General features: G+C 72.0%; 36 protein-coding genes and 1 riboswitch (1 of these 37 cut by a window edge). Of the genes, 7 read left to right on the top strand and 29 right to left on the bottom strand.

The annotated features are described in order from the left end of the window. Positions 1–154 precede the first annotated feature (154 nt). Positions 155–925 (top strand): AsnC family protein, encoded by a 771-nt coding sequence (locus tag FG385_RS24815; RefSeq protein ID WP_139099183.1) that lies wholly within the window; start codon positions 155–157, stop codon positions 923–925. 294 nt (positions 926–1,219) lie between these two features. Here the strand turns inward: FG385_RS24815 and FG385_RS24810 are convergent, their stop codons facing one another. From FG385_RS24810 to FG385_RS24795, 4 genes are all read right to left on the bottom strand, one after another. After that, positions 1,220–2,134, bottom strand: coding sequence for an RluA family pseudouridine synthase (locus FG385_RS24810; RefSeq protein WP_235022774.1), 915 nt, complete (start codon positions 2,132–2,134; stop codon positions 1,220–1,222). 8 nt (positions 2,135–2,142) lie between these two features. Beyond that, on the bottom strand, positions 2,143–2,700 hold the full coding sequence (gene lspA / locus FG385_RS24805) for a signal peptidase II (RefSeq protein WP_139099181.1): 558 nt from the start codon (positions 2,698–2,700) through the stop codon (positions 2,143–2,145). Positions 2,701–2,796: 96 nt separating this feature from the next. Next, positions 2,797–4,092 (bottom strand): aminotransferase class V-fold PLP-dependent enzyme, encoded by a 1,296-nt coding sequence (locus FG385_RS24800; protein WP_139099180.1) that lies wholly within the window; start codon positions 4,090–4,092, stop codon positions 2,797–2,799. Between the two features lie 34 nt (positions 4,093–4,126). After that, positions 4,127–4,241: riboswitch (SAM riboswitch) on the bottom strand. 16 nt (positions 4,242–4,257) lie between these two features. Next, positions 4,258–5,736 (bottom strand): potassium/proton antiporter, encoded by a 1,479-nt coding sequence (locus FG385_RS24795; protein WP_139099179.1) that lies wholly within the window; start codon positions 5,734–5,736, stop codon positions 4,258–4,260. 87 nt (positions 5,737–5,823) lie between these two features. Between FG385_RS24795 and FG385_RS24790 the strand changes: the two genes are divergently transcribed. Beyond that, the gene (locus FG385_RS24790; protein WP_139099178.1) at positions 5,824–6,393 is read left to right on the top strand and encodes a hypothetical protein; all 570 of its coding nucleotides are present in this window, start codon (positions 5,824–5,826) and stop codon (positions 6,391–6,393) included. On the opposite strand, the gene FG385_RS24785 is transcribed toward FG385_RS24790, so the two are convergent. Together FG385_RS24785 and FG385_RS24780 are read right to left on the bottom strand one after the other, a co-directional pair. After that, positions 6,329–6,595 carry a DUF167 domain-containing protein gene (locus tag FG385_RS24785; RefSeq protein ID WP_139099177.1) on the bottom strand — a complete coding sequence of 89 codons (267 nt, stop codon included), beginning with the start codon at positions 6,593–6,595 and terminating at the stop codon, positions 6,329–6,331. The genes FG385_RS24790 and FG385_RS24785 overlap by 65 nt on opposite strands. Next, positions 6,595–7,275, bottom strand: a complete 681-nt coding sequence (locus FG385_RS24780; RefSeq protein ID WP_139099176.1) for an ArsR/SmtB family transcription factor — start codon at positions 7,273–7,275, stop codon at positions 6,595–6,597. The genes FG385_RS24785 and FG385_RS24780 overlap by 1 nt, the downstream gene beginning before the upstream one ends. A gap of 65 nt (positions 7,276–7,340) precedes the next feature. Between FG385_RS24780 and FG385_RS24775 the strand changes: the two genes are divergently transcribed. Then, positions 7,341–8,708: an MFS transporter gene (locus tag FG385_RS24775; protein WP_139099175.1), complete on the top strand. Its 1,368-nt coding sequence runs from the start codon at positions 7,341–7,343 to the stop codon at positions 8,706–8,708. On the opposite strand, the gene FG385_RS24770 is transcribed toward FG385_RS24775, so the two are convergent. From FG385_RS24770 to FG385_RS24760, 3 genes are all read right to left on the bottom strand, one after another. Then, positions 8,612–10,189 (bottom strand): penicillin-binding transpeptidase domain-containing protein, encoded by a 1,578-nt coding sequence (locus tag FG385_RS24770; protein ID WP_235022773.1) that lies wholly within the window; start codon positions 10,187–10,189, stop codon positions 8,612–8,614. The two genes, FG385_RS24775 and FG385_RS24770, sit on opposite strands and share 97 nt — an antisense overlap. Before the next feature lie 34 nt (positions 10,190–10,223). After that, positions 10,224–13,397, bottom strand: coding sequence for an isoleucine--tRNA ligase (gene ileS / locus FG385_RS24765; protein ID WP_139099174.1), 3,174 nt, complete (start codon positions 13,395–13,397; stop codon positions 10,224–10,226). A 232-nt stretch (positions 13,398–13,629) separates the two neighbouring features. Then, positions 13,630–14,910 carry an MFS transporter gene (locus FG385_RS24760; protein ID WP_200834637.1) on the bottom strand — a complete coding sequence of 427 codons (1,281 nt, stop codon included), beginning with the start codon at positions 14,908–14,910 and terminating at the stop codon, positions 13,630–13,632. Positions 14,911–14,974: 64 nt separating this feature from the next. On the opposite strand from FG385_RS24760, the gene FG385_RS24755 reads away from it, so the two are divergent. Beyond that, positions 14,975–15,733: an ArsR/SmtB family transcription factor gene (locus FG385_RS24755; protein WP_139099173.1), complete on the top strand. Its 759-nt coding sequence runs from the start codon at positions 14,975–14,977 to the stop codon at positions 15,731–15,733. On the opposite strand, the gene FG385_RS24750 is transcribed toward FG385_RS24755, so the two are convergent. The 19 genes from FG385_RS24750 to mraZ form a co-directional block, all read right to left on the bottom strand. Continuing rightward, a complete protein-coding gene (locus tag FG385_RS24750; protein ID WP_139099172.1) occupies positions 15,711–16,223 on the bottom strand; it encodes a hypothetical protein in 513 nt (170 codons plus the stop codon). The two genes, FG385_RS24755 and FG385_RS24750, sit on opposite strands and share 23 nt — an antisense overlap. Before the next feature lie 85 nt (positions 16,224–16,308). Beyond that, entirely contained in the window at positions 16,309–17,142 is an 834-nt protein-coding gene (wag31, locus tag FG385_RS24745) for a DivIVA-like cell division protein Wag31 (RefSeq protein WP_139099171.1), read from the bottom strand. A gap of 52 nt (positions 17,143–17,194) precedes the next feature. After that, positions 17,195–17,479, bottom strand: a complete 285-nt coding sequence (locus FG385_RS24740) for a YggT family protein (RefSeq protein ID WP_139099170.1) — start codon at positions 17,477–17,479, stop codon at positions 17,195–17,197. A 177-nt stretch (positions 17,480–17,656) separates the two neighbouring features. Further along, positions 17,657–18,250 (bottom strand): cell division protein SepF, encoded by a 594-nt coding sequence (locus FG385_RS24735; protein WP_139099169.1) that lies wholly within the window; start codon positions 18,248–18,250, stop codon positions 17,657–17,659. 40 nt (positions 18,251–18,290) lie between these two features. Next, the gene (locus tag FG385_RS24730; protein ID WP_139099168.1) at positions 18,291–19,034 is read right to left on the bottom strand and encodes a YggS family pyridoxal phosphate-dependent enzyme; all 744 of its coding nucleotides are present in this window, start codon (positions 19,032–19,034) and stop codon (positions 18,291–18,293) included. After that, positions 19,031–19,732 (bottom strand): peptidoglycan editing factor PgeF, encoded by a 702-nt coding sequence (pgeF, locus tag FG385_RS24725; RefSeq protein WP_139099167.1) that lies wholly within the window; start codon positions 19,730–19,732, stop codon positions 19,031–19,033. The genes FG385_RS24730 and pgeF overlap by 4 nt, the downstream gene beginning before the upstream one ends. 18 nt (positions 19,733–19,750) lie before the next feature. Then, positions 19,751–21,034: a cell division protein FtsZ gene (ftsZ, locus tag FG385_RS24720; RefSeq protein ID WP_139099166.1), complete on the bottom strand. Its 1,284-nt coding sequence runs from the start codon at positions 21,032–21,034 to the stop codon at positions 19,751–19,753. Between the two features lie 248 nt (positions 21,035–21,282). Then, on the bottom strand, positions 21,283–22,065 hold the full coding sequence (locus tag FG385_RS24715; protein ID WP_139099165.1) for a cell division protein FtsQ/DivIB: 783 nt from the start codon (positions 22,063–22,065) through the stop codon (positions 21,283–21,285). 1 nt (position 22,066) lies between these two features. Beyond that, positions 22,067–23,461 (bottom strand): UDP-N-acetylmuramate--L-alanine ligase, encoded by a 1,395-nt coding sequence (gene murC, locus FG385_RS24710; RefSeq protein ID WP_268815943.1) that lies wholly within the window; start codon positions 23,459–23,461, stop codon positions 22,067–22,069. 88 nt (positions 23,462–23,549) lie between these two features. Further along, positions 23,550–24,662: an undecaprenyldiphospho-muramoylpentapeptide beta-N-acetylglucosaminyltransferase gene (gene murG, locus FG385_RS24705; protein WP_139099163.1), complete on the bottom strand. Its 1,113-nt coding sequence runs from the start codon at positions 24,660–24,662 to the stop codon at positions 23,550–23,552. Next, the gene (ftsW, locus tag FG385_RS24700) at positions 24,659–26,086 is read right to left on the bottom strand and encodes a putative lipid II flippase FtsW (RefSeq protein ID WP_139099162.1); all 1,428 of its coding nucleotides are present in this window, start codon (positions 26,084–26,086) and stop codon (positions 24,659–24,661) included. The genes murG and ftsW overlap by 4 nt, the downstream gene beginning before the upstream one ends. Beyond that, positions 26,073–27,452 carry a UDP-N-acetylmuramoyl-L-alanine--D-glutamate ligase gene (gene murD / locus FG385_RS24695; RefSeq protein WP_139099161.1) on the bottom strand — a complete coding sequence of 460 codons (1,380 nt, stop codon included), beginning with the start codon at positions 27,450–27,452 and terminating at the stop codon, positions 26,073–26,075. The genes ftsW and murD overlap by 14 nt, the downstream gene beginning before the upstream one ends. Further along, complete coding sequence (gene mraY / locus FG385_RS24690; protein ID WP_139099160.1) at positions 27,453–28,517, bottom strand: phospho-N-acetylmuramoyl-pentapeptide-transferase; 1,065 nt, start codon at positions 28,515–28,517, stop codon at positions 27,453–27,455. Beyond that, entirely contained in the window at positions 28,514–29,974 is a 1,461-nt protein-coding gene (locus FG385_RS24685) for a UDP-N-acetylmuramoyl-tripeptide--D-alanyl-D-alanine ligase (protein WP_139099159.1), read from the bottom strand. The genes mraY and FG385_RS24685 overlap by 4 nt, the downstream gene beginning before the upstream one ends. Then, positions 29,971–31,503, bottom strand: a complete 1,533-nt coding sequence (locus FG385_RS24680; RefSeq protein WP_139099196.1) for a UDP-N-acetylmuramoyl-L-alanyl-D-glutamate--2,6-diaminopimelate ligase — start codon at positions 31,501–31,503, stop codon at positions 29,971–29,973. The genes FG385_RS24685 and FG385_RS24680 overlap by 4 nt, the downstream gene beginning before the upstream one ends. Positions 31,504–31,642: 139 nt before the next feature. Then, positions 31,643–33,535, bottom strand: coding sequence for a peptidoglycan D,D-transpeptidase FtsI family protein (locus tag FG385_RS24675; protein ID WP_139099158.1), 1,893 nt, complete (start codon positions 33,533–33,535; stop codon positions 31,643–31,645). Beyond that, complete coding sequence (locus FG385_RS24670) at positions 33,535–34,218, bottom strand: hypothetical protein (RefSeq protein ID WP_139099157.1); 684 nt, start codon at positions 34,216–34,218, stop codon at positions 33,535–33,537. Before FG385_RS24670 ends, FG385_RS24675 begins: the two co-directional genes overlap by 1 nt. Further along, entirely contained in the window at positions 34,215–35,168 is a 954-nt protein-coding gene (rsmH, locus tag FG385_RS24665; RefSeq protein WP_200834636.1) for a 16S rRNA (cytosine(1402)-N(4))-methyltransferase RsmH, read from the bottom strand. The genes FG385_RS24670 and rsmH overlap by 4 nt, the downstream gene beginning before the upstream one ends. Before the next feature lie 193 nt (positions 35,169–35,361). Then, entirely contained in the window at positions 35,362–35,793 is a 432-nt protein-coding gene (gene mraZ / locus FG385_RS24660) for a division/cell wall cluster transcriptional repressor MraZ (protein ID WP_139099156.1), read from the bottom strand. A 449-nt stretch (positions 35,794–36,242) separates the two neighbouring features. Between mraZ and FG385_RS24655 the strand changes: the two genes are divergently transcribed. From FG385_RS24655 to FG385_RS24645, 3 genes are read left to right on the top strand one after another with little or no spacing between them, the layout of a single operon-like run. After that, complete coding sequence (locus FG385_RS24655) at positions 36,243–37,316, top strand: AAA family ATPase (RefSeq protein WP_200834635.1); 1,074 nt, start codon at positions 36,243–36,245, stop codon at positions 37,314–37,316. 6 nt (positions 37,317–37,322) lie between these two features. Beyond that, positions 37,323–38,597, top strand: coding sequence for a DUF58 domain-containing protein (locus tag FG385_RS24650; protein WP_139099155.1), 1,275 nt, complete (start codon positions 37,323–37,325; stop codon positions 38,595–38,597). Then, positions 38,594–41,074 (top strand): transglutaminase TgpA family protein, encoded by a 2,481-nt coding sequence (locus FG385_RS24645; protein WP_235022771.1) that lies wholly within the window; start codon positions 38,594–38,596, stop codon positions 41,072–41,074. The genes FG385_RS24650 and FG385_RS24645 overlap by 4 nt, the downstream gene beginning before the upstream one ends. A 308-nt stretch (positions 41,075–41,382) precedes the next feature. Here the strand turns inward: FG385_RS24645 and FG385_RS24640 are convergent, their stop codons facing one another. Then, positions 41,383–41,648: the 3' portion of a DUF3040 domain-containing protein gene (locus FG385_RS24640; protein ID WP_139099154.1), read on the bottom strand. It continues 115 nt past the right edge of the window; only the last 266 of its 381 coding nucleotides appear in the window; the start codon falls outside the window, past its right edge; it ends in the stop codon at positions 41,383–41,385.

Here is a 41,648-nt window from a genome sequence, read left to right as displayed (position 1 = left end):
CACGGCGCGCTCCAACGCCACACCACGCCCACCGCAGCATGATTTCGACCTTGAGGTTGACACAGGGGGTGTCATGCGACCCACAGTAGAACGTGGGTACGACAGGCGGGGTGAACAGGCGCCCGGTCCGGGCGAACCGGTAGCGTTTCAGCCCGTGGCCGTGACCGATCCCGTCGATGCCCGCCTGCTCGCCGCGCTGGCCGAGGTGGGCAAGGTCGCGGTACACGAACTCGCCGCGAAGGTCGGCATGGACCCGCGTGAGGTCGCGTACCGGCTGGTCGCGCTGTCCGGCAGCGGGCTGCCCTTGCTCGTCGGCGTGGAGAGTGACCCGAACGGCCTGCGCGCCGCGCTCGCCGGTGCGTGGTCACGCCCGGTGCCCCCGCCGGCCGTCCGCCCGGCGCCGCGGCCCGCTCCGCCGCCAGCGCCGCGGCCCGACCCGGTGATGAGCACGTGGGGTCCGCCGCAGACGGCCTCCTGGGCACGCGGCGACCAGAAACAGCCGCCGCAGCGCGCGGGCCGGATCGGGGAGGCGCTGCCCGCGCGGGGGCTCGACGGGGAGCAGTTGAGCGTGCACCTGCTGGAGGTGCAGGACCCGGCGGACTTCCTGTTCGGCGCGGCGGGCTACCGCCTGGAGGCGGGTGAGCGCGCGGTCATCGTGCACACGGAGGTCATCAACCGCGGGAGCGTGCCGTTCGTCTCGCTACCGGACAACTACCTGGAACTGGTCACGGCCGAGGGCAAGGCGGTCACGAAGGCGCCGGTGTCGCTGACCTCGCGGCCTCCGTACAAGATCGGCGTGCAACCGGGTGAAACGGCCGGCGGTCACACGGTCTATGTGCTCGGCGAGGCGACGCGCATCGTGTCGGTGCGCTGGAGCCCCCGCCCCGAGCCCGACGAACGCACCCTCACCTGGACCCTGGACTGACCCCCGAGATCTACCTTCAAGACGCCGAAATCTACATACGGGCGGTGGGAGCCGGGCGGAAGATGGCTCGAATGCGGCTGGGGCAGTCGGTCCGGCTTGGTTCGGCCGCGCGCGAGCGTGGAAATCGGCGCCTCAAAGCCGAACTCGCGGGCAGCGAAAGCCGAACACGCGCGAAGCGAGAGCCGGACTCACCCGCAGCGAAGGCCGAACTCGCGGGCAGCGAAAGCCAGACACGCGGGCGGTGGGAGCCGGACTCGCGCGGGGCGGGAAGGGGAGGGGCGGAGCCGGCGTGGGTCAGGTTTGGGTGCGGAGGACGTCGAGGGCGTGGGCCAGGTCTTCGGGGTACTCCGACTCGAACTGGACCCACCGGCCGTCGGCGGGATGCGCGAAGCCCAGCGTGCGCGCGTGCAGCCACTGCCGGGTCAAGCCGAGCTTGCGCGCCAGCACCGGGTCCGCGCCGTAGGTCAGGTCCCCGACACACGGGTGCCGCAGCGCCGAGAAGTGCACGCGGATCTGGTGCGTCCGCCCGGTTTCCAGCTTGACGTCGACCAGCGACGCCGCGCGGAACGCCTCGATCACCTCGTAGTGCGTGATACTCGGCCGCCCGCCGGCGACGACGGCGAACTTGTAGTCGTGCCGCGGATGCCGGTCGATGGGCGCGTCGATCGTGCCGCGCGTCGGGTCCGGGTGGCCCTGCACCACCGCGTGATAGCCCTTCTCGACCGTTCTCTCCTTGAACGCCCGCTTCAGCACCGTGTACGCGTGCTCGCTCTTCGCCACGACCATCACGCCCGTGGTGCCCGCGTCGAGCCGGTGCACGACTCCCTGGCGCTCGGCCGCGCCGGAGGTCGAGATCCGCAGCCCCGCCGCGGCGAGGCCACCGACGACCGTCGGCCCGGTCCAGCCCGGGCTCGGGTGTACCGCGACCCCGACCGGTTTGGACACCACCACGATGTCGTCGTCGTCGTGGAGCACGCGCAGGCCCGGCACCGGTTCCGCGACGATCTCGACCGGCCGGCCCGGATCGGGCAAGGTCACCTCGAGCAGCCCGCCCGCAGCGAGCCGTTCCGACTTGCCGACGGCCTTGCCGTTCAGCAGCACCTCACCCGTTTCGGCGAGTTCGGCGACCACCGTGCGCGACAGCCCGAGCAGTTTCGCGAGCCCGGCGTCCACGCGCATCCCGTCGAGGCCGTCCGGGACAGGCAGCATCCGCGCGCTCACTTGCGGCCCCGCCTGGTCCCGTCGTACTCGATCCCCAGCAGCGACAGCAGCACGATCAGCGCCCCGCCGACGGTGATGCACGAGTCCGCGAGGTTGAACACCGGGAAGTACTGCGCGTTGGGCCCGAACACCGAGATGAAGTCGATCACGTGCCCCCGCAGCGGGCCGGGCGCCCGGAAGAGCCGGTCGACGAGGTTGCCCAGCGCCCCGGCCAGCACCAGCCCGAGCCCGATGGCCCAGCCGATCGACCGCAGCCGCCCGGCGAACCAGATCACCGCGCCCGCCACCGCGATCGCGACCAGGGCGAACACCCAGGTCAGCCCGGTCGCCATGGAGAAGGCCGCGCCCGCGTTGCGGACGAGCTGCAGGTAGACGGCCCCGCCCAGGATCCGCACCGGCGCGTGGTCGGTCAACGTGGACACGACGATGAGCTTGCTGACGATGTCGAGCGCCAGTGCCACCACCGCGACGCAGGCCAGCAGCAGGACCCGGCGTCGGGGTGGCGTGGCCTGCCCGGTCTCGGTCTCCGGCTGCGATCCCTGTTCGGTGCTCACCCGGCCATTGTGCCGGACGCCCTCGCGGCCACGACGAGCACCGCGACCGCCACGCCGGGGCGGACTGACGTTCCCCGGTCACCGCGCGGGGCGCAGTCAGGCCAGGAAACCCGGCAGCGGGCGCGGATCCGGCACCGGGGCCCAGCGGCCGTCCGGTTTGCCGTACGTCCAGCGCGCGCCGCGGGCGAGGACCTGCCGCAGCGCCAGCACCAGCCGGTCCACGTGCGCCACCGTCGTGCCGAGCCCGAGGCTCGCGCGCAGCGCCTGCTGCCCGTGCGCGAGCCGCCGCGTCGCGATGTGCGCGCAGAACGCGCCGTCGCGCACGCCGATGCCGTACTCGGCCGACAGCACGGCGGCGAGCCAGCCCGCCTCGTACCCGTCGATCGTGAACCCGATCGTGCCGACTCGGTCACCCTCGTCGTCGAACAGCCTCAGTTCGGACAGGCCCGGCACGGCCGCCAGCCCGCGGCGCAGGCGCGCCAGCAGGTCCTCCTCGTGCGCCACGACCGGGCCCCAGTTCGCCGCGAGCTGCTCGCACGCGACGCCCAGCGCGTGCACGCCGACGGTGTTGGGCGAGCCGGCCTCATGCCGCTCGGGGCCGGTGTTCCACACGACCTCGCGCGAGGTGACCAGCTTCGTCGCCCCGCCGCCCGCGAGGTACGGCGGCGCGGCCCGCAGCCAGTCCGACCGCCCGATCAGCGCGCCCGCGCCGAACGGGGCGTACAGCTTGTGCCCCGACAACGCCACGTAGTCGACATCCAGCTCCCGCAAGGAGATCGCGCGGTGCGGGGCGAGCTGGGCGGCGTCGAGCGCGACGCGCGCGCCGTGCCGCCGGGCGACCGCGGCGATCTCGGCGACCGGAAGCAGTTCACCGGTCACATTGGACGCTCCGGTCAGCACGACCAGGCGCGGCCCTTCTGGGCATCCGGCGAGCGCCTCCTCCACCGCGGACACCGCCGCGAACCTCGTGCGGGGCGTGGGGATGCGCCGTACGTCCGGCCCGCGCCATGGCAGCAGCGCGGCGTGGTGCTCGGTGTCGAACAGCACGACCGACGTGTGCCGCGGGACGCCGCGAGCGAGCAGGTTCAGCGCGTCGGTCGTGTTGCGGGTGAAGACCACGCTGTCGCCGCGACGGGCGTCGACGAAGCGGCGCAGGACATCCCGGGTGCGCTCGTAGACCTTTGTGGACACTTGCGAGGCGAAACCCGCGCCGCGGTGGACACTCGCGTACCACGGCAGGAACTCGTCCACCGCCTGCCGCGCGGCGCCGAGGCACGGAGCGCTCGCCGCGTGGTCGAGGTTCGCGTACTCGACGGTCTCGCCGGTCACGAGGGGAACCTCGGCGTTCAGCGTCGCGGGGACGGAAACAACGGGGTCGAGTGCGAGAGTCATGGCGCCTCCTCGGCGGTCCTGGGACCCGTGAGGGGGCCCGCGCTTGCCCGCCGCAGCTCGCGGCCGGCCAGGTCCTCACCCGGGGCACCCCACCGCGGTTGGAGGGTTGCCGGCCAGCAAGCCGGGGCTTGACGCTGGCACTCGTGACCTTCGCAGCGCACCCTATCAGCGACCGGTCTCGCCGCGCCAGCGGGCCAGCGGGCCGGCCCGGTCGACCGCACGCAGCCGCCGTTCCGTGGCTTCCAGGGCCGCCTCGGTGGCGACCACCAGCAGCTGGTCACCGTCCTGCAGCCGGCTCGTCGGCTGCGGGGTGAAGCTCGACCCGTCACGCACGATCAGGCTGAGCGACGCGCCCCGGGGCAGCCGCAGCTCGCGCAGGTACACCCCGTGCAGCCGTGACCCGGCCTGGATCCGGACCTGCAGCAGCGCCGCGTCCAGTTCGTCGAGCGCGGCGGCGTCGACCTCGATCTCCTGCGGTTCGGTCTCCTTGGTCAGGCCGAGCCGTTTCGCGACCGGGGCCAGCGTCGTGCCCTGCACCAGGGTCAGCACGATCACCAGCACGAACACGGCGTCGACGAGCCGTTCGGCATCGGGCACGCCGGTGGCGAGCGGGATCATCGCGAGCACGATCGGCACCGCGCCGCGCAGGCCGGCCCAGGACAGGAACGCCTGCTCGCGCCAGGGCACCCGGAACGGCAGCTGCGAGGCCAGCACCGAAAGCGGCCGCGCCACCAGCAGCACGACCGCCCCGGCCACCAGGCCCGGGACGACCGCGTCGAGCAGCCGCTGCGGGGAGGCGAACAGGCCGAGCAGCACGAACAGCCCGATCTGCGCGAGCCATCCCATGCCCTCGGCGAACGACTGCGTGTCCGACCGGTGTGGCAGCCGTGAGTTCCCCAGCACCAGCGCCGCCACGTAAGTCGCCAGGAGCCCCGAAGCGTGCGCGAACTGACCCGACGCGTACGCGACGACGCACATGGCGACCGTCGCGAGCGGGTACAGCCCGGTGGCCGGCAGCGCGGCCCGGCGCAGCGCCCATCCCCCGGCCCAGCCCAGCGCGGCACCGATCGCGAGACCGGCCAGCAGTTCGTAGAGCACCAGCAGTGGAAGCGTCCAGTCGGCCCGCGTGCCCTCGGCCAGCACGACGACGAGGATGTACGCCGGCGCGTCGTTGATCCCGGACTCGAGTTCGAGCGCGCCGACGAGCCGTTTGCGGATGCCGACCGTGCGCAGGACCGAGAACACCGCGGCCGAGTCGGTCGAGCCGAGCACCGCGCCCCACAGCAGCGCCATCCGCCAGTCGAGCCCCAGCAGCCAGTGCAGTGCCGCACCGGTGATCGCGACGCTGAACCCGACGGCCACTGTGGATAGTGCTATGCCCTGCCACAGCGCCGGTTTCACCGCGGACCAGCGGGTGGTGAGACCGCCTTCGGCGAGGATCAGCACGAGCGCGGCGAGCCCGAGCGACTGGGTGAGCGAGGCGTCGGAGAACTGGATGCCGAACCCCGCCTCGCCGAGCAGCACGCCGAGCCCGAGGTAGATCAGCAGCGACGGCAGCCCGGCACGCGTGGACAGGCGGACGGCGAGGACCGCCGCCAGCAGGACGGCCGCGCCCACCCCCAGCACGACCGGCAGTTGCGCCACCCCTCACCTCCCGCGTTCGGACACATCGTAAAGAACCGGCCGGAAAATCCGTGGACCGGCACGGGTCCGGCGCCGGATGCTGGGCGCATGCTCGTGTTCTTCCACCCACGCCCGGGCGGCGGCACCCGCGCGGTACTGCACCGCGATGACGGCGTCACGCTCGAAATGCACTCCTACGACCGGAAGTGGCGCGTGCCGCATGATCTGGCGCACGCGGTGGCCGAACGCGAACTGGGCCTGAGCGGGGGCGTGTTCGGCTGTATCGCCGGGGGCGCGCTGTTCGCGTCCGTACGGGTGATCGACGGGCGGGCCCGCTACGACGCCGCGGAGCACGGCCGCCGTGTGATCGCCTGCCACGAACGGGAGATCGCGATCGCCGAGATGCTCTCCGGCGCCGTGCACGGCGCGGTCGAACAAGGCCGCGCCGGCGCCTTCTCCGCCGCGCGAGCGGGATGGGAGTCGGTACGGGAGGATCCGTTTCCCTACACCGAAATGGACATCCAGCGCGCGACCAGCACGCTGACCAGGCTTGCCGACGCCTTCGCGCACCTGCCGCGGGGCACCGGGCTGCGGTTCGAATGGCCGCGCCGGCTCACCGCCGCCGCAGCGCCGAAAGGACGGTCTCAAGGCCGGCCGGGGCGCCGTCGAGCTCGATGACCTTGTCTCGCCCGCGTTCTCCTTGCACCACAACGACATCGCGGCTGCGCACCCCGAGCGCCTTCGCGAGGACCTTGCGCACGGCCTCGTTGGCCTTGCCCTCCACCGCGGGCGCCTTGACCGAAACGATCAGCGCGCCCGCGTGCTCACCGCCGACGAAGTCCCGTTTCGCGCCCGGTTTGACGCGGACCGCGAACCGCATCAGGCGACCTCCGCCCTGGCGAGGTCGGCGCCGAGGCGGGCGAACGGCTCCGGGGTGAGCAGCCGGATCGCACGGTGCGGCTCGCGCCGCAGCCAGCCGGCCGCCACGGCGTGCCCGAGGAGCGCGGCGGGCAGGGCGCCGCCGAAGTGCTCCCGCCGTTCCGTCCAATCCAGACAGTCACGCAGCAGCGGGCGGCGGCCGCCCTCGGGTACCGGCACGCTCAGCTCGGCCAGCACGGCACGGCCGCGCGCGGTCAGGGTGAGCCCGTCGTCGAGGCTGACCAGCCCGGTGCGCACCATGCCGTCGCGGATCGCGACGCCGAGCGTGCCGGCCAGATGGTCGTAACACGTGCGCGCGAACGCCAGCCGCCGGGCACGCAAGGAGGCCTTCAGGCCGCGCGCGGGCCGGTGCCCGGCGTGCTGCGCGAGATGCTCGATGAGCTCGGCCACCCGCGGGTCGGCGATGCGGACGTAGCTGTGCCGCCCCTGTTTGGCCCCGGCGACGAACCCGGCCTCGCGCAGCCTCGTCACATGCTCGCTCGCCGTGGACGGGCCGACCCCGGCCGCCTTCGCCAGCTCACCGACCGTCCAGGCGCGCCCGTCGAGCAACGCGAGGCACATCGCGGCGCGGCTCGGCTCGGCGAGCACCGCCGCCACCTCGGCCAGCTCCACGGTTTCCATGCCCCCACCGTAGCCAGCCGACGGTTCGGCCGCCGCCGACAGGTTCCGTTCCTAGCGTCGACCGCGTGCGGAAGCAACTGACACTCCTGTCCCTGTGCCTTGGCCTGTTCCTCGCCCAGACCGACACGACCGCCGTCAACCTCGCGCTGCCCGCGATCGGCCGCGGGCTGCACGGCTCGCTGGCGGACCTGCAGTGGGTGATCGACGCCTACAACGTGGCGTTCGCGGCCCTCCTGCTGACCGGCGGCACGCTCGGCGACCGGTTCGGGCGGCGGCGGGTGTTCCGGTGCGGGATCGCCGTGTTCGTGGCCGGGTCCATCGTGTGCGCGCTCGCCCCCACCGCGCCGGTCCTGATCGCCGCGCGCGCCGTGCAGGGCGCCGGCGGCGCGCTCGCGATCCCGCAGAGTCTCGCGCTGCTCGCCGTGGTGTTCCCCGGCCGCCGCGAACGTCACCGCGCGATGGCCGCCTGGTCGACGGTCACCGGGGTCGCGCTCGCGAGCGGCCCGCTGCTCGGCGGGTTCCTCGTCGAGCAGGCGGGCTGGGTGGCGATCTTCTGGCTCAACGTGCCGATCGGCCTCGCCACGCTCGCCTTGAGCTTCGCGGTGCCGGAGTCTGCCGACCGCCATCCGCGCGGCGTCGACCTGCCGGGGCAGCTGCTGGCGGTGGTGTTCCTGGGCGCGCTGACCTACGCCGTGGTGCAGACCCGGATCCTGCCCGGTGCCGTCGCCGCCGTCGCGGGTGCCGCCTTCCTGCTGGCCGAACGCCGCGAGAAGGCGATGCTGCCGCTGGGTCTGCTGCGCCGCGGGCAGCTACGGGTCGCCGCGGTGGTGGCGCTGTGCATGACCTTCGGCATGTACGGCTTGCTCATGCTGGCGAGCCTGTACCTGCAGCAGCACCGCGACGCGCTGGAGGCGGGCCTGCTGCTGCTCCCCCTCCCGGCCGTGGTGGTGCTCGGCTCCCCGATCACCGGGCGGCTCGCGCACCGGTTCGGACCCCGGCCCGTGATGGTCGCCGGGATGAGCCTGATGGGCGGCGGCCTGGCGGCCTTCGCGCTCGCGGGGCCCGGCATTCCGGTGCCGTGGCTGGAGGTGGTGTTCGCGGTGCTCGGCGCCGGGCTCGCGCTCAACACCGGTCCCGTCGTGAACGTCGCCGTCAGCGCCGTGTCACCGGATCGCGCCGGGCTCGCCGGTGGCGTGGCGAACCTCGCCCGCATGTTCGGCGCGGCCCTGGGCGTCGCCGTGCTCGGCGTGGTGTTCGCCTCGGCCGGGCTGCCCGCCGCCCTCGCGACCGGAGCGGCCGTCGAGCTGGCGGGCGCCCTCGTGGCGTGGTTCGGCGTTCACAGCCTCCGCAGGAACGCCCCCGACGCCGATACCGCGGGTTTGGAGGAGTTGGCGCCGATCAGCAGCACCGAGAACGCGAGGTCGCCGCGGTAACCGGCGAACCAGCCGTTGGCCTGGCTGCCGTCCCCGAACTGTGCGGTACCGGTCTTGCCGGACACCGTGCCGCTGCCGGCCAGCCCGGTCGCGGTACCGCCGGTGACGACCTCGCGCATCATCGAGCGCAGCGCGCTCAGCACCGCGGCCGGCGGGGCGTCGTAGCCGGTGCTCACCGAAGTGCCGCGGTCGCGCACCAACTCCGGCGTGACGGGCTTCCCGGCGGCGACGGTCGCGGCCATCAGCGCGAGGCCGAACGGGCTCGCCTGCACCCTGCCCTGGCCGATCGCGGACTCGACCTGCTCGGCCGCGTTCGCCGACGGCACGACCTTGCCGGCTTCCGTGGTGATCCCGGGGATCTCGAAGTCCGCGTTGAGGCCGAACTGGCTCGCCGCCTTCGCCAGCGCGTCCGGCGGCAGCCCGGAGGCCAGCTGCGCGAACGTGGTGTTGCACGAATGCGCGAACGCGGAGTGCAGCGGCAGCGACGGGAGTGAGAACTCGTCGTCGTTCGGGATCGTGCGCTGGCCGATCCGCACGGTACCCGGGCAGGGCAGCACCGTACCGGCGTTCGCCGCCCCCGCCTCCAGCACCGCCGCCGCGGTCGCGATCTTGAACGTCGAACCGGGCGCGTAGAGCCCGGTCAGCGCGTTGCCCGAGGTCACGTCCGCGCTCTGCGCGACGGCCAGGATGTCGCCGGTGGACGGCTGGATCGCGACCAGCATCGCCGGGGCTCCGGCGGTGTCGACCGCCGCCTGCGCGGCCGCCTGAGCCGTGCTGCTCAAGGACGTGCCGAGCGCCTTCGGCTGCCCCTTGCCCTCGCGGTAGAGCGTGGTGACCTTGTTGGCGGCGTCGACCAGCACCACCGACCACGATTCGCCGCTGCCGGCCGCGAGCCGGCCGATCCCGGGCAGCACGAGGGGCGCGAACGCCGGATCCACCGCCCTCGGCCCGTCGGCCTCCCAGGTCATCAGCGTCTTGCCGTCGCGATCGGTCACCGCGGGACCCGCGGAGGCACCCCGGATGGCGAAGCGGTCGCCGGGGCCGAACTCGGGATGGATCGCCGACGGGGCGAAGTGCACCTTCCAGCCGGCGTCGCCGTGCACCAGCCTCAGTTCGTTGTCGTAGTTCCACACCCGGCCCGCGCCGAGGGTCCACTTCGCGTGGATCGCCGCCATCTCGCCCTTGACCTGCGTCAGGGTGGCGGTCAGTGCCTTCGCCCCGAGGCTCGTGCGGGCGGCTTTGAGCGCGGCCGACGCGCCCGCCTGGTCATCGGTCAGTGCTGCCGCCGCGGCGTCGTCGCCCGCCGACCACGCCCGCAGATACCGCGTGACCGCGTCCCCGGCGTCCCCGGCGGACGTGGCCGAGGCCGCGGGCGCCTCGCCGGAACCGCCGCCGCGCAGCACCACGACCGCCGCGACGACGATCGCGACCACCACCACGGCGGCGCCGGCCAGCACCCATCTTTTCGCGGTTCGCGACAACGTTTCCCCCCGGTCTCGCTCACCGGTCAATCGATCACGAACCGGACTTCGTTACGCCCACGCGCACCTTGACGCCCTCGCCGACGGTGCCCTCGAAACCACCTTCGACCGGGCCGTAGAACACCTTCACCGCCAGCGTCTCGCTCGCGACGAACTCCTCGTGCGCCTTCGCCGCCGCGACAACGTCCTCGGGCGCGTCAACGGTCAGTTCGATGCGGTCCGCGACGTCGAGCCCGGCGTCACGGCGGGCCTGCTGCACGACGCGGATCAAGTCCCGTGCCACCCCCTCGGCCGCGAGCCCCGGCGTCACCGCGGTGTCCAGCAGCACCAGGCCAGAACCCTCGGGCAACTCGGCCGCCGCGCCGGGATCCTTCGCGACCAGGCGCCGCTCGTACTCGTGGTCCAGCAGTTCGATCCCGGCGGCGACCAGCGCGCCCTCGGGCGAGGTGGTCCACTCCCCCGCCTTGACGGCCTTGATCACCTTCTGCACGTCCTTGCCGAGCCGCGGCCCGGCCGCGCGCGCGTTGACCGCGACCTCAAACCCGCCGTGCGCGGCGACATCCGTGCTCAGCTCGACGGCCTTCACGTTGACCTCGTCGGCGATCAGCTCGGTGAATCCCGCCAGCGACTCCGCGTCATCGGCGGCGACCAGCAGCTTCGCGAGCGGCAGCCGCACGCGCAGCTTGTTCGCCTTGCGCAAGGAAAGCGCGGACGAGCACACCTGGCGCACCCGGTCCATCGCGCGCACGAGCGACGGGTCCGCGGGCAGCTCGTCCACCAGCGGCCAGTCGGTCAGGTGCACCGAGCGCTCCCCGGTCAGCCCGCGCCACACCACCTCCGTCGTGTAGGGCAGCAGCGGCGCCAGCGTCCGGCTGGTCACCTCCAGCACCGTGTGCAGCGTGTCGATCGCGTCCTGCTCCCCGGCCCAGAACCGGTCCCGCGAGCGGCGCACGTACCAGTTCGTGAGCACCTCGAGGAACTCGCGCGCGCGCTGGCACGCGCCGGCGATGTCGCAGACGTCCAAACCGGACTGGACGTCGGTGACCAGTTCGTTGGTCTTGGCCAGGATGTAGCGGTCCAGCACATGTTTCGAATCCGTGCGCCAGCGGCCCTCCACGCCTTCGGCATTCGCATACAGGGCAAGGAAATAGTACGAGTTCCACAGTGGAAGCACGGCTTGGCGGACCGCGTCGCGGATGCCCTTGTCGGTGACGATCAGGTTGCCGCCGCGCAGGATCGGGCTCGCCATCAGGTACCAGCGCATCGCGTCGGACCCGTCGCGGTCGAACACCTCGTTGACGTCCGGGTAGTTCCGCAGCGACTTCGACATCTTCTGCCCGTCGGAACCGAGCACGATGCCGTGCGAGACGCACATGCGGAACGCCGGGCGGTCGAACAGCGCGGTCGCGAGCACGTGCAGCACGTAGAACCAGCCACGGGTCTGGCCGATGTACTCGACGATGAAGTCGCTCGGGTAGTGGTGCTCGAACCAGTCCGCGTTCTCGAACGGGTAATGCACCTGGCCGTAGGGCATCGACCCGGAGTCGAACCACACGTCGAACACGTCGGGGATCCGGCGCATCGTGGAGGCACCGCTCGGGTCGTCCGGGTTCGGCCGGGTCAGCTCGTCGATGAACGGCCGGTGCAGGTCCGTGGGCCGGACGCCGAAGTCGCGCGCCAGCTCGTCGAGCGAGCCGTAGACGTCGGTGCGCGGGAACGCGGGGTTGTCCGAGACCCACACCGGGATCGGCGTGCCCCAGTACCGGTTGCGCGAGACCGACCAGTCGCGCGCGCCCTCGAGCCATTTGCCGAACTGGCCGTCCTTGACGTGCTCGGGGTACCAGGTGATCTGCTGGTTCAGCTCGACCATCCGGTCGCGGAACTCGGTGACCTTCACGAACCACGACGAGACCGCGCGGTAGATCAGCGGGTTGCGGCAGCGCCAGCAGTGCGGGTACGAGTGCTCGTAGGTCTCGTGCCGCAGCAGGATGGCGCCCTGCCCGGCCGCCGGGCCGGTGCCGTTCCGGAGGTCCCTGATCAGATGCCGGTTGGCCTCGAACACCTGCAGGCCCTGGTAGTCCGGCACGGTCGCGTCGAACCGGCCCTTCGAGTCCACCGGCGTCACCGGCGTGATCCCGGCCTCGGTGGTGACCACCATGTCGTCCTCACCGTAGGCGGGAGACACCGACACCAGCCCGGTGCCGTCCTCGGTGGTCACGAAATCCGCAGCGATCACGCGGAACGAGTTCTCGTGGTCGGAGAAGTAGGGGAACGGGGGCTGGTAGCGGGTGCCGACCAGGGCCGATCCCTTGTACCGCGCGACGACCCGCGGTTCGTCGCCGAGTTCCTTGGCGTAGGCGGCCACCCGGGCCTCGGCCAGCAGGAGTCGCTTGCCCTCGTGCTCGACCACCACGTAGTCGATGTCGGGATGCACCGCGACCGCGAGGTTGGCGATCGCGGTCCACGGCATGGTGGTCCAGATCAGCAGGTGGACGCCGTCGAGTCCGGAGTCGTTGCCCGCCGCGAGGTAGCCGATCGTGACCGCCGGGTCCTGGCGGTTGGCGTAGGTGTCGTCGTCCATCCGGAGCTCATGGTTGGACAGCGGCGTCTCGTCGCGCCAGCAGTAGGGCAGGACGCGGTAGCCCTCGTAGACCAGGCCCTTGTCCCACAGCTGCTTGAACGCCCAGATGACCGACTCCATGTAGGACAGGTCGAGCGTCTTGTAGTCGTGCTCGAAGTCCACCCAGCGCGCCTGGCGGGTCACGTACTCCTGCCACTCGTTCGTGTAGCGCAGCACCGACTCGCGGCAGGCCTCGTTGAACTTGGCGATGCCCATCTCGTCGATCTGGGCCTTGTCGGTGATCCCCAGCTGCCGCTCGGCTTCCAGTTCGGCGGGCAGGCCGTGGGTGTCCCAGCCGAAACGCCGCTCGACACGGTGGCCGCGCATGGTCTGGTAGCGCGGCACGATGTCCTTGACGTACCCGGTGAGCAGGTGGCCGTAGTGCGGCAGGCCGTTGGCGAACGGCGGGCCGTCGTAGAAGACGTACTCGTTGCCGCCGTTGACGCCCGGCTCGCGTGCGTCGATGGACGCCCGGAAGGTGCGATCGGACTCCCAGTAGGCCAGCACGCCCTTCTCCAGCTCGGGAAAGGACGGCTGGGCCGGGACCTGGCCCGGGGTCTGCTCTCCCAGCACTGCCTTGGGGTACATCGGTGCGCTCCTCGCGGTTCCGTCGCTCTCGTAGGGGATCTGGCGATCCCGCACGGGGACGAGACGCGCGCCGTGCGCGTTCCGCGGTACCACCCCGCTTGCCCGCGCGTGCGCGGGCCGCTCGTTCGGCGGCTGTCACGGGCCGCACCCGTCCGGTTCTACTGAGGCCGGCGGCCCGTTCTTCCGGAGGCTCCCCGGTGATGGCCGGATCGACACCCTGCTGCGTCCCAGGTTAGCGCACGGTGCACGCCGTTATCCCGATGGCCGCCCCCCACACCGCCGCGCCCAGGATCCCGGCCGTGTGCAGCCCGGCGGCGAACGTGCCGTAATGCCCGAACACCGCGACCCCGAGCGCGCCGAACGCCTGCCGGGCCGTGTTGTTGACCCCGCTCGCGAGCCCGGCGCGGTCCGGCGGGACCCCGCCAACGGCGGCCGACACCACCGCCGCGGTCAGCAGACCCATGCCGATCCCGAGACCGAGCCAGCTCGGCAGCACGGTCAGGTAGCCGGTGCCGGTGGTGACCCGCAGCAGGTTCAGCAACGCGACCGCGCCCACGGCGAGCCCGGCGATCATCAGCGGCCGCGGCCCGAACCGGCCGACCAGGCGCCCGCTGACCGGGGCGAGCAACGACAGCGGTACGAACCCGGGCAGCAGGCGCACGGCCGCGTCGAATGGCCCGTAGCGGAGCACGCCCTGCAGGTACAGCGTGAGCACCAGGATCATGCCGAGCCCGACGAAGTTCATCGCGCCCGCCACCAGGTTCGCCCCGGCGAACTGGCGCGAGCGCAGCAGCGCACCGGGCAGCATCGGCTCCGGCGCCCGGCGCTCCACCACGACGAACACGACCGCGGCGACGGCGGCCGCCGCAACACTCACACCGGACCCCTCGATCACCGCGAACACCAGCGCCGCCAGCGTCACCGCCGCGCTCGCGGCACCCGCGAAATCGACCCGGCGCGGCGCCCGGTGATCGTCCTCGATGAGCGCCAGCGACGCGAGGATCGCGAGCGCGACGAGCGGGACGTTGAGCCAGAAGAGGATCCGCCAGCCTCCCGCGGCCACGAGTGCCCCGCCGAGGACGGGGCCGGCGGCGAGCGCGAGCGCGGAAACCCCGGCCCACACGCCCAGCGCCCGGGCCCGTTCGCGCCGGCCGGGATAGGCGTTCGTGATGACGGCCAAGGTGCCGGGCAGCAGCAGCGCCGCACCGAGACCCTGCACCGCGCGGAATGCCACGAGAGCCAAGCCGGAGGGGGCGAGCGCGCAGGCCGCCGAAGCGAGCCCGAACGTCGCGAACCCGGTCGCGACGATCCGGCGATGGCCCAGCACGTCGCCCAGCGCGCCCCCGGCCAGCAGCAACGCGGCGAGCACGACCGCGTAGCCGTCCACGATCCCTTGCAGCGTCCCCACCCCGGCGCCGAGTTCGCGCCCGATCGTCGGCAGGGCGACGTTGACGACCGTGACATCGAGCTGGACCAGGAACATCCCGGCGCACATCGTGAGCAGTAAGACCATGGCACCAGCACAGCGCCGGAACACTTCCACCGCGCCGGAACCGTGCGCGTTGCACACTGGGATCGTGAACGGCGAAGCGGATATCGCCCGCACGGCGGCCCTGTTCGCCGATCCGGCGCGCGTGCGGGTGCTGATGGCACTGGCGGACGGCCGGTCGCTCGCGGCCTCGGTGCTGGCGAGCGAGGCCGGGCTGTCCGCGCAGGGCACGAGCGCGCATCTGGCGAAGCTGCGCGAGGCGGGCCTGGTGACGGCCGAAAGCTCCGGCCGGCACCGGTTCTACCGGCTCGCCGGGCCACACGTGGGCGAGGTACTCGAGACGCTCGCCCGGATTTCACCGCCCCAGCCCGTGAGGTCGTTGAAGAGCGGTACGCGCGCCGAGGCCGTGCGTTTCGCGCGCACCTGCTACGACCATCTCGCGGGACGGCTCGGCGTCGCCGTCACCGCGGCCTTACTGGAGCGGGGCGCGCTCGCGACCACCGACGGCGTGCCGACGACCGCCCGTCGCGAACGGGACCGCCTGTCGGCGCCGCTGGCGTCGCACCCGTACGTGCTGGGCCCGAAGGCGGAGCAGGTCTTCGGGGACCTGGACGTGGATCTCGACGCGGTGCGGCAACGACGGCGGCCCCTGCTCAGGTTCTGCCTGGACTGGTCCGAGCAACGCCATCATCTGGCCGGCGCTCTCGGGGCGGACCTGGCGACCGCGTTCGCACGGCTTGGCTGGCTGGTGCCTCGCGTGCGGGGTCACCGGGCGCTGCGCGTCACCACGACCGGGCGCGAGCAGTTGCGTGAACGGCTTGGCGTCAGCCTCGAGACTGCGCGGTAGCGACGAGCTTCGCGTCCGGGGTGCACCGGGCGCACGGCGTGAAGCCGAGATCCCGCGCTTCGTTGACCGCGATCGGGATCGTGTCGCGGTTACCGATCCACGGGCAGTCGGGCAGGTGATAACGCGGGTGCTCGTCGACCACGACGACCTCGGTGCCGAGCTTCGAGACCACCTCGACGTCGGCGGGCGCGGTCTCTTCAACCCCGGGCTCGCCGCTGTCGTCCTCGGCCTCCGGAAGCAGCTTGGTGTCGCCCTTCGCCGGTTCCTCCGTGCTCTCAGGCTCTTCCGCGGGCTCCTCAGCCGGCTCGGCGTCCACGTCACGCGCCGGGCGGCGGGCGGCACGACGGCGGACGTAGTCCACCACGAGCAGCAGCCCGGCCAGCACCGACAGGCCGATCGAAACCCAGGCCCACAGCGAGTTCGCCGTGATCAGTGCCGTGACCAGCAGCCCGAGGGCGCCAAGGACCAGGATCAGAACGATGGAGAGCACGCTGAATTACAACACGGATCACGCGGAGAAACGGTTCCGACCCACCCGAGCGTGCCGGAACCGTTCCTGTGCGTGAGGAAGTCGATCAGCCCGCTTCGGCCCGGGGACCGAACGAGTAGCCCTGCCCGCCGGACGAGCCGGAACCGCCGGAGCCGGCGGACGCCGACGCGGGGGCCGCCGAACCGCGGTCGTCCAGCTCGCGCAGCTGCGATTCCAGAAAACCACGGAGCCTCGTCCGGTATTCGCGCTCTATCGTGCGCAGCTCTTCGATCTTCTTGCCGAGCGTGGTCTTCTCGGCGTTCATGTTGTTCATCGTCTCGGTGTACTTGCGCTGCGCCTCGCGCTCCATCGACGTCGCCTTGTCGCGCGCCTGGCGTTCCAGCGTCTCGGCGCGCGTCCTGGCGTCGTTGAGCATCGTCTCGGCACGGGTGCGCGCCTCGTTCACCATCGAATCCGACTTCGCGCGCGCGTCCGAGAGCAGCTGCTCGGACTTGGCCCGCGCCTCGGCGAGCATGCCGTCGGACTCGGTCTTCGCCTCGGCGGTGAGCCGGTCGGCCATCTCCTGCGCGAGGCCGAGCACCTTGGCGGCCTGCACGTTGGGCTCACCCGCGTCGGCCATCGCGTGGGACTGGGTCTGCTCCACCGGGGACGGCGGCGGCACCGGGGCGAGCCTGCGCGACGTCTCCTGCGTCGGGCCGCCACCGGCACGGGCGCTGTCCAGGTCGCCGCGCGCGGTCTCCAGCTCGGCGTCGAGCTGCTCGACCTGCTGCCGCAGCTCGTTGTTGTCCTCGATCAGCCGGGCCAGCTCGGTCTCCACCAGGTCGAGGAACGCGTCCACCTCGTCCTCGTTGTAGCCCCTCTTGCCGATGGGCGGCTTGCTGAACGCGACGTTATGCACGTCAGCGGGGGTCAACGACATCAGATCACCTCACGCACTCCATGGCCTGCTCCGACATCCCGGGTTTCCCCGATCACCCGGGATACGCCAGTTGCATCAGTATGAACACAACCAACAGCAGCACCATAATCGATAAGTCCAGTCCGACGCCGCCAATGCGCACCATCGGGATGAGCCGCCGGACCAGGCGGACCGGCGGATCGGTCACTGTGTAGATGGTCTCGAGCGTCACCGCAACCCCACCGGCCGGCCGCCACTCGCGCGCGAACGCGCGCACGAGTTCGACCACGACACGCGCTGTGAGCAGCAGCCAGAAGACGAAGAGCACGTAGTAAACGACAAGCAAGAGCACATCCACGACACCACTCTGCCACACCCGGCGAACGCGCCGAGCACCCGAGACGACCGAACTGTCCAGGCCCCGTGACCCTACTGTGATTTATCCAACGATGTCACTCGAACGGAGCAAAATTTCACTGGCTGTCACCGGGCAACTACACCTCTGCATGTGCACAGCGCGAGACGCGTGCAGCGTTCAGTGACGGAGGAACAGGCCGCCCTCGGCGATCCGCCGGCGCTCCTCGGCCGTCACTTCCACGTCGGGCGGCGAGAGCAGGAACACCTTGTTCGTGACGCGGTCCATCGAACCCCGCAGCGCGAACGCGAGCCCGGCCGCGAAGTCCACGAGGCGCCGCGCGTCCGCGTTCTCCATCTCGGTCAGGTTGATGATCACCGGGGTGCCCTCCCGGTACGCCTCGCCGATCGACCGCGCCTCGAGGTAGCTCGACGGGTGCAGGGTCGTGATCCGGCTCAGCGGGTCCCGCGCGGGCACGTGCGCCGTCTCCGGCACCGGCCGCAGCCGCGCCACGGGCTCCGGCTGCCGGTCCACCGCGAGCGCGCCGTGCACGGAGGGCTCGCGAACACCGCGCGAGCGGCCCACCGGCTCGTCGTCGTAGTCGGCGCGGTAGCGTCGCCGCGAGCGCGGCCCCTCTTCATACGCGTCGTACGCTTCGTCGGCGTACTCCTGCCGGTAGCCGTCGGCTTCGTCGTAGCGGTCGTAGCCGTCGTAGTCCTCGTTGTCGGCAGGGATCATGCCGAAGTAGGCCTTCAGCTTGTTCAGCGCACTCATGCCTCTCCCCTAGCCGCTCCCACTCGTGATCACCCGGCGATCATGGCGCCCTTCCGGGTGATCCGCTCCCCAGCGAGGCTAAACCGCGCCCCCCGAGCAACGCGGTTCCGACACGCACACATGTCGAACCATGCCGGATCGCTTGTTCCAGATCACCGCTCATCCCCGCGGACAGTTCGGTGGCCCCCGGATGGTCCCGGCGCAGGCGTCCGGCGGCCCGCGCCAGGCGTTCGAAAGCCGGACCCGGGTCGGCGCCCAGTGGCGCCACGGCCATCACACCCCGCAGCCGCAGTCCACCCGCCCGGGCGATGTGCGCGGCCAGTTCGTCCAGTTCCGCCAGCGGGCAGCCGCCACGCGCCGGGTCGTCGTCGAGGCTCGCCTGCACGAGCACGTCCAGCTTCGGCCGCCCTTCGGCGAGCACGGCGTTGTCGAGCGCGGTGGCGAGCCGGATCGAGTCGACGGACTGGACCTCGTCCGCCCATCGCACGACCGACCGGGCCTTGTTGCGCTGCAGCCGGCCGACCATATGCCAGCGCACCGCCGCGTCCGGCCGCAGCCGCCCGACCTCGGCGACCTTGACGCTCGCCTCCTGATCGCGGTTCTCGGCGAGATCGGTGAGCCCGAGATCGGTGAGCAGCGCGGCGTCCGAGGCCGGGAAGGTCTTGGTGACCGCCAGCAGCCGGACTTCCGCACGGGCACGCCCCGCCGATTCGCAGGCGCCACGGACCCTGGCCTCGACCCGTTCCAGCGCTCGCGCGAGCTGTGCCTTTCGGTCCTCGCTCATTCCGTTTCGGCCCAGGTCAGCGCCGCGATGCGACCGGTGGTGCCGTCGCGGCGGTAGCTGAACAGACTCGGGTCCTCGAACGTGCAGCGCGGGTCCACGCCGATCTTGCCGACCCCCGCGTCCGCGAGTTGCCGCCAGAGCCCCGCCCGCAGGTCGAGACCCGGGGTGCCCTTGCGCGTCTTCGTCGCGCTGCCCGGCAGATGCTTTTCGACGTCGCGGGCCATGTCCGCGGGGACCTCGTAGTCCTGGCCGCAGATCGCCGGGCCCAGCAGCACCTCGATCCGCCCAAGTTCGGCACCGGCCGCCACCATCGCCTTCAACGTCGCGGGGAGCACGCCGACCCGGGCGCCCACGCGGCCCGCGTGCACCGCGGCGACCACCCCGGCCTCCGGGTCACCCAGCAGGATCGGCACGCAGTCGGCGACGAGCACGGCGACCGCGACACCCGGCGTGGCGGTCACGAGCGCGTCGGTCGCCTCCGCCGGGCCGTCCTCGGTGCCGTCGACGACCGTCACGGTCCGCCCGTGTACCTGTTCCATCCAGGCGATTCTGGTCAGCCCCAGTTCGGCGGCCAGCCGCTTGCGATTGGCCGCGACCGCCGCCGGATCGTCGCCTACGAGGTCACCGAGATTGAAGGATTCGAACTCGCCCGAAGAGGCCCCACCGGCCCGGGTCGTCACCACCCGCCTGATGCGCACCCCACCACTTTCCCACGTTCAGCGGCGCATGAACGGAGGCACGTCGACTTCGTCGTCGGAGGGGTCGTCGGTGACCGGGACGGGACGGCTCGGCAGGCTCCCCTGGCCGCTGCGCGGGGCCGGGTAGCCGCGGGTGCTGCCACCGGGCTGCGGCAGCGCCGGCGACTGCGGCTGCTGGTAGTTCGGCGAACCGGAGGTACGCGGAGGCGTCGCGGGCGGCGGGTACGCCCCGGAAGCCGGGGGCGGCTGCGTCGCCGGCGGAGGCTGGGGAGCGCGCACCTGGCCCGCTTCGGCGGAGGCCGTGGTGCTGGGCCGCGCCCCGAGCGCCGGAGTCTCCAGCTTCTTGTGCGTGGGCGCGCCCGAGTCGAACCCGGCCGCGATGACCGTGACCCGGACCTCGTCACCGAGCGAGTCGTCGATGATCGTGCCGAAGATGATGTTGGCGTCGGGGTGCGCGGACTCCTGCACGAGCGAGGCGGCCTCGTTGATCTCGAACAGGCCGAGGTCCGAGCCGCCCGCGATGGACAGCAGCGCGCCGTGCGCGCCCTCCATCGAGGCCTCCAGCAGCGGCGAGTTGATCGCCTTCTCCGCGGCCTGCACCGCGCGCCCCTCGCCGCGGGCCGAGCCGATGCCCATCAGAGCGCTGCCCGCGCCGGACATGACCGACTTGACGTCGGCGAAGTCGAGGTTGATCAGACCCGGGGTGGTGATCAGATCGGTGATGCCCTGGACACCGGAGAGCAGCACCTCGTCGGCCGAGCGGAACGCGTCCATCAGGCTGACCCCGATGTCGCCGAGCTGCAGCAGCCGGTCGTTGGGGATCACGATCAGGGTGTCGCACTCGTTGCGCAGGGCCTGGATGCCGTCCTCGGCCTGCTTGCCGCGCCGCTTGCCCTCGAAGGTGAACGGGCGGGTGACCACGCCGATCGTCAGCGCGCCGAGCTTGCGCGCGATCGAGGCCACGACGGGTGCGCCGCCGGTTCCGGTGCCGCCGCCCTCGCCCGCGGTCACGAAGACCATGTCGGCGCCCTTGAGCACCTCCTCGATCTCCTCACGGTGGTCCTCGGCCGCCTTGTGCCCCACTTCGGGGTTGGCGCCGGCGCCGAGACCGCGCGTGAGCTCGCGGCCGATGTCGAGCTTGACGTCGGCGTCGGACATCAGCAGTGCCTGCGCGTCGGTGTTCACCGCGATGAACTCGACACCTTTGAGGCCGACCTCGATCATGCGGTTCACGGCGTTGACACCGCCACCGCCGATGCCGACGACCTTGATCACCGCGAGGTAGTTGTGCGGGGGCGTCATCGGGTCCGCCTTCCTGATCGTGAGTACTCGTACCGCTCGCCTTCCGTGGCACAACCGGAAACCTCAACCCGAGGTTTAGAGTTATGTCAACTTCTGGCTTGGTGCAGGACGGTAGGGATCACGCAGGCAGGAATCCAGCAGCCACGCCGCGTGTCGCGGAAGGCTTTTCGGCCACAACACTTTCGCGCGGGCGACGGCCGCGCGTCAAGGTATCCCAACAGATCCCCGCCGCGGCCGCCGGTGGGGACTCAGGAAACCGTTGGCAGCTCGGGACTCGCGACGTCGTAGACCTTGCCCTCGCGGGTCATCAGTACCGACAGGACCTTGAACTTGCGGTCCGGTTCGGACGCGGTCCCCCACCGCACGATCTTGCCGCCCGCCAGGGTGAACTCCACCCCGCCCGGCGTTTGCGCGCGCACGACGGTGACCTGGTTCTTCAGCGCCGGAGGCAGGCTCGCGAGGACCGCGATCACGGACCGGGTGACCGCGTCGTCGGGGGCCACCCGCGCGAGGTTCAGTTCGGGCAGGCCGGCGGGTTTGTTCTGGACGGTCTTGTAGTCGAGCCCGGTGCCGTCGACCAGATGCACCCCGCCCGGTCCGTCGAAGAACGCGACGGGAGTGCGTTCGGTCACGGTGATGTCGATTGTGGACGGCCACGACCGCGACACGTCGACCGAGGCGATCCCGGGCAGTTTCATGACCCGGCCGGCGATTTCGCCGGTGTCGACGAGCATCATCGGCTTGCGGTCGGGCACCGCCGCGACGGCGCGGATCTGGTCGGCGGGCACCGAGGACGCGCCGTCGATCTCCACCGCGCGCACCCCGAGGAACGACGTGAAGAACATCAAGTACGCCAGCGTGACGACGGTCAGCACGCTCAGCACCGCGATCCACCGCCGCCGCAGGCCCCGACGGCGGCTGAGGCTCGTCCCGGTGCGGTTCCGCGCGGTCACCGGGCGGCGGCCACGGCGGCTGCGCGCCGGGGTGTCCCGCCTCGCGGACGGCCTCCGCCGTTCCTGCCGCGTCACCAAGTCAGGCCCCCGCGCGCCGGTCGAGTTCCGCGAGGATCTCCGGCCCGAGCGCCGTGACGTCCCCGGCGCCCATGGTGATCAGCAGGTCCCCGGGCTTGACCAGATCGGCGGCCAGCGGCACCACCCGGTCGAAGGCGGGCTCGTAGTGCACGCCCGCGCCTTCGACCTGCTCGGCGATGAGCGCGCCCGTGATGCCCGGCTCCGGCTCTTCCCGCGCGCCGTACACGTCGAGCACGACGACCTCGTCGGCCAGTGACAGCGCCCGGGCGAACTCGGTCGCGAACGTCTTGGTGCGCGAGTACAGATGCGGCTGGAACAGCACGACCACCCGCCCCTTGCCGGCCGCGTGCCGCACCGCGCGCAACTGCGCGGCGACCTCGGTCGGGTGGTGGGCGTAGTCGTCGTAGACCCGGACGTCCCCCGCGCGGCCCTTGAACTCGAACCGCCGCCGCACCCCGCCGAACGCGGCCAGCCCCTCCGCGAGGCCGTCCGCCGGCGCGCCCAGCTCGATCCCGGCCAGCAGCGCGGCGACGGCGTTGAGGCCCATATGCTCGCCCGGCACCGCGACCGGCACCGTGAGCTGCTCCCCGTCCAGTTCGATCCGCACGGCGCCGCCGGTCTCGGTCGCCCGGTAGTCCAGCACGCGCGCGTCGTGCTCGCCCGTGACGGTGCGGCCGTAGCGCCGCACCCGGACCCCGCGCGCGGCGGCACGGTCCCCGAGCGCGTTCGCGGTCCCGTCGTCCCCGCAGACGATCAGCAGGCCGCCCGGCTGGATCCGGTCCGCGAACTCGGTGAACACCGCCACGTACGCCTCGGGTGTGCCGTGGTGGTCCAGATGATCGGGCTCGATGTTCGTCACGACCGCGACCGAGGGCGAGTAGGTCAGGAACGAGCCGTCGCTTTCGTCGGCCTCGGCGACGAAGATGCCGCCCTCGCCGTGGTGCGCGTTCGCGCCGGACTCGTTGAGGTCGCCGCCGATGGCGAAGGACGGGTCGAGCCGGCAGTGCTGCAAGGCGACGGTGAGCATCGAGGTCGTGGACGTCTTGCCGTGTGTCCCGGCGATACAGGCGACCCGGTGGCCCGCCATGAGCAACGCGAGCGCCTGCGCCCGGTGCAGCACGGGGATCCCGCGTTCGCGGGCGGCGGCGAGTTCGGGGTTGGTGTCCTTGATCGCGGTCGAGACCACGACCGCGCTCGGCTCGGCCAGGTTCTCCGCGCGCTGCCCGACCTCGATCCGGGCGCCCTGCGCGCGCAGGCTCAGGAACGCGCGGGAGTCCTTCGCATCGGAACCGGACACCTGCCCGCCGCGGGCGAGCAGGATCCGGGCGATCCCGCTCATGCCCGCGCCCCCGATCCCGATCAGGTGGGCCCGTTCGAGTTGCGCCGGAACGGTCACTTCGCCACCTCCCTCCCCTGAAATGCCGTGAGGGGGTCCCTCACGGCACATATGGGCATGAGGGGGTCCCTCACGGCATCTCGGGCAATCACTTGGCCGCCTCCAGCACGATCTTCGCCAGTACCTCGTCGGCCTCGCGGTGGCCCATGCGGACCGCCGCCGCGCTCATCTTCGCCAGCTCGTCCGGGTTCGTCAGGCGCGGGATGACCAGCTCGGCGACCTTCGCCGGGGTCAGGTCCGCGTCCTCGACCAGCAGCGCCGCGCCCGCGTCCACCGCCGGGCGCGCGTTGGTGGCCTGCTCGCCGTTGCCGATGGGCAGCGGCACGAACACCGCCGGCAGGCCGACCGCGGACACCTCGGCCGCGGTCATCGCCCCCGAGCGGCACAGGACCATGTCCGCCGCCGCGTAGGCGAGGTCCATCCGTTCCAGGTACGGCACCGGCACATACGCCGGGCAGCCCGGAAACTCCTGCACCACAAGGGTATTCTTCGGCCCGTGCGCGTGCAGCACGCCGATGCGCGCCTCCGCGAGCTCCTTCGCCGCGCCGGACACCGCGTTGTTGATCGAGCGCGCGCCCTGCGAACCGCCGAACACGAGCAGCGTCGGGGCGTCCGGATCGAGGTCGAAATGCTTGCGCGCCTCGGCACGCAGCGCGGCGCGATCGAGCGACGTGATGGACCGCCGCAGCGGGATCCCGACGACCTCGGCGTTCGGCAGCGGCGTGCCCGCCGTGGCGACGGCCACCCGCTTGGCGAAGCGCGCGCCGACGCGGTTGGCCAGGCCCGGCGACTGGTTCGCCTCGTGCACCACGATCGGCACGCGCCCGCGCGCGGCCAGGTACACCGGAAGCGAGACGTAGCCGCCGAACCCGACCACGACGTCCGCGCCGACGCGGTCGAGCACCTCGCGGGCGCGCCGGACCGAGTCCCGCACCCTGAGCGGCAGGCGCAGCAGGTCGGTGGTCGGTTTGCGCGGCAACGGCACCGGCGGGATCAGCTCCAGCGCGTAGCCGCGCGGCGGGATGAGCTCGTTCTCCAGTCCCTTCGGGGTGCCCAGCGCGACGACCGTCGCTTCGGGGCGCAGGCGTTTCACCGCGTCGGCGAGCGCCATCGCGGGCTCGATATGCCCGGCGGTGCCACCGCCCGCCACCACGACGGTGGGGGCCCGCCTGGTCACCGCACTGGTAACGCCTTCAGTCACGTGGTTCCTCTTCGCGTCGAACGTCTACCGTAGTCCGGCGCCGCGCGCCGGCGCTGGACCGGCTGGGCCGAACGGGTGCGGCGCGCGGACGGCCGGGCCCCGCGGGGGGTGCTCGCGCGTCCGCTGCCCCGCCGCTTCGCCGGCGGGCGGTAGACCTCGGGCGCGGGCAACCGCAGGAGGCGACCGAACTTACCCGGTCCCTGCGAGCGCAGCGCCGCGACCGACTCGGGTTCGTGCCGGGCCGCGTTCGCCAGCAGCCCCATCAGGAACATGGTGACCCAGATCGACGTGCCGCCGGCGGAGATCAGCGGCAGCGTGACCCCGGTGACCGGGAGCAGCCCCACCACATAGCCGATGTTGATGCCGGCCTGGGAGACGGTGAACACGGTCAGCGTGCCGGCCACGATCCGGATCCACGGGTCGAGGTTGCGGGTGGCGATGCGCAGCCCGACGATCACCAGTCCCACGAACAGGCCGATCACCACGACGCAGCCGATGAACCCCAGTTCCTCGCCGATCACCGCGAAGATGAAGTCGTTCTGGACGTTGGGCAGGTACGCCCATTTCGACGGGCCCTGCCCGAGGCCCTTGCCGAACAGCCCGCCGTCCGCGAGCGCGTACTTCGCCTGCAGTGCCTGGTAACCGGCGTCGCTGCTGCCCGTGCCGGGCGAGAGGAACGACAGCACGCGTGAGGCCCGGTAGCTGGCGGTCAGCGCGAGGACGACGGCTGCGGAGACACCGCCGGCGAGCAGGACCGCGAACAGCCGTTTCGGCGCGCCGGCGAACCACAGCAGCGAAGCCAGCACGACGCCGAGGGTGATGGTGCCGGACAGGTTGGGCTGGGCCATCACGAGCGCGAACATCAGCAGCGCGACCGGCACGACCGGGACCAGCAGATGCCGCCACTGGTGCAGCACCTGGTACTTGGTGACCAGCACATGCGCGCCCCACAGGGCGAGGGCGACCTTGGCGAACTCCACCGGCTGCACCGAGAACCCGCCGATCACGAACCAGCGCTGCGCGCCGCCGCTCGCCGCGCCCAGCGGGGTCAGCACGAGCGCCAGCATCGCCAGGCAGATGAGCACGGCCACCGAGGACAGCGCCCGGACGCGCTTGATCGGCATCCGCAGGGCGATCCAGAACACGATCGCCCCGGTCCCCACGAATACCAGGTGCTTCTTGAACTGCGAGTACACGCCCGCGCCCGTGGCCGGGTCGACGGACGCGACCGACGAGGCCGACAGCACCATCACGATGCCGATCGAGGTCAGCAGGCCGGTCAGGGCGAGCACCAGGTGGAAGTCGGCCAGCGGCCGGGAAAGCCACGCCGTCAGCGTGGTGTAGACGGTGCCGAACCTGCTCTCTCGCCGGTTGCGCCGCGGTCTGCGCTCACCTGTCTCGGGCTGGTCGTCAACCGCGGTCATCCACGCCGTCCCGGAGTGCACGCACCGCGGTCGCGAACGCGTCGCCACGGTGGGCGTAGTCCCGGAACTGGTCCATCGATGCCGCGGCCGGTGCCAGCAGCACGACGTCGCCAGGACGTGCCAGCACCCGAGCCGCCTCAACCGCCGCGTTCATGGGTTCATCGTCACCCGGGGGCACCTGCCGGACGGGGACATTCGGCGCGTGTCGCGCGAGAGCGGCCGCGATCACCCCGGAATCGGTACCCAGCAGCACCGCGCCGCGCAGCCGGCCGGCGACCGCGGTCACCAGATCGTCCACGTGCGCGCCCTTGAGCAGCCCGCCCGCGATCCACACGACCCGGGGATGCGCGAGCAGCGAGCCGGCGGCGGCGTGCGGGTTGGTGGCCTTGGAGTCGTCGATGTAGCGGACGCCGCCGACCTCGCCGACCTCGACGGCCCGGTGCGCGCCGGGCTGGAACTCGCGCAGCCCCTTCGCCACCGCGCCGGTGCTCACGCCGTGGGCGCGGGCGAGGGCGGCGGCGGCCAGTGCGTTGGCGAGGTTGTGCGGGCCCGCGGGCCGCACGTCGGCGGCACCGCACAGCTCCTCGGCGCCCGTCGCCGGGTCATCGACGTACGCGCGGTCGATCAGCAGGTCCTCGACCAGGCCCAGCTCGCCGGGGCGCGGGGTGCCGAGGCGGAAGCCGACGTGCCGGGCCCGCTCGTTCGCGGCCGCCAGCCTGGTGGACCAGGCGTCGTCGGCGTTGTGCACGACGACGGCCGCGCGTTCGAGGAGCTTGCCCTTGTCCGCCGCGTACGCCTCGAGCGAACCGTGCCAGTCGAGGTGGTCCTCCGCGACGTTGAGCACCACCGCCGCGTGCGGAGCGAGGGTGCTCGACCAGTGCAGCTGGAAACTCGACAGCTCCACGGCGAGCACGTCGTACCCGGCGCCCACGGCGTCGAGCACGGCGAACCCGACGTTGCCGCACGCGACCGCGTTGAGCCCTGCCGCGCGCAGGATCGACTCGAGCATGCCCACGGTCGTGGTCTTGCCGTTGGTGCCGGTGACCGCGAGCCATACGGGCGGTTTCCCGCGCCGCTGCCCCAGCCGCCAGGCCAGCTCCACGTCCCCGATGACCTCGATCCCGGCCTCCGCGGCCGCGGCCAGCAGTGGAGAAGCCGGGCGCCAGCCGGGGCTGGTGACGACGAGATCCACGTCCGCGGGCGGCGCGGTGAGCCCGGCCGCCGTCGCGACGCCTTCGAATCCGGCCAGCCGCGCGGCGTCGGAGTCGGTGACCGTGACGCGCGCCCCCAGCTCCAGCAGCGCCGGCACGGCCGAGCGGCCGGTGACCCCGGCCCCGGCGACCAGGACATGACGTCCGGCGAACACCTAGCCTCCCGCGCCCAGCTGCTCGGAGTAGAACAGGCCGAGGGCGAACATGCAGCAGATCGCGGCGAGCAGCCAGAACCGGATGATGACCGTGGTCTCCGCCCAGCCCGCGAGTTCGAAGTGATGGTGGAACGGCGCCATCCGGAACAGGCGCCGCCGTGTCGTGCGGAACACCGCGATCTGCAGCACCACCGAGATCATCTCGACCATGAACAGGCCGCCGATGACGATCGCGAGCAGCTCCGTGCGGGTCGTGATCGACAGGCCCGCGACGAGCCCGCCCAGCGCCAGGGAACCCGTGTCCCCCATGAAGATCTTCGCGGGCGCGGCGTTCCACCACAGGAAGCCGATACAGGCGCCCGCCGCGGCGGCGGCGACCACCGCGAGGTCCAGCGGGTCCCGCACGTCGTAGCAGGCGGCCTGCGGGGTGTTGACGCAGGACAGCCGCTCCTGCCAGAACGCGATGACCACATACGTCGCCAGCACCATCGCCGAAACCCCGCCGGCGAGCCCGTCGAGGCCGTCGGTGAAGTTGACCGCGTTGGACCAGCCGGAGACCACGATGTAGACGAACAGGACGAAGATCACCGCCGGGAAGGTGATCAGCGCCAGATCGCGCACGTAGGACAGGTTGCGCGAAGCGGGCGTGAGCCCGTACTTGTTGGCGAAGTTGAGCACCAGGATGCCGAAGGTGACCGCGACCACGAGCTGCCCGACCAGCTTCGCGGTCTTGTTCAGGCCGAGGTTGCGCTGCTTGCGGATCTTGATGAAGTCGTCGAGGAAGCCGACGACACCCAGCCCCACGGCCAGGAACAGCACCAGCAGCCCCGAGACCGACGGCATCCGCCAGTTGATCAGGTGCGCCAGGAAGTACGCGGCGACCGTCGCGGCGATGATCGCGACCCCGCCCATGGTGGGGGTGCCGCGCTTGGACTTGTGCCCGGCCGGGCCCTCCTCCCGGATCTCCTGGCCGAAGCCCCGCCGGGAGAACACCCGGATCAGGTACGGGGTGAGCAGAATGGAGACCAGGAGCCCGATCCCCGCGGCGACCAGAATGCTGATCACGCAACACCATCCTCGAGCAGCATGTTCGCCACCCGCCACAGCTGGGCGAAGTTGGATGCCTTGACGAGCACGACGTCACCGGGCCGCAGTTCCGCCCGCAGCAGCGCGATCGCCGCTTCCGTGTCGGGCACCAGAACGGACTCCTCTCCCCAGGAGCCCTCGTGGCTGGCGCCCTGGTGCATGGCGGCGGCGCCGTCTCCGACGACCACCAGCCTGCTGATGTTGAGCCGGACCGCGAGGCGGCCGATCTCGTCGTGCGCGGACACGCTATCGGCCCCGAGTTCGCCCATCTCACCCAGGACCGCCCAAGATCGCCGACCCCCGGCACGGCTCATGGACGCGAGCGCCTTGAGCGCGGCGCGCACCGACTCGGGATTCGCGTTGTAGGAATCGTTGAGGACGGTCACCCCGTCGGCCCGCGTGGTGACCTCCATCCGGCGGGCCGAACGGCGTTCCACAGTGGACAGGCGGGCGGCCACCTCGTCCACAGTGGAACCGAGCTCGAGCGCGACCGCGGCGGCCGAGAGCGCGTTGCCGACGTGATGCTCGCCGTGCAGCCCGAGCGTCACGCTCGCCGCGCCGCCCGGGGTCACGAGCCGGAACGACGGGCGGGCGTGCTCGTCGAGCGTGATGTCCTCGGCGCGGACGGCCGCTTCGGAGTGCTCGCCCACCCCGACCACGCGGGCCTTCGTGCGGCTCGCCATCGCCGCGACGAGCGGGTCGTCGAAGTTCAGCACCGCGGCGCCGTCCTCGGGCAGCGCCTCGACTAGCTCCCCCTTGGCCTGCGCGATGGCTTCGCGCGAACCGAACTCGCTCACGTGCGCCGACCCGACGTTGAGCACGACGCCGATCCGCGGCGGCGCCGTCGCGGCCAGTTCGGCGATGTGGCCGGGCCCGCGCGCGGACATCTCCAGCACCAGATGGCGGGTGTGCTCGTCGGCGCGCAGCGCGGTCCACGGGTGCCCGAGCTCGTTGTTGAATGATCCGGGCGGCGCGACCGTCGGTCCCAGGGGCTCGAGCAGCTGCGCGATGAGGTCCTTCGTGGAGGTCTTGCCGGACGAGCCGGTGACGCCGACGACGGTCAGGCCCTTCAGATGCGTCACGACGTACCGGGCGAGCTTGCCCAGCGCCGCCAGCACGGCGGCACCGGAGCCGTCGGCGTCGCCGGTCAGTGCGACCGAACGTTCGTGCGCCTGCCCGGCCGGCAGTGGCGGCACGACCACCGCCGGCACGCCGACCGGACGCGCGGCGAGCACCCCGGCCGCCCCGGCCTTCACCGCGCGCGCGGCGAAGCTGTGGCCATCGACCTTTTCTCCGGGCAGGGCAAGGAAAAGCCCACCGGGGGTGACCTTGCGGGAGTCGAACTCGACGCTGCCGGTGACGACCGCGCTGCCGTCGCCGTCGTGCACCGTCCCGCCGACTATGCTGGCGATCTCCGCCAGGCTGAGCGAGATCAAGCGGATACTCCTGGGTTTCCTTCGAGCCGGTGGCGGATGGCGGCCTCCAGCTCGTCACGGTCGGAGAAGGGATGCACCACGCCACCGGCCTCCTGACCGGTTTCGTGCCCCTTCCCGGCGATCAGCACCACGTCGCCCGGCTCGGCCAGGGCGATGGCCTCGCCGATGGCGGCCCGGCGATCGGCGATCTCCAGCACGCGCCCGCCGGCGCGGGCGGTGCGTGCCCCGGTGAGCATCGCGGCGCGGATAAGCGCCGGATCCTCCGAGCGCGGGTTGTCGTCGGTCACGATGAGCACCTCACTGCGGCGCGCGGCGGCCTCGCCCATCAGCGGGCGTTTGCCGGTGTCCCGGTCCCCGCCGCAGCCGAGCACGGTGATGACACGGCCCTCGGTGCGGGCGCGCAGTGCGTCGAGCGCTTCGGCGACCGCGGCGGGCTTGTGCGCGTAGTCCACCACGGCGGTGAACTCCTGGCCGAGATAGACACGCTCCATCCGGCCGGGAACCTCGACGCTCGCCAGTCCCTTGACGATGTCGTCGAGCCCCACGCCGGTGGTGTCCAGGATCGCGGCGGCCAGCAGCGCGTTGGCCACGTTGAACGCACCGGGCATCGGCAGCGTCGCGCGGGCCGTGCGGCCTTCGGGGCCGTGCAGCGTGAAGGTCTGCTCACCGGTCGCCGTGCTGCCGATGTCGGCGGCCGTCCAGGCGGCCTCGGTCCCCGGCTGGGTCGAGACCGTGATCGTGTGCGGTTTGACCAGCGCCTGTCCCCACGCGGTGTCGATCACCACGACCTCCGTGCTGGACCGGCCGTCGAACAGCAGCGACTTGGCGGCGAAGTACTCCTCCATGTCGCGGTGGAAGTCGAGGTGGTCCTGGGAAAGGTTGGTAAACGCGCCGACGGTGAACCGGGTGCCGTTGACCCGGCCGAGGGCGAGCGCGTGGCTCGAGACCTCCATCGGCACATGCGTGACGCCGCGGGAGACCATCACCGCGAACAGCGCCTGCAGGTCGGGGGCCTCGGGGGTGGTGAACGCGCTCGCGAGCCGCTCGCCGGCGATCCGGGTCTCGACCGTGCCGATGAGCCCCGTGGTGCGGCCGGCGGCGCGGAGGCCGGAGTCGACGAGGTAGGAGGTCGTGGTCTTGCCGGAGGTGCCGGTGACCCCCAGCACGGCGAGCCGGAGCGACGGCTCCCCGTAGATCCAGGCGGCGACCGAGCCCAGGACCGCGCGGGGATCGCTGTGCACGAGGACGGGCACGCCCGCGTCACGCAGCGCGGGCCGCTCCGCGCCCGCTTCGTCGGTCAGGACCGCGACCGCGCCCGCGGCGAGCGCCTCCGCGGCGAAGTCCGCGCCGTGCGCGCGGGCGCCCGGCAGCGCGGCGAACAGGTCCCCGGGTACGACGTGCTGAGCCCTCAGCGTGGCGCCGGTGATCGTCGTGTCACTGTGCCCGTCCAGGATCATCCGCGCGCCGGCGCGGGCGGCCAGGGTGTTGACGGGAACCGGTTCGATCCGCGCGGGCCGCGGCGGCGCCATCGCCACCTTGACCGGGCTGTCCGGGACCTGTCCCTCGTTGTTGACCGACACGCCCGGAAGGTTACCGACGCGCCACCCCGCTCCCGTGCACCGGTAGGCCTTCCCGTGAGCTCGGCGTTCTGGGGGTCGATCTCGGTGGTTATTCGTTGATCTGGAGGGGCATGTAGGGGGTCGGGCCCGAGGACAGCGGGAGCTGGTAGCGCTGGGTCAGGTAGGACGCCAGGCTGTGGAACAGCGGGGCCGCCGAATCGCCAATGGGCAGCGTGGTGTCCGGGGCGTCGAGCCAGATGCCGACCACGAACCGCGGGTTGTCCGCGGGCAGGATGCCGGCGAAGGTGATGTTGTACAGCGAATCGCTGTAGGCCTTGGTCACCGGGTTGACCTGCTGCGCGGTGCCGGTCTTGCCGGAGATCTGGTACCCCTCCAGCGCGGCGGTCGGCGCCGTGCCGCTGTTGCCGTCCTTGCCCTTCTGCGTGACCGCGCGCAGCATGTCGCGCACCGTCGTCGCCGTCTGCGGGCTGACCACCTGCTCGGTCTTCGGCGCCGCCTCGGGCACGACCGTGCCGTCCGGCTGGATCTCGTTCTTCACGATCCGCGGCTGCACGCGCAGCCCGTTGTTCGCGATCGCCTGGTACATCCCCGCCATCTGCACGACGGTCATCGACAGCCCCTGCCCGATCGGCAGGTTGCCGAACGTCGTGCCCGTCCAGGTGTTGCGCGGTGGCACGTAACCGCGGCTCTCGCCGGGCAGTCCGATTCCCGTGCTCTGCCCGATCCCGAACCTGCGCAGGTAGTCCATGTACCGGTCCGGGCCGACCTGCTGCGCCAGCAGGAGCGTGCCGATGTTGGAGGACTTCGCGAAGATCCCGGTCGTGGTGTAGTGCACGGTGCCGTGCGACCACGCGTCGTGCACCGTGTGGTCGGCCACCTTGAGCGAACCGGGCACCGTGTTGACCGACTGCGGGGTCGTGACGCCGGTGTCGATCGCCGCGGTCGCGTCGACGATCTTGTTCACCGAGCCCGGTTCGTACGGCGTCGTGATGGCCCTGTCGTTCATCAGGTCGCCGGTGTACGTGCTGGGATCGTTCGGGTTGAACGTGCGGTCGTCGGCGAGCGCGTAGATCTCCCCCGTCTTCGCGTCCATGATGACCGCGCTGCCGTCCTTGGCATGCGATCGCCGGACGTAGTCCGAGAGCTGGTTCTGCAACGTGTACTGCACGTCGGAGTCGATCGTCAGCACCACGTCGTTGCCCGGCTTCGCGGGCTGCACGTCGCGTTCGGTGCCTGGAATGATGACGTTGTCGTTGCCCGAGGCGGTGTCCGCCACGTACTGCCCCGGCGTGCCCGCGAGGTCCGCGTCCCGCTGCAGCTCGAGCCCGGCGATGCCGTGCAGGTTGTGCTTGGACACGTCCTGGTCGTCCGTGCGCCAGTTCGCGAGCCCGATCACATTGGACGCGAGCGTGCCGGCCGGGTACTCCCGCGCGGCCTGCTTCTCGCTGCCGATCTCCGGGAACTTCTTGGTGATCTCGTCCGCGACCGACGGTTCGACGTCCTTCACCAGGTAGGTGAAGTCCTGGTTCTTGTGGAAGTCGGCGAGCAGCTCCTGCTCGGTGATCTTGCCCGGCAGCTGCGCGGCGATGAACGTCGCCGCCGCGGCCGCGCGGGTGTCGAAGTTCTGCCCCAGCGCCGGGTTCTTCTGCGCGTAGTCGGCCCAGGCCTTGCGCATGAGCCTGAGGTTCACCGACAGCGCGCGGGTTTCCACGCTGAAGGCGAGCTTGATCCCGTTGCGGTCCTCGATCGCCCCGCGCTTGGCCGGCACGGTGATGACGGTGCTCCGCTGGTTCTCGGCCTTCGCCGACAGCGCCTCCGCCTCGAAACCCTGCACCTGCACCAGGCGCAGCCCGGCCACGACGAGGACGCTGACGAGCGCGACGCGCACGGCGACGTACCGTCCCTTTCCGGTCGCGGTCGCCGGGCGGCCGGCCACCCGCCGGACCCGGGCGGCGTAGGTACGGCGGGAACGTCCCGGCATCACTGTCCTCCCGACTGTATGGGCGGCGCCTGCTGATCGCCTTGCGCCACGTCTCCTTCGACAGGTGCGGTGGGCTGTCCCCCGGCGTTGCCGGCCGGAGGCGGGGACGCCGAAGTCGACGGGGGCGCGGGCGGTGTGGGCGGCGGCGCCGGGCGGACGGCCTTCTCCGGCTTTCCGACGACGGTGACCGAACCGTCCGGGTTCTGCACGAGGTGCGCCGGGTCACCGCCGGGCACCATGCCGAGCGCCGTCGCCCGCTCGGCGAGCGAGGACGCCGTGTCCGCCTTCGTGACGTCCTCCTGCAGGCGCTCGGACTGCTCGGCGAGGCCGGAGTTCTCCTGCCGGATCTGTTCGAGCCGGTAGGAGTCGGCGATCGCCTGCGTGGACAGCAGCAGCGTGGTCGCCACCCCGGCCGCGAGCAGCATCATCACGATCAGCACGAACGAGGCACGCGACCTGGGCAAGCGCAGCCGCGCCCGCCGGGTGGCCGGCCGCGGCTCCTTTTCGGTCTGGCGCAGCAGATCTGCGCGCTGCGCGCGGCGCGCGTACGCACGCTCGGCCGCGGTGCTGCGCTGCTGGACGCCTCGAGTGCTTCGCCGCTCGGTGCGGGTGGCCTCCCTGGTTCCGGTGCGCGACGGGATTTCGGCCGGCGGCTTCCGCCGGGTCCGGGTGGGCGCTGTCATACCGCCGCCTCTCGTATCCGTTGCGCCGCGCGAAGCCGCACGGATGCGGCTCGCGGGTTGTGCTCGATCTCGTTCTCGCCGGCCTTTTCGGCCCCGCGGGTCAGCAGCTTCAGCTCGGGTCCGTGCCCGGGCAGTTCGACCGGCAGGCCTGGGGGCGTACGGGACTTCGCAAGCTCGACGAAGGCCTGCTTGACGATCCGGTCCTCCAGCGACTGGTAGGACTCGACGACGATCCGGCCGCCGACCGAAAGCGCTTTCACCGCCGCCGGGATCGCCTCGCGCAGCACCGGCAGCTCGCTGTTGACCTCGATCCGCAGTGCCTGGAAGGTGCGCTTCGCCGGGTGCCCGCCGGTACGCCTGCTCGCCGCCGGCACGGCGTCGTAGAGCAGCCGGACCAGCCGGTCGCTGCGGCTGAACGGTTCGCGTTCGCGCTGCGCCACAACGGCTTTGACGATCCGCTGGGCGAACCGTTCCTCCCCGTAGTCCCGCAGGACACGGACCAACTCGGCCGGCGGGTAGGTGTTGAGGACGTCGGCCGCCGTCGGCCCGGTCGTCGGGTCCATCCGCATGTCCAGCGGCGCGTCCCTGGCGTAGGCGAACCCGCGGTCGGTGCGGTCGAGCTGCATCGACGACACGCCGAGGTCGAACAGCACACCATCCACTGTGGACAGATGACGGTCGGCGAGGACCTCGGGAATCCGGTCGTACACCGCGTGCACGAGCTCGACGCGATCCCCGTGGTGCGCAAGCCGTTCGGCGGACCGCTCCAGCGCCTGCGGATCCCGGTCCAGCGCGATCAGCCGCAGCCGCGGATGGGCGGAGAGAAGCGCGTCGGAGTGGCCGCCGAGACCGACGGTGGCGTCGACCAGCACGGCGGGGCGCCCGGCGACCGCGGGCGCGAACAGTTCGAGCACACGCCCGAGCAGCACCGGCACGTGTTCGGCCGCCATCACGCCCCCCTTTCTCGCCCACATGAGAAACGGATGCCGTCAGGTCCCCGCCCGCCCGCTGAGAACCTGGTGCCGGGGAAGGTGCACCAGGGCCACTGAGCGGACAGAGGCCTCACGGCATCCGAGTCCAGGTCTCCCACGTCCTCCGGGACCCGCGCCCCCCGACGGCGCGGGTGCCGGGTCACCGCCACGGCTAGAACACCCCAGGCAGAACCTCTTCCTGTGCCTTGGCATAGCTGTCCTCGTGCTCTTCGAGGTAGGTCTGCCAAGCCTGGGCGTCCCAGATCTCCAGCCTGGTGATCGCCCCGATCACCACGCACTCCTTGTTGAGCCCGGCGTAGCGCCGCAACTCGGACGCGATCGCGATGCGCCCCTGCCCGTCCGGACGCTGTTCGTCGGTTCCGGCGAACAGATAGCGCTGGTAGGCGCGGACCGCTTCGTTGGTGAACGGTGCTTCCGCGACCTTCCGGGCCATCTGCTCGAACTCGGCGCGCGGGAAGACGTAGAGACAGTGGTCTTGCCCTTTGGTGACCATCAGCCCACCTGCCAGCGCGTCCCGAAACTTCGCGGGCAGCGTGAGCCGCCCCTTGTCGTCCAGCCTCGGAGTATGGGTACCGAGAAACATCGGCCCCACCTCCCACGGGGCCTCCCTTCCGCCCCACTGCGCACCACGGTACCCCACTTTTCACCACAGTCAACGCCATTCCTCGCCACTTCCGAGCGAATCTCGCGTTGTTTTCGCAGGTGAAGAATGGTGGTGCCAGGTGGGGGAAAGGTGGGGGGCCGCCCGCCCGGTCTCCCCCGCGACGGGGGTACGGACCGGATCCCGCCCGTCTTCCGGGACTACCCGGGCCGCCAAGTGGGGAATGGTGGGGGAAGCACGCACCGGAAAACGAGGGCTCGCTCCCGTGATTGGCGGAGGTTTGACACACTTGGTGGCAGGCTGAGTGTCAGCCGAGCAGCATCGGAAGGCTCGACGGCGCCGCCGGGACCCGTGTGTGAGACGCTTCCGCGCCACCATCATGCGGGGGCACTCCCCATCGAGCAGGCAAGGGCTTCAGCACAGGAGGTCGAGTGACGTCGAGGACACAACCCGCGACGCCTGGCGAGTACACCGGCGAGCACGGGCAGGCGCCGTACTACCCGTCCGGCGCGCCGGCCTACAACGGCCACACGTCCCTCGACGAGTTGCACGACACGATGCGGCGGATCGCCGCGAACGTCGAGCGGGTACTCGTCGGGAAGCCGGACGTGGTGCGCATCGCGCTGGTCACCCTGCTCGCCGAAGGCCACCTGCTCGTCGAGGACGTGCCCGGCGTCGGCAAGACGTCGCTGGCCAAGGCGCTGGCCCGGTCCATCGACTGCACCGTCAGCCGGATCCAGTTCACCCCGGACCTGCTGCCCAGCGACGTCACCGGCGTGTCCATCTACAACCGCCAGACCGGCGAGTTCGAGTTCCGCTCCGGCCCGGTGTTCGCGAACATCGTGGTCGGCGACGAGATCAACCGCGCCTCGCCGAAAACACAGTCCGCGCTCCTGGAGTGCATGGAGGAGCAGCAGGTCACGGTCGACACGACGACCTACGGCCTCGACGACCCGTTCATGGTCATCGCGACACAGAACCCGGTCGAGATGGAGGGCACCTACGCCCTGCCGGAGGCGCAGCGCGACCGGTTCACCGCACGCGTCTCCATCGGCTACCCGGATCAGCAGGCCGAACTCGCGATGGTCGACGAGCACTCGGGCCACAACCCGCTGAAGGACCTCGAGCCGGTTTCCGACGCGGCGACCGTCATGCGGCTGATCGGCCAGGTCCGGCGGGTGCACATCGCGCCCGAGGTACGCCGCTACGCCGTCGACGTCGTCGCCGCGACCCGGCAGGTGCCGGAGATCCGCCTCGGCGCGTCCCCGCGCGCGACCCTGCAGTTCGTGCGGGCCGCCCGGGCGCACGCGGCGCTGTCGGGCCGGGACTTCGTCGTCCCGGACGACCTGCACGCCGTGGCCATCCCGGTGCTCGCGCACCGGCTCGTGCTGACCACCGAGGCGCATGCCGCCCGCCGCTCGGCCACCGACGTGGTGCGCGCGGTATTGCACCGCGTGGCGGTGCCCCAGGGCGGGCCGGCGTACAACGGCCAGGGCCACCGGTAGCCCCCGATGCTGCGGTCGCTGTCTGGGCTGACCACGCGGGGGCGCTGCCTGCTGGCGGCGGGCGTCGCGGCGGCCGTGTGCGCGGTGGTGCTCAACGAGCGTGATCTGCTGCGGGTCGCGGTGTTCGTGGTCGCGCTGCCGCTCGTGGTGGCCGGGTTCATCGCCGCCTCGCGGGTGCGCATCGGCGCGTCGCGGCGGCTGCTGCCGGACCGGGTCGCCGCCGGCTGGGCCAGCGAGGTCGAACTCGCCTTGTGGCGCAACGGGAAACTGCCCGCCGGCGAGGTGCTGCTCGAAGACGGCGTGCCGTACGCCCTGGGGGCACGGCCGCGGTTCGTGGTCGAGCGGCTGCCGCACGGGCGGGTGGTGGCGCTGCGCTACCCGCTCCAGCCGATGCTGCGGGGCATCCAGCAGGTCGGCCCGCTGCGCGCGACGCTGACCGACCCGTTCGGGCTGTGCGAGTTCGACCGCGAGCTCATCGGGCACAGCCGCCTGGTCGTGGTGCCGCGGGTGGTCGCGCTGTGGGGCCTGCCCAACGGGGCCGGGATCGGCGCCGGTGAGGACGGCAGTGTCCGGCTGCACGCCGGACAGGGCGAGACCGACGTGATCGTCCGCCACTACCGGCAGGGCGACGATCTGCGGAAGGTCCACTGGCGCTCGACGGCCCGCCGTGACGAGATCATGGTCCGGGTGGAGGAGCGCCCGTGGCGCGGCGGCACGACCGTGCTGCTGGACCACCGCGCCGCCGCGCATCACGGCACCGGGCCCACGGCGAGCCTGGAGTGGGCCGTCTCGTTCGCCGCCAGCGTATGCCTGCACGTGCGGAAGGCCGGGCATCGCGTGCGGCTGGTCAGCGAGCACGGCAAGGTGCTCGCCGACGCGCCCGGTGACGGCGGCGAGGGGTACGACAACGTCATCCTGGACGCGCTGGCCGCGCTGCAGCCGGCGCACCAGCGGGACCTCACCCCCGGGCACGACCCGGCCGAGGGGCAGGAGCTGATCGCGATCCTGGGCACGGTGAGCAACGAAGCGGTCGGTGAGCTGGCGCGGTTCCGGCCCCGCGGGATCCGCAGCCTCGCGGTCCTGCTGGACACCCCGGCCTTCGCCAGCGGCGTGTCCGCGCCCGAGCAGCGCGCGGCCGCGACCGAAGAGTCGGCCGCGCTGCTGCGGGCGGCGGGCTGGGGTGTCGTGATCGCCGACCCGGACACCTCGATGCCCCAGGTCTGGGCCGAACTGTGCCGTGCGGCGGCCGGCCGGAACGCGCTGATCGGCGGGTCGCGGTGACCAGCACGCTCCCCGGCTCCGCTCCCCCGGGCCCGCCCCAGCTGCACACGCTGTCCAAACGGTACGCGGGGCCGCCGCCCGCGTGGCGCAGTTCGGTGCTCGCGCCGGTGGCGGCCGGGGTCGCGACGCTCGCCGCCTCGACCTCGCTGACCGGTGTCGTCGGCGGCGCGAGCTGGCTCGGCTACGTCGCGGTCGCCGTCGTGCTCGTCGCGTGCACGGGCCTGGCGCTGCGGTCGATCCGCACCCCGACGCCGCTCGTCGGGCTCGCCCAGTTGCTGGTGCTCCTCCTGCTGGTGACCGGCGTGTTCACCGGCAGCGGCATCCTCGCGATCATCCCCGGCCCCGGCGCCTTCGGTGAGCTCAACAGCGTGCTCGTCGCCGCGTTCGACCAGATCCGCACGGGCCTGCCGCCGGTCGACCCGACCCCGCCGATCCTCTGCCTGGTCACCATCGCGATGGGCATGGTCGCGGTGCTCGTCGACACCCTGGCCGTCGGGGCGTCCGCGCCCGCGGCGACGGGTCTGGTGCTGCTGTGCGTGTACGCGGTCCCGGCGTCCCTTTCCGACACCATGCTCCCGTGGTGGACCTTCGTGCTCGGCGCCGCGGCCTTCGCGGGACTCCTCGCGGTGGACGGCAACCACCGGCACCGCCGCTGGCGCAACCGGGATGCGCCCGGCCTCGGCGTCTCACCGTCGTCGGCGTCCGCCCCGGTCGCGGTGGTGGCGCTGGCGCTGGTCTGCGGGCTGGTCGCGGGCACCTCGCTGACCGCGGTCGGCACGGTCGGGCGGCTGCCGGGCAGCGGGCACAACGGGCAGGGCGCGGGCTCGGGCGGTCTGGGCGTGAACCCGTTCACCTCGCTGCGGGGAATGCTCGACCAGGGCAACCCGGTGGACCTGTTCCGGGTCCGCGGCCTCGGCAACGACAAGCGCCTGCTGCGCGCGTTCACGTTGGACACCTTCCGGCCCAACCAGGGCTGGACCCTGCCGGACGGCCCGATGCCCGCCGGCTACCCGGCGAACCGGCCCCTGCCCGCCGAGCCGGGCGACGACGGCACCGCCGAGTCGCGGCAGATCCAGATCCAGCCGGTGAACTGGGTGGACGTGTGGCTGCCGGTGTACGGCGCGCTGCGCGGGCTCCAGGACGTCTCGCCGGGCTGGTACTACGACCCGGCGAGCGGCGCGGTGTTCAGCGAGCGCAGGCAGCACGTATCGCCGTACACCGAGGTCGCCTCACTGGCCGAACCCTCGAAGTCCCAGCTGGAGACGGTGGTCGGCCCGCCGTCGGCGCCGGCCGCCTACACGCGGATCAGCGGGGTGGACCCGCGGGTGATCGCGCTGACCCGGCAGGTCACCGCGGGCGAGACCACGATGTTCGACAAGGCCGACGCGCTCTGGCGGTTCTTCACCCAGGAGGACCGGTTCACCTACGACACGAGCACGGCGAGCGCCGCCGACTCCGACGCGCTGGCCGACTTCCTGCTCAACGGCAGGCGCGGGTTCTGCGAGCAGTTCGCCTCGGCGATGGCGGTCATGCTGCGGGTGCTGGGCATCCCGTCGCGCGTGGCGGTCGGCTTCACCACCGGCTACGCCGACGGCGACACCCGCGTGATCACCTCGCAGGACGCGCACGCGTGGGTCGAGGTCTACTTCGGCGACGACCTCGGCTGGGTCAGCTTCGACCCGACGCCGCGTTCGGACGGCCGCGGCTACGTGCCGCCGTACCTGGAGTCGAGCAGCACGCCGAACGACCAGTCGGCCACGGACAGCCAGGAGGTGCCCAGCGTCTCGACCACGCACGTGGCACCGAGCGACGCGCCCAGCGCGCAGCACGACGGTGCGGGCACGGGCGCGGGGCCGCAGCCGGGCGCACCCGGCTCGGCGCCGGGCTGGGCCGGGTGGCTCGCGCTGGCGATCGTGCTGGTGGCGGTCGTGCTCACCGCGTGGGTGCGGTTCCGGGCGAAGCTCGCCCGGAACCGCGCCCGGTGGCTACCGCTCGCCGCGGCCGGGGCGTGGCTGCTGGCGGTGCTGCTGACAGCCTGGCTGATCCACTGGATGCTCGCGCTGGTGCTGCTGGTGCTGGCCGCGGTGGCGCTCGCGCCGGCGATCATGCGGGAGATCCACCGGCGGCGCCGCTGGCAGGCGATCACGTCGAGCACTCCGGGCGCGGCGGACGCGGCGTGGGCCGAGTTGCTCGACGAGTGCGCCGACCGGGGGGTGCCGATCCCGCCTTCGGACACCCTGCGCGCGGCGGCGGCGAAGGTCGCGCAGCAGCATCACCTGGACCAGACCGGTCAGGACGATCTGCGCACGGTGGTCGGCGTCGTGGAGCGCTCGTGGTACGCGCCGGAGGGCCGCGGCGAGGACCCGCGCTTCGTGTCCGCGTTCGAAGGCGTGCGGGAGAGCCTGCGCCGCAACGCCCCCATGTCGTGGCGAGGGCGCCTCTTCCCGAGGTCGATCCTGCGTCGCCGGAACCGGTAGCACGAGCCAGGCACCCGGCCGGACCACGACCGGGGTCCAGGGGGCCTGCCCCCTGGCGGGGGTTTGGGGGTTCGACCCCCAAGGCAGACCAACGGCGGGATCCGGGCCTGCGCTTTCCGCAGGCAGAATCCCGCCGATCCCATCCCGCCGGAACCGGTAGCACGAGCCAGGCACCCGGCCCGACCACGACGGGGGTCCAGGGGGCCTGCCCCCTGGCGGGGGTTTGGGGGTTCGACCCCCAAGGCAGACCAACGGCGGGATCCGGGCCTGCGCTTTCCGCAGGCAGAATCCCGCCGATCCCGCCGTCCCTACTCTTCGAAGCGCTGGCGGAAGCGTTCCTCCATGCGCTGCGTGAACGAACTCTTCGCCTTCGGCCCGCCGTTCTTGGCCGCCTTGGCGTTCCCGCCGCCGCGACCGCCCATCACGGCGAGTACGACCCCGAAGAACATCACCAGGAACCCGAGCACACTCGCTAGGGGGATCTCGGCGACCCACAGCGCCCTGACCATCACGCCCACCACGAGCAGCGCGACCCCGATTACGAACAGCGCGATCCCCTGGATTCGGCGGCGGC

Origin of the sequence: Amycolatopsis alkalitolerans (genome assembly GCF_006152065.1) — a bacterium.
GTDB classification, from domain to species: Bacteria; Actinomycetota; Actinomycetes; order Mycobacteriales; family Pseudonocardiaceae; genus Amycolatopsis_E; species Amycolatopsis_E alkalitolerans.
The sequence above is the reverse complement of the archived record's forward strand: the minus strand, read 5'-3'. Positions and strand labels throughout refer to the sequence as shown.

What these genes read in the sequence shown, in the direction of transcription:
- FG385_RS24810 (WP_235022774.1), bottom strand. Translation starts at nt 2,134, where the DNA reads ATGCTGCCTGTCCCGGACGGCCTCGACGGGATGCGCGTGGACGCCGGG.
- FG385_RS24800 (WP_139099180.1), bottom strand. Translation starts at nt 4,092, where the DNA reads ATGACTCTCGCACTCGACCCCGTTGTTTCCGTCCCCGCGACGCTGAAC.
- FG385_RS24790 (WP_139099178.1), top strand. Translation starts at nt 5,824, where the DNA reads ATGCTCGTGTTCTTCCACCCACGCCCGGGCGGCGGCACCCGCGCGGTA.
- FG385_RS24785 (WP_139099177.1), bottom strand. Translation starts at nt 6,595, where the DNA reads ATGCGGTTCGCGGTCCGCGTCAAACCGGGCGCGAAACGGGACTTCGTC.
- FG385_RS24780 (WP_139099176.1), bottom strand. Translation starts at nt 7,275, where the DNA reads ATGGAAACCGTGGAGCTGGCCGAGGTGGCGGCGGTGCTCGCCGAGCCG.
- ileS (WP_139099174.1), bottom strand. Translation starts at nt 13,397, where the DNA reads ATGTACCCCAAGGCAGTGCTGGGAGAGCAGACCCCGGGCCAGGTCCCG.
- FG385_RS24760 (WP_200834637.1), bottom strand. Translation starts at nt 14,910, where the DNA reads ATGGTCTTACTGCTCACGATGTGCGCCGGGATGTTCCTGGTCCAGCTC.
- wag31 (WP_139099171.1), bottom strand. Translation starts at nt 17,142, where the DNA reads ATGTCGTTGACCCCCGCTGACGTGCATAACGTCGCGTTCAGCAAGCCG.
- FG385_RS24735 (WP_139099169.1), bottom strand. Translation starts at nt 18,250, where the DNA reads ATGAGTGCGCTGAACAAGCTGAAGGCCTACTTCGGCATGATCCCTGCC.
- FG385_RS24730 (WP_139099168.1), bottom strand. Translation starts at nt 19,034, where the DNA reads ATGAGCGAGGACCGAAAGGCACAGCTCGCGCGAGCGCTGGAACGGGTC.
- ftsZ (WP_139099166.1), bottom strand. Translation starts at nt 21,034, where the DNA reads ATGACGCCCCCGCACAACTACCTCGCGGTGATCAAGGTCGTCGGCATC.
- ftsW (WP_139099162.1), bottom strand. Translation starts at nt 26,086, where the DNA reads ATGACCGCGGTTGACGACCAGCCCGAGACAGGTGAGCGCAGACCGCGG.
- FG385_RS24680 (WP_139099196.1), bottom strand. Translation starts at nt 31,503, where the DNA reads ATGGCGCCGCCGCGGCCCGCGCGGATCGAACCGGTTCCCGTCAACACC.
- FG385_RS24675 (WP_139099158.1), bottom strand. Translation starts at nt 33,535, where the DNA reads ATGCCGGGACGTTCCCGCCGTACCTACGCCGCCCGGGTCCGGCGGGTG.
- FG385_RS24670 (WP_139099157.1), bottom strand. Translation starts at nt 34,218, where the DNA reads ATGACAGCGCCCACCCGGACCCGGCGGAAGCCGCCGGCCGAAATCCCG.
- rsmH (WP_200834636.1), bottom strand. Translation starts at nt 35,168, where the DNA reads ATGGCGGCCGAACACGTGCCGGTGCTGCTCGGGCGTGTGCTCGAACTG.
- mraZ (WP_139099156.1), bottom strand. Translation starts at nt 35,793, where the DNA reads ATGTTTCTCGGTACCCATACTCCGAGGCTGGACGACAAGGGGCGGCTC.
- FG385_RS24650 (WP_139099155.1), top strand. Translation starts at nt 37,323, where the DNA reads ATGCTGCGGTCGCTGTCTGGGCTGACCACGCGGGGGCGCTGCCTGCTG.